The organism is Streptomyces sp. NPDC107454, from assembly GCF_055582885.1.
Genome location: NZ_JBVJPA010000005.1, coordinates 1 through 57671 on the forward strand (window position 1 = coordinate 1; position 57671 = coordinate 57671).

The following is a 57671-nucleotide window of genomic DNA, read 5'->3' on the forward strand; positions in this document are numbered from 1 at the left end:
CCAGCGTTCGTCCTGAGCCAGGATCAAACTCTCCGTGAATGTTTTCCCGTAATCGGGACGACACCACGAGAGCGGAACCAGGGAGAGGAATAATCCCCCCGGTTCACAGCGTCCTCGCTGTGCGCCTACCAGGCAGTGCCCGGCAGGACTTTTTCAAAGGAACCGCGTCCCGACCGATCGGCCGGAGACGGGGTATCAACATATCTGGCGTTGATTTTTGGCACGCTGTTGAGTTCTCAAGGAACGGACGCTTCCTTTGTACTCACCCTCTCGGGCTTTCCTCCGGGCGCTTCCCTTCGGTCTTGCTGTCTTGCTTTGTTCTTGCGTTTCCGACTCTATCAGACCGTTTCCCGATCCGATTTCCTCGGTGCTTTCCAGGTTCTCGCTTTCGCGTTTCCCTTTCCGGCGGTTCCGACTCTATCAGATCCTTTCGGGCCTGATTCCCAGTCAGCGGGGCTTGTCTTCCAGGCCCTTGGGCCGTTCCGACGAGTGAGACTTTAGCGGATTCCTGGCTCCCGAGCTAATCGGGGTGGCGCCCTTTCGAACGCGGATTCCTCATTTCGCAAACACGCATGAAAACGAGCCGACGACGAGTCGTCGTTCGCTGAGTGCTTGTTGCGGAATGGCTGTCCGGGGACCGACCGGAGTCGGAGCTCACGTCGGACAACTCGGAGAACACTACGTACCGGGTAGAGGCGTGTCAACTCCGCTCCGGGATGCCCTCCGGAGGCGTACGCTCGCACCCATGACCACACATACGTGCACCCAGCAGTGGTGGGCCGCCTGACAGGCGGCCGTACTCACGTATGTACTCAACGGCCGCCGCCTCGGCGGCCGTTTTTGTGTCTCCCTCCTGGGGGAGCCGGCCGGCGGGTGCGGCGGCCTCGACCAGGAGGTGGAGAGATGACGCGGGTCTTCAGTGGGGTCAAGCCGACCGGGCATCTGACGCTGGGGAACTATCTCGGGGCCATGCGGCGGTGGGCCGACGTCGATCAGCACCAGGCCGACGCGCTGTTCTGTGTCGTCGACCTGCACGCGCTGACCGTGGACCACGATCCGGGGCGGGTGCGCAGGCTCAGTAGGCAGGCGGCGACGTTGTTGCTGGCTTCGGGGCTCGATCCGGAGCTGTGCACCGTCTTCGTACAGAGTCATGTGGACGAGCACGCGCGGCTGTCGTATGTGCTGGAGTGCGTCGCGACCGACGGGGAGATGCGGCGGATGATCCAGTACAAGGAGAAGGCCGCGCGTGAGCGGGAGCGGGGCGGGAGTGTGCGGCTGTCCCTGCTGACGTATCCCGTGCTGATGGCGGCGGACATCCTGGCGTACGGGACCGACGAGGTGCCGGTCGGGGACGACCAGACGCAGCATGTGGAGCTGACCCGGGATCTCGCGGTGCGGTTCAACCAGCGCTACGGGCACACCTTCGTGGTGCCCCGGGCCACGCGGCCGCAGGTCGCGGCGCGGGTCATGAATCTGCAGGAGCCGACGTCGAAGATGGGCAAGAGCGATGACGTGGGGCCCGGCGTCGTCTATCTGCTCGATGAGCCGGATGCCGTACGGAAGAAGATCATGCGGGCGGTGACCGACAGCGGTCAGGACGTCGTGTACGACCCCGAGGCGCGGCCGGGGGTCTCGAACCTGCTGGAGATTCTCGCCGCCTGTGAGGGGGCGGATCCGGAAACCCTGGGCGGCGCCTATGAGTCGTACGGCGCTTTGAAGAAGGACACCGCCGAGGCCGTGATCGAACTCCTCAGGCCCGTGCAGGAGAGGCACAAGCGGCTGTGCGCGGATCCCTCGTATGTGGAGGCGGTCCTGCGCGACGGCGCCGAGAAGGCCCGGGAGATGGCGCGTCCTCGAGTGGACACGGCGTATCGGGCGATCGGGCTGCTGGCCGCCGGGTGAAGTCCCGGAGGGGAGGGGCTGAGTGAGCGGCGGGCCGGGGCGATGGTCCCAGCCCCGGCCCCGTTGTCTTCAGCTGTTGCCGGAAGCGAGTTCGCGGCTGCGGTCGCGGGCTGCCTCCAGTGCGGCGATGAGGGCCGCGCGGACTCCGTGGTTCTCGAGTTCGCGGATCGCGTTGATCGTGGTGCCCGCGGGAGAGGTGACGGCCTCGCGGAGTTTCACGGGGTGCTCCCCGCTGTCGCGGAGCATTACGGCGGCGCCGATCGCGGACTGGACGATCAGGTCGTGGGCCTTGTCGCGGGGCAGGCCGAGCAGGATGCCCGCGTCCGTCATGGCCTCGACCAGGTAGAAGAAGTACGCCGGTCCCGAGCCGGAAAGCGCGGTGCAGGCGTCCTGCTGGGACTCGGGGACGCGGAGCGTCTTGCCTACGGCGCCGAAGATCTCCTCGGCGTGGGCGAGGTGCGCTTCGGTGGCGTGGCTGCCGGCGGAGATGACGGACATCGCCTCGTCGACGAGGGCGGGGGTGTTCGTCATGACCCGGACGACGGGGGTGCCCGTGGCCAGGCGCTCCTCGAAGAAGGAGGTGGGGATGCCGGCCGCGCCGCTGATCACCAGGCGGTCGGCGGGGACGTGGGGGGCGAGATCGTCGAGGAGGGTGCCCATGTCCTGCGGCTTCACCGTGAGGATCAGGGTGTCGGCGTTCTTGGCGGCCTCGGCGTTGGTCACGGCGGTGACGCCGTAGCGCTCCTGGAGTTCCCTGGCGCGCTCGGGGCGGCGGGCCGTGACCAGCAGGTCGGTGGGGGCCCAGCCGGATCGGATCACTCCGCTGAGCAGGGCTTCGCCGATCTTGCCGGTGCCGAGGACTGCGACTTTCTGGGTCATGGTGCGGGTGCCCTCCGGGGGTGCGTCGTCCTGGGGGTCATCCTCGCACTTGGGGGCTTGGGCGGGGTCAGGTGTCCGTTGGGCGGACGGGATGGTCTCTGCTGCCGTGGGGGTTTCTCGCCCCCGCCGCCCCTACCCGTCCCATCCCGTACCCGGGCGCTGCGCCCCCAGACCCCCGGGTGGGTTCCTTGACTGCGGGTGAGCGGGGGCTTGGCGCGCAGTTCCCCGCGCCCCTGCCCCCCCCTGGCCCCCATCGCGTGGATTCGTCATGCGGTGCGGCGCCTCAAGGTTGCCGCGCCCAGGGTCAGGACCAGGAGGGCGCAGCCCGCCACGATGAACGCGTCGCGGACGAAGTTGGTCGTCATGTCGGTGTGCTTGAGGACTTCGTTCATGCCGTCGACGGCGTAGGACATGGGGAGGACGTCGGAGAGGGCTTCGAGGACGGGGTGCATGGCGGAGCGGGCCGTGAAGAGGCCGCAGAGGAGGAGCTGGGGGAAGATCACCGCCGGCATGAACTGCACCGCCTGGTATTCCGAGGCCGCGAAGGCCGAGACGAAGAGGCCGAGGGCCGTGCCGAGCAGGGCGTCGAGGAGGGCCACGAGCAGCAGGAGCCAGGGGGAGCCCGTGACGTCGAGGCCGAGGAACCAGACCGCGAGGCCCGTGGCCAGGGCCGACTGGACGACGGCGACGGCGCCGAAGGCCAGGGCGTAGCCGGCGATCAGGTCGCCCTTGCCGAGGGGCATGGCGAGGAGTCGTTCCAGGGTGCCCGAGGTGCGCTCGCGCAAGGTGGCGATGGAGGTGACCAGGAACATCGTGATCAGCGGGAAGATCCCGAGGAGGGAGGCCCCGATGGAGTCGAAGGTGCGCGCGCTGCCGTCGAAGACGTAGCGGAGCAGGACGAGCATCAGGCACGGGATGAGGATCATCAGCGCGATGGTGCGCGGGTCGTGGCGGAGCTGGCGCAGGACGCGGGTCGCGGTGGCGGTCGTACGGGAGTAGTTGATCGCGCTCGGGCGGACGGGGGCCGTCGTGCCCGCGTGCGGGGTCGCGTTCGCGGTCGTGGTCATCGGACGGTCTCCTTGCGGGCGCCGGCGGTCTCGGTGGCCTCGTCGACCAGGTGGAGGAAGGCGGCCTCGACGGTGTCGCGGCCGGTGCGTTCGCGCAGGGCCTCGGGCGTGTCGTCGGCGAGGATCCCGCCCTCGCGCATCAGGAGCAGGCGGTGGCAGCGCTCGGCCTCGTCCATGACGTGGGACGAGACCAGCAGCGTCGCCTTCCGTTCCGTGGCGATGGCGTGGAAGAGGTTCCACAGGTCACGGCGCAGGACCGGGTCGAGGCCGACGGTGGGCTCGTCGAGGACCAGGAGTTCGGGGGTGCCGAGCAGCGCGACGGCGAGGGAGACGCGGTTGCGCTGGCCGCCGGAGAGGTTGCCGGCGAGGGAGTCGGCGTGGGTGGTGAGGTCGACGTCGGCGATGGCCTGGGTGACATGGGCGGCGCGGCGGTCGGCGGCGGCGCGGCCGGGGTCGAGGATCGCGGCGAAGTAGTCGAGGTTCTGACGGATGGTCAGGTCGTCGTAGACCGAGGGGGCCTGGGTGACGTATCCGATGCGGGAGCGGAGTGCGGCGTCGCCCGCGGGGCGGCCGAGGACTTCGAGGGTGCCGGTGACTTTGGCCTGGGTGCCGACGACGGTGCGCATGAGGGTGGACTTGCCGCAGCCGGAGGGGCCGAGGAGTCCGGTGATCTGGCCGCGGGGTACGGCGAAGTCGAGGCCGCGCAGGACGGTGCGGGGGCCACGTACGACGGTGAGGCCTGCGGCGTGGATAGCGGTGGCCGGGGAGTGGGGGGACTGGGGGGTGGTGGTGGCCGTCGCCGTGGGGCGGTCGGGGGGCCGGGGGGCAATATTCATCATGTGATGAATATTGCTCGGGAGGGGTGACGTCGTCAAGCCCGGTCGCATTCGACGGCGCAGGCGCGCGGCGGCGTGATCGGAAGGGGGCGCTCCGGCGTGCGGTGGGGTGGCGCGCTTCCGTGTTCACTCGGCGGTTACGCGGAAGGGCTGCGCGATCAACTCCCGTTACCGACAATGGATTTCAGTGCGCGGTCATATGCCCACCGGCCTTGGTGCCGCGCCGTTGGATCCGCCGCGCCCTCCCCCGGCTCGGCACCCACGCATCTTCCGCTCTCAACCGGAGGTGCCGTTGCCATGCGTAAAGCCGATCTGCGTCGAGCCGATCTGTTCGCGTCTCTCGTCGTGTTTCTCGTCGCGTTGCCGTTGTGTGTAGGGGTCGCCATCGCCTCGGGCGTACCGGCCGAGTTGGGACTGGTGACCGGGATAGTCGGCGGGCTGGTCGCCGGGGTGCTGCCCGGGAGCAGCCTTCAGGTGAGCGGGCCCGCGGCCGGGCTGACCGTGCTGGTGTACGAGGCGGTGCAGACGTACGGGCTGCGGGCCCTGGGTGTGCTGGTGCTCGGCGCCGGGCTGGTGCAGCTCACGCTCGGGGCGCTGCGGCTCGGGCGGTGGTTCCGGGCCGTGTCCGTGGCGGTGGTGCAGGGGATGCTCGCCGGAATCGGGCTCGTGCTGATCGCGGGCCAGGTCTACGCGATGGGTGACGCGTCCGCGCCCGCGAGCGGGCTCGGGAAGATCGCCGGGCTGGTGTCGCTGCCCGGGGACGCGGACCCGGTGGCCCTCGCGGTCGGGGGCGCCACCGTGGTCGTACTGCTGCTGTGGCCGCGTTGGCGGCGTGGGGCGCGGGTGGTGCCGGCGCCGTTGCTGGCGGTGGGCCTCGCGGCGGGTGTGACCGGGGTGTTCGATCTGTCCGTGCGGCGGGTCGAGGTGCGCGGGCTGCTCGATGCCGTACAGCCGCCGTCCTTGGCGGACCTGGGACGGCTCACGGAAGTGGGCATGCTCGGGACGGTGGTCGCCTTCGCGCTGATCGCCTCCGCCGAGTCGCTGTTCAGCGCGGCGGCGGTGGACCGGCTGCACCGGGGGCCGCGGACCGACTACGACCGTGAACTCATCGCGCAGGGTGCCGGGAACGCCGTGTGCGGGGCGCTCGGGGCGCTGCCGATGACCGCGGTGATCGTGCGGAGCGCGGCGAATGTGCAGGCCGGGGCCCAGACCAAGGTCTCGCGTGTACTGCACGGGGTGTGGCTGCTGGTCTTCACGGTGGTGGTGCCCGGGGTCCTCGGGATCATTCCGGTGGCGGCGCTGGCGGGGCTGCTCGTGCACGCGGGCTGCAAGTTGGTGCCGGTGCGGGAGGTGCGGGTGCTGTGGCGCGGGCATCGCGGGGAGGTGGTCGTGCTGGGTGTGACGGCGGTGGCGATCGTGCTGGGGAATCTGTTCGAAGGGGTGCTGGTCGGGCTTGCGCTCGCCGTCGCCAAGACCGCGTGGGACATCAGCCATGTGCATGTGGAGACGGAGGACCGGGGGGCCGCGGGGATGGTCGTACGGGTGATGGGGAACGCCACGTTCCTACGGCTGCCGAAGCTGCTGGACGCCTTGGAGGCGTTGCCGCACGACCGTGACGTACGGCTGGAGTTGGGCGGGTTGCGGCATGTGGACCACGCGTGTGCGGCGGCCCTGGAACGGTGGGCCGCCGCGCGGGATCACGAGCGGGTGGCCACGATCACCAGTACGTCGTAGACCTCCTCGACCCTGCCGTCCGGGAAGGTCTCCAGGAGGCGGGTGCGCTCCTCGGCGAGGAAGGCGTCGGTGTCTTCCTTGCCGAGGACCAGGAAGGCCGAGTGGCTGCCGATGTTGGCGAGGTGGGTGTCCATGGGGACGTGGCGGCTCCAGCGGACGACACGGTGGGTGTGGGGCGGGGTTTCGGGGGCGCCTTTGAAGGCGCGTTCGGTGAGGAAGCCCGGGGTTCGCTGGTGGGATTCGGTGTCTTTTTGGGTCTTGGTGGCGGGGCCTTCCGCGTTTTTGGTGGCGGTGCCTTCTTCGGCTTTCGTGGCCGTGCCTTCTTCGGTGGGGTGGGTGTCCGTGAAGTACTGATCGATGCGCTGGGCCTGGGCGGCGATCCAGGGGACGTCGAGGGCGGACGTGTTCCACCAGAGCGCGAGGGCGCCGTCGGGGCGCAGGACGCGGAAGGCTTCCGGGAGGGAGTGGGCCGGGTTCGTCCAGTGCCAGGACTGGGCGTAGGTGAGGAAGTCGGCGGAGGCGGTGGCGAGGGGGAGGGCGTCGCCGGTGCCCCGGACCAGGGGGATGTCGGGGTGGGCGCGGCGGAACTCGGCGGCCATGCCCTCTCCGGGTTCCACGGCGATGACGTCCGCGCCTCGGGCGTGCAGGAGGGTGGTGGAGATGCCGGTGCCCGCGCCCACGTCGATGACCTGCGCGCCCTTGAGGGGGTGGGCGGCCAGGTCTTCGAGGGTGGTGAAGAGGGCGGGTGGGTAGGAGGGGCGGTTCGCGGCGTACTGGGCTGCGGCCGTGTTGAAGGAGTGGGCTCGGGTGGTGTGGGAGAAGCGCGGGTGGGTCGTCATAAGGGAATGGTGGTGCGGGTTGGGGGTGGGGAAACAGCGGTTTTCGCCCCCGCCGCCCCTACCCGTCCCATCCCTGGGGGCTCCGCCCCCAGACCCCCGGGTGGGTTTTTTGGGTGCGGGTGGGTGGGGGCTTGGCGCGCAGTTCCCCGCGCCCCTCAGCCGTGGGGCTCCGCCCCAGACCCCCCGGTGGGTTCCTTGAGTGCGGGTGAGTGGGGGCTTGGCGCGCAGTTCCCCGCGCCCCTCAGCCGTGGGGCTCCGCCCCAGACCCCCCGGTGGGTTCCTTGAGTGCGGGTGGGTGGGGGCTGAGGGTGCGGTTCCCCGCGTCCCTGGGCCGTGGGCTGCGTCCCGGCCTCTCAGGGGCGGCGGCGCTTTTTGGAGGGGTTGCGGGAGCGGCGCTCGTACTGGCGGCGTGCCTCCTCGTACTCCTCGCGGGCCAGCTTCTCGCCCGGGGCCTCGGTGAGGGTGCGGAAGGCGTAGGCGAGGAGGGAGCCGATGAAGCCGATGGCCAGAAGGCCGCGCAGGGAGGCCTGACGGTCGGGGTCGGGGCGCTTGGAGAAGGCGTCCCAGGTGTGGCGGAACGCGAGCGCGCTGCACACCGCGAACATCACCACGACCAGGAGGGTCACCGGTGTACCGACGTCCGCGATCGCCAGGCCCTGGTAGGCGAAGCGGAGCACGAAGCAGGCGGCGACCGCGGCGGCGAGCGAGCCGACGGCCACGGCGATGCGGCGGGCCGTGTAGCCGCCGTCCTGGGCAACCCAGGTCGTCCCGAAGAAGCGGAGGGGTTCGGGCTGGGGTCCCGCGGGGGTACCGGACTGGTTCTCGTCACTCACTCGACGATTATCGCTCCGGCCGGCCGCGGGGCCCCAGGCCTTCAAGCGTTCAGGCGCAGACCGGTGCGACGTAGCCGTCGCTGCCCGTCTTCACGTACGCGTCGGCCACAAACTGTCCGTCCTCGGAAGCGGCTCCCACCACCAGCATGACGGTGGCGGCGAGCCCTCCGGCCAGCGTGCTCCGTCTGCGCAAGGGGGTCATGATCTCGTCCGTCTGCTTCTTCTCAGGAGCAGCGCGGCGCGATGTAGCCGTCGCTGCCGGTCTTCACGTAGGCGTCGGAGATGTACTCGCCGTTGGCGATGTTGTCCCAGATGTTGGTGGTGCCGTACGGGCCGCTCACGGATTCGCCCGGGCGCTGGCAGGAGATCGACACGCGTGAGCCCTCGGACAGGACCCGCACGATGCGGTAGCTGGTGCCGGGGCCGCTGCGGACGTTCACCGCATAGCCGGGTGCGATGGGGTAGGTGACCAGTTGCGCTGCGGTTGCGCTCGCGGTCGCCGTCGTCGACACCGCTTCCTCGTCACTGCTTTCCATGTTTTCAATTCGCTCAACAGCCATTGAGGACTCCCCCGTTGAATCAGATGGAACAGATGGAACAGATCGAGCATGTGTACGCCTGTCGCACGCGGAGGCTAGCAAGCCGCCTCGGTCTCGTACGAAGAATCGACTAGGCTCCGTGCGTCGGGCGCGCGGACGAACAGCACGGGGGTGGGTCCATGGCGCCACAGCGGAACTCCGGAGGGGATCCGGAAGCGGAACTTCCCGAGTACGCGGGGCAGTACCACCTTGACGAGCGCCTCGGGTCCGGTGGCATGGGCGTGGTCCATCTGGCCCGCAGCGGCTCGGGGCTGCGGCTCGCGGTGAAGGTCGTACATGCCGCGTTTGCCATGGATCCCGAGTTCAGGGGGCGTTTCCGGCAGGAGATCGCAGCGGCGCGGCGGGTGAGCGGTGCGTTCACCGCCCCTGTGGTCGACGCCGACCCGGAGGCCGAGCGCCCCTGGATGGCCACCCTGTTCATACCGGGCCCGACCCTCGCCGAACAGGTGAAACGGAACGGACCCATGCCCGCCTCCCAGCTGCGCCGGCTGATGGCCGGGCTGGCCGAGGCGCTGCGCGACATCCATCGGGTGGGCGTCGTACACCGGGATCTCAAGCCCAGCAACGTCCTGCTCGCCGAGGACGGCCCCAAGGTCATCGACTTCGGTATTTCACGGCCGTCGGACAGTGAACTGCGTACCGAAACGGGCAAACTGATCGGAACGCCGCCATTCATGGCACCCGAGCAGTTCCGCCGTCCGAGGGAAGTGGGACCGGCCGCCGACATCTTCGCCCTGGGTTCTGTGATGGTGCACGCGGCGACGGGCCGTGGCCCCTTCGACTCCGACAGCCCCTATGTCGTCGCCTACCAGGTCGTCCACGACGAGCCGGACCTGACCGACGTGCCCGGCCACCTCGCACCGCTCATCACCCGCTGCCTCGCCAAAGAGCCCGAGGACCGGCCGACGCCCGACGAGCTGATGCGAGAGCTGCGCTCGTTGGCGGCTTCGTACGACACGCAGGCGTTCATTCCGGCTCAGCGCACCGACCAGGCCGACGCCCCGGTCACTCCGGCCGCCCCCGCCGCCCCACCCGCTTCCGCCGCCCCACCCGCTCCCGCCGACGCGGCGTCTCCGCCGTCCGCGCGACGGCCCAAGGGCCGAGCACTCAGGCGCCTCGCCCTCGCCGTCGGCGCTCTCGTCCTTGTCGCGGGCGGGACGCTGGCCACGACCTGGTTGCTCGGACAGGACGGCGGCAGCACCGCTCCGAAGGACCATCAGCAGCGTTCCGCACCGGCCGCCTTCAGCGGCTGGGACACGAAGCCCGCGGCCCGAGCCGACAGGGCGCCCCAATGCTCGTACGGCGGCGGGAAGTTGTTCTGTGCCCAGTCGGGACTGGTCTCGGCCCTCGACCCGGTCGACGGCAAGGTGCTGTGGCGTCACGCCTCGAGCGAGCAGAGCCTCCCGGACGGGGCGCCCGTCATGTCGGGCGGACTGGTGCATGCCGTGACTCACGCCGGTCGGCTCCTGGAGGCGCTCGATCCTGGCTCGGGCAGGGTGCGCTGGAAGATGGACCTTACGGCGTACGGCCGATGGCAGCAGGCCGGGGGCCTGGTGCTCCTCACCCGTGCCGACGGGACGGTCAGCGGGGTGGACAGCGCCACGGGTGAGGGCCGTTGGAGCCGCCGGCTGCCTGGACAGACCGCGCCGAACGTTGCCGCGTTCGCCGGGGACGAAGTCGCCTACGCCACGAGCACGACGAGCGACGGAACGCGTACACAGGTGACCGCGGTGGACCCGGAGACCGGCGACGTCCGGTGGAACACCGGTCTGAAGGGGACGCTGTATCCGGTCGGCACATGGCGGGGCACCGTGTTCTTCACGTCGGTCGACAAGAGCGACCAGACCGTCGCCCTGGTCCAGTACGACCCGAAGAGCAGGACGTCGCACCGGCTGGGGCTCGATGTGGCGCTGCCGCAGGCTCAGACCAGCGTCCGCGGGAGCACCGTCTACATGATGAGCACCCTCGGCTCGCTGGTGGCCGTCGACATGGACGCCCGGGAGCAGCTCTGGCGCCTCGAGACCTCCGTGAGCCGGGGCTCGGCACCGGCCGCCGACGCCGAGCACGTGTACTTCACCGCGGCCGACGGGCGGCTGCTCGCCGTGGACGCCGTCCGGGGCAAGCTCGTCGGCCAGACCCGGACAAGGCTCGGAACGGAGTCGGACCGGGTCGCGGCCGGACTGCAGACGCCAATGATTGCCGATGGCCACGTCTACACGAGTGCGCCCGACGGGACCGTGTTCGGCGTGGCGGGGGACGATCCGGCGGCCTGGTGAGCTGGAGGGGCAGAACAACAAGGGGGCAGAACAAAGGGACCGCTTCCGAAGAAGCGGCCCCACATGGGTTTCTGGGGTCGAGTCAGCCCAGCTTGGAGACGTCTCGTACCGCGCCCTTGTCGGCGCTCGTTGCCATCGCGGCGTAGGCGCGGAGGGCGGCGGAGACCTTGCGGTCGCGGTTCGCGGGGGCGTAGACGCCGTTCAGGGCGTCGCGGCGGGTGCTGAGTTCCTCGTCGGAGACCAGGAGTTCGACCGAGCGGTTCGGGATATCGATGCGGATGCGGTCGCCGTCCTGGACCAGGGCGATGGTGCCGCCGGAGGCCGCCTCGGGGGAGGCGTGGCCGATGGACAGGCCCGAGGTGCCGCCGGAGAAGCGGCCGTCGGTGATCAGGGCGCAGGTCTTGCCGAGGCCGCGGCCCTTGAGGAAGGACGTCGGGTAGAGCATCTCCTGCATGCCGGGGCCGCCCTTGGGGCCCTCGTAGCGGATGACGACGACGTCGCCGTGGGTGATCTCCTTGCGGAGGATCTTGTCGACGGCCTCGTCCTGCGACTCGCAGACGACCGCGGGGCCCTCGAAGGTCCAGATGGACTCGTCGACGCCCGCCGTCTTCACGACGCAGCCGTCGACCGCCAGGTTGCCCTTGAGGACCGCCAGGCCGCCGTCCTTGGAGTAGGCGTGCTCGGCGGAGCGGATGCAGCCGCCCTCGGCGTCCTCGTCGAGCGCCTCCCAGCGCTCGGACTGCGAGAAGGCCTCGGAGGAGCGGACGCCACCCGGGGCCGCGTACCACAGCTCGATCGCCTCGGGGGACGGGGATCCGGCGCGCACGTCCCAGGTCTTCAGCCAGTCGGAGAGGGACGGGCTGTGGACCGAGTGGACGTCCTCGTTCAGGAGGCCCGCGCGGTGGAGTTCGCCCAGCAGGGCGGGGATGCCGCCGGCGCGGTGCACGTCCTCCATGTAGTACGTGCGGTCCTTGGCGACGTTCGGGGCGACCTTGGCGAGGCACGGCACACGGCGCGAGACCTCGTTGATCTCGTCCAGGCCGAAGGGGACGCCCGCCTCCTGGGCGGCGGCCAGCAGGTGCAGGATCGTGTTGGTGGAGCCGCCCATGGCGATGTCGAGGGCCATGGCGTTCTCGAACGCGGCGTGCGTGGCGATGTTGCGGGGCAGGACCGACTCGTCGTCCTGGTCGTAGTAGCGGCGCGTGATGTCGACCACCGTGCGGGCCGCGTCCTCGTACAGGCCCTTGCGGGCCGTGTGGGTGGCGAGCACCGAGCCGTTGCCGGGGAGGGACAGGCCGATGGCCTCGGTCAGGCAGTTCATCGAGTTGGCCGTGAACATGCCGGAGCAGGAGCCGCAGGTCGGACAGGCGTTCTCCTCGATACGGAGGATGTCCTCGTCCGAGATCTTGTCGTTCACGGCGTCGGAGATCGCGTCGACCAGGTCGAGCGTACGGACCGTGCCGTCGACCAGGGTGGCGCGGCCGGACTCCATGGGGCCGCCGGAGACGAAGACCGTCGGGATGTTCAGGCGCAGGGCCGCCATGAGCATGCCGGGGGTGATCTTGTCGCAATTCGAGATGCAGATCAGGGCGTCGGCGCAGTGCGCCTCGACCATGTACTCGACCGAGTCCGCGATCAGGTCGCGGGAGGGCAGCGAGTACAGCATGCCGCCGTGGCCCATCGCGATGCCGTCGTCGACCGCGATGGTGTTGAACTCGCGCGCGATGCCCCCGGCCGCGGTGATCGCCTCGCTGACGATGCGGCCGACGGGCTGGAGGTGGGTGTGGCCAGGCACGAACTCCGTGAAGGAGTTGGCGACCGCGATGATCGGCTTCCGTCCGATGTCCGCGCCCGGTACACCGGAGGCGCGCATAAGGGCGCGTGCGCCCGCCATATTGCGGCCGTGGGTGACTGTGCGGGACCTCAGCTCGGGCATCGTCGCTCGCTCCTTCGGAGAGTAATGACTGAGGTCGAGCCTACGCCGGTGACCCAGGATCCGGACGGGGTGTCCGGAATGCGGGATGCCTGTCTCGGTGAGCGAGTGGCGGGGCTGGTCTCGGTGGGTGGGGGCCGGGGCTGGTCTCGATCGTGGGGGCCGGGGCTGGTCTCGATCGTGGGGGCCGGGGCTGGTCTCGGTGGTGGGGGCGAGTTCGATGTGGCTGAGTGGGCCCACGCGGTGGAGCCGCATCATGTCACCGCGCCGTGCCCCTGCGGGGGCGCTCAGCTCACGGGGCCGTCAAGTGGCCCTGTACCACCGGAGCCACCCGCTCGACGATGCGTTCCACGTCCGCCGATGCCAGCGGCTCGATCTTGATGACGTAGCGGAGCATCGCCACCCCCACCAGCTGGGCCGCCGCCAGTTCGGCGCGCAGTTCCGCGTCGGGCAGGTCGAGGCGGCCCGAGATGCGGCGCAGCAGCTGGGCGGCGACGAGGCGGCGGAAGACGGCGGCCGCGGTCTCGTTGTTCACGGCGGAACGGACGATGGCGAGCAGCGGGGTCCGAGTGGTGGGGTTCTCCCAGATACCGAGGAGGAAGCGGGTCAGGCGCTCGCCGACCGTGTCGAGCGGGCCGTCCTCGACCGCGGCCGGCGCGGCCAGGGCGGGTGCGAACGCGCCCTCGATGGCCGCCTCGAAGACCTGCTCCTTGGTGCCGAAGTAATGGTGGACGAGGGCGGAGTCGACCCCGGCGGCCTTGGCGATACCACGCACCGACGTCTTCTCGTAGCCGCGCTCGGAGAACTCCTCACGGGCCGCGTCCAGGATGCGGTCGCGGGTGGCGGGGGCCGCCTCCGTCTCCGTACGGGTGGGCCGTCCCCTACGACGGGGGGTGGCGGCGTCCGTCACCGGCGGGGCACCTTCACCGCGGAGGCCAGGTGCAGGCGGGTGAAGGCCAGCGCCTCCGCCAGGTCCGCCTCGCGTTCGGCGCTGGACATGGCACGGCGGGTGTTGACCTCGATGACGACGTGGCCGTCGAAGCCGGAGAGGGCGAGGCGCTCCAGCAGTTCGGCGCAGGGCTGGGTGCCGCGGCCCGGAACGAGGTGCTCGTCCTTGTTGGAGCCGTTGCCGTCGGCGAGGTGGACGTGGCCGAGGCGGTCGCCCATGCGGTCGATCATCTGCAGGGCGTCGCTGCGGGCCGTCGAGGTGTGGCTGAGGTCGATCGTGAAGTGGCGGTAGTCGTCCTTCGTCACGTCCCAGTCGGGGGCGTACGCGAGCATCTCGCGGTCGCGGTAGCGCCAGGGGTACATGTTTTCGACGGCGAACCGTACGTCCGTCTCGTTCGCCATGCGCCACATCCCCGTGACGAAGTCGCGCGCGTACTGGCGCTGCCAGCGGAAGGGGGGGTGTACGACGACCGTCGACGCGCCCAGCTTCTCCGCCGCCGCCTGGGCGCGCTGGAGCTTGACCCAGGGGTCGGTGGACCAGACGCGCTGGGTGATCAGCAGGCAGGGGGCGTGCACGGCGAGGATCGGGATCTGGTGGTAGTCGCTGAGGCGGCGGAGGGCTTCGATGTCCTGGCTGACCGGGTCGGTCCAGACCATCACCTCTACCCCGTCGTAACCGAGGCGCGCGGCGATCTCGAAGGCCGTCGCCGTCGACTCCGGATACACGGACGCCGTGGACAGCGCGACCTTCGCATCCGGGATGCGCACGACTGGTTCTGCCACGAGGGACAGCGTAAGCCTCCGGCGGTTGGGCGGGGGGTGGTGGGGTTGGGCGGGGGGTCGGCGTTGGATGGGCTTCGGGTGGGCTTCGGGTGGCCGCTGGGTGGGGTGCCCTGTCGCCGTTGTGGGGGTTGTCGTGGGTGGGTGCGGGTGGTGTGTGGCTGGGCGCGCCGTTCCCCGCGCCCCTGGTGGAGGCGGGCGTCGGTGGGAGGGTGCGGGGGGGTTGTGGCTGGGCGCGCCGTTCCCCGCGCCCCTGGTGGAGGCGGGCGTCGGTGGGAGGGTGCGGGGGGGTTCGTGGCTGGGCGCGCCGTTCCCCGCGCCCCTCGTGGAGGCGGGCGTCGGTGGGAGGGTGCCGGGGGGTGTGTTGTTGATCGCACCGTTGCCCGCGTCCCTGGTGGGGCGCGGGGCACGTGGCGGCGGGTTACTCAGTCACTCTGATGCCATCTGGTCCAGGCGGCGGAGGATGACGCCCTCGCGCAGGGCCCAGGGGCAGATTTCCAGGGTCTCCACGGCGAAGAGGTCCATGGCGCCCTCGGCGACGAGAGCGCCGGCGAGGAGCTGGCTGGAGCGGCCCGGGGAGACGCCGGGGAGTTCGGCGCGTTCGTCGGCGGTCATGGAGGCCAGTCGGGGGACCCAGTCCTCCAGGGAGCGGCGCTTGAGTTCGCGCTGGACGTAGAGGCCGTCCGTGGAGCGGGCGGCGCCGGCCAGGCGGGCGAGCTGCTTGAAGGTCTTGGAGGTGGCGACCACGTGGTCGGGGGCGCCGAAGCGGCTGAATTCGCCGACGGTACGGGCGATCTCGGCCCGGACGTGGCGGCGCAGGGCCCTGATGGCCGCCGGGTCGGCGGGGTCGGTGGGCAGCCAGCCCGCGGTCAGCCGTCCGGCACCGAGTGGCAGCGACGCCGCCGCGTCCGGCTCCTCGTCCATGCCGTACGCGATCTCCAGCGAACCGCCGCCGATGTCGAGGACCAGCAGCTTCCCCGCCGACCAGCCGAACCAGCGGCGGGCCGCCAGGAAGGTCAGCCGGGCCTCCTCCGCCCCGGTCAGGACCTGGAGCTCGACGCCGGTCTCGCTCTTCACCCGGGCCAGTACGTCGTCGGCGTTGCTGGCCTCGCGCACGGCGGAGGTCGCGAACGGCAGCAGGGCCTGGACGCCCTTGTCCTCGGCGGCCTCCAGCGCGTCCCGGACGGTCGCGATCAGTTTTTCGACACCGTCGAGGCCGATCGCCCCGCTCTCGTCGAGCAGTTGGGCGAGCCGCAAGTCGGCCTTGTGCGAGTGCGCGGGCAGCGGGCGCGCGCCGGGGTGTGCATCCACCACCAGCAGGTGCACCGTGTTCGAACCCACGTCGAGGACACCGAGTCTCATATACGGAACGCTACTGCGCGTACGGCGATCGACCGTCCCCGGAGCGGACTGAAGCGACTTACCCTGGACGGGTGCCAAAGACGAAAAAGGCGAAGCCCGACAAATCGACCAAGGGTTCTGCGCAGGCGAAGCCCTCCGCGTCCAAGAAGTCCCCGACGAAGTCCCCGAAGAAGGCCACCGTGTCCGACGAGAAGGGGCTCGACTTCGCTCGGGCATGGGTGGAGTTTCCGGATCCCGCCGACGCCGAGCAGGTCTTCCGGTGCGATCTGACATGGCTGACCTCTCGCTGGAACTGCATCTTCGGAAGCGGCTGTCAGGGCATCCAGGCCGGTCGCGCCGACGACGGCTGCTGCACCCTCGGGGCCCACTTCTCCGACGAGGACGACGAGAAGCGGGTGGCCGGGCACGTGGCACGGCTCACGCCGGACATCTGGCAGCACCATGACGTGGGGCTGAAGACCGGCTGGGTCTCCGAGGACGAGGACGGCGACCGCCAGACCCGTCCCTACCAGGGCTCGTGCATCTTCCAGAACCGGCCCGGCTTCGCCGGCGGCGCGGGCTGCTCGTTGCACATCCTGGCGATCAAGGAGGGCCGCGAGCCCCTGGAGACCAAGCCGGACGTCTGCTGGCAGCTGCCCGTGCGCCGGACGTACGAGTGGATCGACCGGCCGGACGACACGCGCGTGCTCCAGGTCTCCATCGGCGAGTACGACCGCCGGGGCTGGGGTCCGGGCGGCCACGACCTGCACTGGTGGTGCACGTCGGCGACCTCGGCACACGGCGCGGGTGACCCGGTGTACGTCTCGTACCGCCCGGAACTGATCGAGCTGATGGGCAAGGCGGGCTACGACCGGCTGGTCGAGCTCTGCGAGGAGCGGCTGGCCTCGCAGCTGCCGTTGCTGGCGCCGCATCCCGCGGATCCGGTCGCCTGAGACCCCCCGGTCCATCGTCTTCCCGCCCCTTCCCGCCCCGCGGGCGTCACGAGGACGGGGTCGGGGCGGAGCTGTCGCCGGGCGGCGGCGTCGAACCGCCCGGGTCCGACGGATCGGACGTGCCCGACGGGTCCGACGAAGGAGGCGGGGACGACGTGTCCGTGGGCGTCGGCTGGGGGTCGCTGGGCGTAGGTGGCGGGTCCGAGGCGGGCGGGGTCGGGCCGGGGGCGGACGGGGTGGGACGGCCGGGCGTCGGGCCGGAGCCGGCCGGGGCGGACGGACCCGCTGTTCCGTACCCCCCGATCGTGACCACCGCTCCCGCCGGTGCGATCGCCACCCGCGCGCCCCAGGCGCCCACCGGCTCGCGAAGGTGATCGACGTACACCTTGATCGTGAACGTTTCTCCTGGGGCCAGCGTTCCCGACGACTGACTGAAGTAGAGCCAGGACGCTCCCGTCCCGGCGGACCAGTGGACCGGTGAGTTCCCGGAGGCGGCGAGCGTGACAAGGGTCGTGTCGCCACTGCCCGAGGCCCGGACCGAGAGGTGTCCGGCGCCGCTTCCCGCACTGGGGGCGCTGATGACCTCCACGGAGACGTCGGGCGAGCGGTTCCCCTTGGCGAAACGGGCGTCGGGTCTGGCGCTGGCGTTGCCGGCGTTCTCGTAGCCGCCCGCCTCGTCGCCGGTGATGCCGTCGGGGCCGTGCGCCTCGCTCGCGGTGATCGAGCGGCCGTCGGCGCCCTCGCCGGTGAGGGGCGCGCCACGGTAGGCCGCCCAGAGGGCCAGGACGGGTGCGGCGACGACGGTGGCGACGACGGTCGTCGTGACGGCACGCGCGCGAAGACGGTCCCGGCGGGCGGCGTGGTCCTTGGGGTCCACGGGGAAACCGCGCCGGTCGAAGCGCGGAGCGGCACCCCGCGCGCGCGGGACGTGTGCCATCGCGATGTGCAGGGCCGCGCGCGGGGCCTCGAGGACGGGGAGCTCGGCGGGCGTGACGGTGGTGCCGGGCCAGGCGCCGGGCGCGGCACGCTCGGCGGTGCGACGGCAGCGCGGACAGTCGTCGACGTGCCGGACCAGTTCCCGGCGCAGGGTGGTGCTCAGGACGAACTGGTTGTCGCCGGTGAGGCGGCCGACGCTCGGACAGGCGCCGGTCTCCACGACGGCGAGGGCGGCGCGGGTGCGTTCGACCTCGCAGGCGGCGGTGGCGAGCAGTTCGCGCGCCTTGACGAGGTCCAGGCCGAGGACGACGGCGACCTCGGCGGCGGCGAGCTGGTGGCGCACGGCGAGTTCGAGCGCCTCGCGCTGTTCGGGGCTGGTGCCCGCCGCCTCCGGCCAGGCCAGCAGGGCGAGTTCGTGCCGGCGCCGGTCCTGCGCCTCTTCGGAGACCGGGGCGCTCAGCGCCTCGGCCGCATGCCGGCCGGCGGCTTCCTTGTGCCCCTTGAAGAGGGCCTTGTGGCCCTTGGCGGGCGTACGCCGACCGGAGGCGTGGGCCGCCTGGCGCCTGTGCCGGGCCTCGGTGAGCTTGCGCAGGCAGGACCAGCGGGCGAGGGCGTACAGCCAGGCCCTGCGGTCGTCCGCGGACACCGGGCCACGCTGGCCGCGGCGCTCGGCCAGCGCGAGGGCGTCCCCGAGGGCGGCGGTGGCCTCGTCGTGGTCGCACAGCACGGACAGGCAGTAGGTGAAAAGGCCGTCCAAGTAGGGCTCGTAGCGCGCGGGAGGGCGCTGAGCCAGGGTGCGGGTGTGCGCGCCACGGGGCGCGGTCACCCGCTTGCGCGCATCTCCGTGCGCCCGGTGTGCACCGGTGGTGTGCGTGGAGGTCTCCGGACTGCTGCTCATCACCCGTGCGACCGTAGGTGCCCCGGGGTGGCCCCTTCTTCCCCCTTGAGCACATTTAATCCGTACGGGTGAAACGATCCCTCAAAAGGGGACAGGACCCTCCGATTCCGTGGCCCACACCGTCACAGGCGGCAACGGCAGGCCATGGCGGATGCCTCACCGAGCGGGCCCGCCCGTGCTGTCAGTCCTCTCGGCTACGGTTCCGTCATGGCTGCCCGTACGAAAACCGCGAAGGACCGGCCGTCCTACCGCTGCACCGAGTGCGGATGGCAGACGGCCAAATGGCTGGGCCGCTGCCCCGAGTGCCAGGCGTGGGGCACGGTCGAGGAGTACGGCGCTCCCGCGGTCCGTACGACGACACCGGGCCGCGTCACCACCTCCGCGGTGCCGATCGGGCAGGTCGACGGCCGTCAGGCCACGGCCCGCTCCACCGGCGTACCCGAGCTGGACCGCGTCCTCGGCGGCGGTCTCGTACCCGGCGCGGTCGTCCTGATCGCGGGCGAGCCCGGTGTGGGCAAGTCCACGCTCCTCCTGGACGTGGCGGCGAAGGCGGCGAGCGACGAGCACCGCACGCTGTACGTGACGGGTGAGGAGTCGGCCAGCCAGGTCCGTCTGCGCGCCGACCGCATCAAGGCGATCGACGACCACCTGTATCTGGCGGCGGAGACCGACCTGGCCGCCGTGCTCGGCCACCTGGACGCCGTGAAGCCCTCGCTCCTCATCCTGGACTCGGTCCAGACCGTCGCCTCTCCGGAGATCGACGGGGCGCCCGGCGGCATGGCCCAGGTCCGGGAGGTCGCCGGGGCGCTCATCCGTGCCTCCAAGGAGCGCGGCATGTCCACGCTCCTTGTGGGCCATGTCACCAAGGACGGCGCGATCGCGGGCCCCCGCCTGCTCGAACACCTCGTGGACGTCGTCCTGAGTTTCGAGGGCGACCGCCACGCGCGCCTGCGTCTCGTCCGGGGTGTCAAGAACCGGTACGGGACGACGGACGAGGTCGGCTGCTTCGAGCTGCACGACGAGGGCATCACGGGCCTCGCGGACCCCTCCGGCCTCTTCCTCACCCGCCGTGCCGAGCCCGTCCCCGGCACCTGCCTGACCGTCACCCTGGAGGGCCGCCGCCCGCTGGTGGCCGAGGTGCAGGCCCTCACCGTCGACTCCCAGATCCCCTCCCCCCGTCGTACGACGTCCGGCCTGGAGACCTCCCGGGTCTCGATGATGCTGGCGGTCCTGGAGCAGCGGGGCCGGATCAGCGCCCTCGGCAAGCGGGACATCTACTCGGCGACGGTGGGCGGCGTGAAGCTCTCCGAGCCCGCCGCGGACCTCGCCATCGCCCTCGCGCTCGCGTCGGCGGCGAGTGACACCCCGCTCCCCAAGAACCTCGTGGCGATCGGCGAAGTAGGGCTCGCGGGCGAGGTCAGACGGGTCACGGGAGTGCAGCGGAGGCTCGCCGAAGCCCACCGTCTGGGCTTCACGCACGCCCTTGTTCCGAGCGATCCGGGCAAGATCCCTGCCGGTATGAAGGTCCTGGAAGTCGCCGACATGGGCGACGCGCTGCGGGTCCTTCCACGCTCCCGTCACAGAGAGGCCCCACGGGACGAGGAGCAGCGCCGGTAGACTTTGCCCTGGTCTCGCCCGTCCGTACGAACCCTGGACGAATCTCGGGCGACCGGAAACCCGCGACCGGAGGAGTGCAGTGGCAGCCAACGACCGGGCAGCAGCTCCCGGAAAGTCCGGTGGGAGCTCCGGTGCCGATGGCCTGATGCGCGCCTCATTGAGCGCCGTGGCACCTGGCACGGCCCTGCGCGACGGGCTCGAGCGGATCCTCCGCGGCAACACCGGCGGACTCATCGTGCTCGGCTGGGACAAGACCGTCGAGTCGATGTGCACGGGCGGCTTCGTCCTGGACGTCGACTTCACGGCGACCCGGTTGCGCGAGCTGTGCAAGCTCGACGGCGGCATCGTCGTCGACAAGGACATCACCAAGATCCTGCGGGCGGGCGTCCAGCTCGTGCCCGACCCGACGATCCCGACGGAGGAGACCGGCACCCGGCACCGCACGGCGGACCGGGTGAGCAAGCAGGTCGGCTTCCCTGTCGTCTCGGTCTCGCAGTCGATGCGTCTGATCGCGCTGTACGTCGACGGTCAGCGCCGCGTCCTGGAGGACTCCGCCGCGATCCTCTCCCGCGCCAACCAGGCCCTCGCGACCCTGGAGCGCTACAAGCTCCGCCTCGACGAGGTCGCGGGCACGCTCTCCGCGCTGGAGATCGAGGACCTGGTCACCGTCCGGGACGTGTCGGCGGTGGCGCAGCGCCTGGAGATGGTGCGGCGCATCGCCACGGAGATCGCCGAGTACGTGGTGGAGTTGGGCACGGACGGGCGTCTGCTCGCCCTCCAGCTGGACGAGTTGATCGCGGGTGTGGAGCCCGAGCGGGAGCTGGTGGTCCGGGACTACGTGCCGGAGCCGACCGCGAAGCGTTCCCGCACGGTCGACGAGGCCCTCTCCGACCTGAACGCCCTGCCCCACTCCGAGCTGCTCGAACTGCCCACGGTGGCGAGAGCCTTGGGCTACACCGGCTCCCCCGAGGCGCTCGACTCAGCGGTCTCCCCGCGCGGCTTCCGCCTTCTCGCCAAGGTCCCGCGTCTGCCCGGCGCGATCATCGACCGCCTCGTGGAGCACTTCGGAGGTCTGCAGAAGCTCCTCGCCGCGAGCGTCGACGAACTTCAGGCGGTCGACGGGGTGGGCGAGGCGCGGGCGCGCAGCGTCCGTGAGGGGCTGTCGCGGCTCGCGGAGTCGTCGATCCTGGAGCGCTACGTCTGACGCGCGACGCGCTGTGCGTGACGCACACCGTCTGACGCACACCGTCTGACGCGCTATGCCTGACGGGCTGTGTCTTACGGGCTCCGCCTTACGCGCTCCGTCTTACGCGCTCCGTCTTGCGAGGCCGGGCGCGCGTCAAAGGCGCGTGCGGGTCCGTGCGGACACGACCGCCCGCCTCCGTGCTCAGTCCTGGGACGGTCAGTCCTGGGACAGCACGAACGACGTCGTCGCCTTCGCCAGGCCCGGCGCCTTCGCCTCCACCAGATAGGTGCCCGCGGTCGCCGAACCCGCCGGAGGTGTGGCGCACTGGGCGGCGCTGGCCGTGCGGTCCCAGTCGACCGTGTAGGTCACCTGGTCACCGGCCGGAACGCGGAAGTAGAGACTGGCCACGTCCTTGGGGCAGTCGCTCGAGGACCAGAAGCTCTTGTCGCCGCCGGCCTGAGTGATCGTCAGGACCGCGCTCTTCGGGCCGAGATCGACCTTGCAGTCAGTGGCGGAGGAGTTCTTCGCGATCAGCTCGACCGAGGGCTTGTCGCCGGGGGCGTACGTGTTGTGCACGCTGCGCAGGGTCAACTTGACGGCGCCCGCAGTGCAGTTGGGGAGGGTGGAGCCGGCCGGTACCTGATCCCCGGAGCTGGTGCCGGCACTGGAACCGCCTTGCGAGCCACCACCGCCCGCGCTGCCTGTCCCACCGGACCCGTCCCCACCGCCACTACCACTGCCGCTGCTGCCACCGCTTGTCGCCCCGGCGGTCGTGCCGGGGCTGGACTCGTCCCGGCCGCCCGGGTGTTGGCTGATCGCGGGTCCGGAACCGGAGGGGCCCGGGGTGATCGTCTGCACAGGGTTCTTCCCGTTGGACCCGTCCGCGTTCTTCTTGCCGCCTCCGCCGCCGCTGCTGACGACCCAGGCGATCAGCAGCGCCAACAGCGCTACCAGGGACAGCAGAACGGCCCTCCGACGCCAGTAGATGGTGGAGGGAAGTGGCCCGACCGGATTGCGCATAGATCCCACGGCGCAAACTGTACGAGAGATCCACGCCGGCGCTCGCCCCACCCGCCGCCCTGAGCGTCAACTTTTCCGGATCATCATTCCGACACACCGGCCGAGTTGCCCCCACACCGCCCCTTCCCGTCCTCCGAGGGCTGCCGGGCGCGGCCCTCCGGCCGACCGGAGCGCCCCTTCAGGGGTGCGGGGAACTGGGCGACCAGCCCCCCGCCGCCCCGCAGGCGAAGGAGCCCGTGCAGGGCCGGGGCGAAAAGCCACTCCTCCGCGCCTCGGGGGAAACCGCGTAGTCCCATCCCCGCATGGCAGGATCGGAACCGCCATGACTGCACCCACCATGCCCACACCCAGCCCCCAGCCCGACGCCCCCGGCAAGACCCTGCACGAGCCGGTGATCACCTGGTTCGACGAGCACGCCCGCGACCTTCCCTGGCGCCGCCCCGACGCCGGCCCCTGGGGCGTGATGGTCAGTGAGTTCATGTTGCAGCAGACTCCGGTGAGCCGTGTCCTGCCCGTGTACGAGCAGTGGGTCGCCCGCTGGCCCCGCCCCGCCGACCTGGCCAAGGAGGCTCCGGGCGAAGCCGTCCGCGCCTGGGGCCGGCTCGGCTACCCCCGCCGTGCGCTCCGGCTGCACGGCGCCGCGGTCGCCATAACGGAACGGCACGGCGGCGACGTACCCACGGAGCACGCTCAGCTGCTCGCGCTGCCCGGTATCGGGGAGTACACGGCCGCCGCCGTCGCCTCGTTCGCGTACGGGCAGCGGCATGCCGTACTGGACACGAATGTCAGAAGGGTGTTCGCGCGGGCCGTCAGCGGCGTGCAGTACCCGCCGAACGCCACCACCGCCGCCGAGCGCAAGCTCGCCCGTGCCCTCCTGCCCGAGAACGAGGGCACCGCCTCGCACTGGGCCGCCGCCTCCATGGAACTCGGCGCACTGATCTGCACGGCGAAGAACGAGGCCTGCCACCGCTGCCCGATCGCCGCGCAGTGCGCCTGGCGGCTGGCGGGCAAGCCGGCGCACGACGGCCCGCCGCGGCGCGGCCAGACGTACGCGGGCACGGACCGCCAGGTGCGCGGCAAACTCCTCGCCGTACTGAGGGAGGCCGTCGAGGGCCCGGTACCGCAGTCCGTCCTCGATCGCGTGTGGGACGAGCCCGTGCAGCGGGCCCGCGCCCTCGACGGACTGGTCGCCGACGGACTCGTGGAGCCGCTCCCCGGTGGTTTGTATCGGCTGCCCTTGACCTCGTCACCGCCCCCAGGACACCGGTCACACCCGCAAAACCACCCCAACCGGGACTTGTAACCACAGCGCCTTACCCACCTCATACATCCGTTACACAACCGACGTACAGCCGAGCGCTCACCGAAGGCTGCCTCGGACAACCCCGTGACAACGCCTCCGTAGCTTCATTTCCGTACCGCACACACAGCAGAACGACAGCGGGACACAGGAAACGGACAACCGGCAGCAGGCGCGAGCCAGGCACGTCGGAAACGGGGATGGAGGCGGTTGATCATGGCGCACGGCGAGGTGCTCGAATTCGAGGAGTACGTCCGCACTCGGCAGGACGCGCTGCTGCGCAGTGCCCGTCGCCTGGTCCCCGACCCCGTCGACGCCCAGGACCTCCTGCAGACCGCGCTCGTACGGACGTACGGCCGCTGGGACGGCATCGCGGACAAGCGGCTCGCGGACGCCTATCTGCGCCGCGTGATGATCAATACGCGGACCGAGTGGTGGCGGGCGCGGAAACTCGAAGAGGTGCCCACCGAGCAGCTCCCGGACGCCTGCGTCGACGACTCGACCGAGCAGCACGCGGACCGGGCGCTCCTTATGGACATCATGAAGGTTCTCGCTCCCAAGCAACGCAGCGTCGTGGTGCTGCGACACTGGGAGCAGATGTCCACGGAGGAGACGGCCGCCGCCCTCGGCATGTCGGCCGGAACGGTCAAGAGCACGCTGCACCGGGCGCTCGCCCGGCTCCGCGAGGAGCTGGAGAGCCGCGACCTGGACGCACGCGCGCTCGAACGTGAGGAGCGGGAGCGTTGCGCGGCCTAGGAACTCGGGCCAGGCAGGTCCTGAAGGCGGGGAGCGCGGTGACGGCCGCGCTCGCCGCCATCGGCCTTTTCCTGACCGCCTGCGCCACGGGTGGCACGGGCGCCCGCGACGAGGGCCCGGCGAGCAGTGAGGCGGTGGCGAAGGGGGCGGCCCCGAGCCCCGCGGCCCCCGCCTCCCCGTCCAAGACGCCCCAGCGCGTGGACGCGGTCAAGCTCGTCAAGGACGACCCGGAGGTCAGCGACTCGGTCAAGAACGCGCTGACGAAACCGTGCGTCGCCGACGAGTACCCGGTCGACGTGTCGTACGGGGATCTGACCGGAGGAACCACCGACGATGTCGTGGTCAACGTCATGACCTGCGGGGATGCCGTGGGGATCGGCTCGTACGTCTACCGCGAGGAAAGCGGCAGGTACGAGAATGTCTTCAAGACCGAGGAGCCGCCGGTCTACGCGGAGATCGACCGGGGCGACCTGGTGATCACCCAGCAGTTGTACAAGAAGGGCGATCCGGTGGAATACCCCTCGAGCGAAGAAGTGATCACCTACGGGTGGACCGCGACCCGCTTCACCGAGAGGTCCCGGACGCACAACGACTACAGCAACGCGGTGGGCGGCGTCGACACGCCCGCTCCCGCGAACTGAGCGCAGACGGAGCAGCCGGATGGCAGAGCAGACCCACGTCCTGTTCGTCGAGGACGACGACGTCATCCGCGAGGCCACGCAGCTCGCTCTCGAGCGCGACGGCTTCGCGGTGACGGCCATGCCCGACGGACTGTCGGGCCTGGAGGCGTTCCGCGCCGACCGTCCCGACATCGCCCTGCTGGACGTGATGGTCCCCGGACTCGACGGTGTCTCGCTGTGCCGCCGTATCCGTGACGAGTCCACCGTCCCCGTGATCATGCTGTCCGCGCGCGCCGACTCGATCGACGTCGTGCTGGGCCTGGAGGCGGGCGCCGACGACTACGTGACCAAGCCCTTCGACGGGGCCGTGCTGGTCGCCCGGATCCGCGCCGTGCTGCGCCGTTTCGGACACGCGAGCGGTCCGAACGGAACCCCCGAAGAGACCTCGTCCGTCGACGGCGGAGTGCTCTCCTTCGGCGACCTGGAGATCGACACCGAGGGAATGGAAGTCCACAAGAGCGGTACGCCGGTGGCTCTGACGCCCACCGAGATGCGGCTGCTGCTGGAGTTCTCCTCCGCGCCGGGTACGGTGCTGAGCCGCGACAAGCTGCTCGAACGCGTGTGGGACTACGGCTGGGGCGGGGACACCCGAGTCGTCGACGTCCACGTACAGCGGCTGCGGACGAAGATCGGCCAGGACCGGATCGAGACGGTCCGTGGCTTCGGCTACAAGTTGAAGGCCTGAGCAGGGGTATGCGGGGGATATTTCGGCGCCGGACTCCGGCGGACGGCGACGGCCCGACCGGCCGCAACAGACCGGCCGACGGAGGTGGCGGGCGCGGGCCGGTCAACGGGTACGGCTCGGCGGACGGGTACGGCTCGGTGACGGGGAGCAGTCCAGTGATCGGAAGCCGTCCGGTGACCGGGAGCGGTCGGACCGCCCGGAACACACCTGGCGACGGCCGGGGCCCGTCCGTCGGCCGCGGTGCGCCTGTCGGCATGCGCATGGCGGCCGCCGCAGGGAACTCCGGCATTCGCACGGGTATCCGGTGGAAGCTCAGCGCGGCGATCGCCATGGTCGGCGCGCTGGTCGCGATCGCGCTCAGCCTCGTCGTGCACAACGCGGCGCGCGTCTCGATGCTCGACAACTCGCGCGACCTGGCGGACGAGCGCATCACGGTCGCCGAGCGCATGTACGAGTCCGGGCGGACCCAGGCCTTCGGGGTCAAGGTCGACGACCCGGCCATCCCCAAGGACCTGCTGGCGAAGGTCATGCAGGGCCGACGGGCCACCTTTGTGGCCGACCGTCCGAACGGGGTCCCGGACATCTGGGCAGCCGTACCCCTCAAGGACGGCCGCGTCCTCTCGCTCCACACCGGCTTCACGGACCGCAACACCGACGTCATGAAGGACCTCGACCAGGCGCTGATCATCGGCTCGATCGCGGTCGTCTTCGGCGGCAGCGCGCTCGGCGTGCTGATCGGCGGCCAGCTCTCGCGCCGGCTGCGCAAGGCAGCCGCGGCGGCGAACCAGGTCGCCAAGGGTGAGACCGACGTACGGGTACGGGAAGCGATCGGCGGGGTCGTACGGGACGAGACCGACGACCTCGCGCGCGCGGTGGACGCCATGGCGGACGCGCTCCAGCAGCGCATCGAGGCCGAGCGCCGGGTGACCGCCGACATCGCCCACGAACTGCGCACGCCGGTGACCGGCCTGCTGACGGCGGCGGAGCTCCTTCCCCCCGGCCGCCCCACGGAACTCGTCCGCGACCGGGCCCAGGCGATGCGGACCCTCGTCGAGGACGTCCTCGAGGTGGCGCGGCTGGACGGCGCCTCCGAGCGGGCCGAGCTGCAGGAGATCCTGCTCGGCGAGTTCGTGTCACGGCGCGTCGCCGCCAAGGACTCCGACATCGACGTACGCGTGATCCACGAGTCGGAGGTCATGACGGATCCGCGCCGCCTCGAGCGCGTGCTGTTCAACCTGCTGGCCAACGCGGCACGGCACGGCAAGCCGCCGATCGAGGTCTCGGTCGAGGGCCGGGTCATCCGGGTCCGCGACCACGGTCCCGGCTTCCCCGAGGAGCTTCTCGCCGAGGGCCCCAGCCGTTTCCGCACCGGCAGCAGCGACCGCTCGGGCCACGGTCACGGCCTCGGCCTCACCATCGCGGCCGGTCAGGCACGGGTGCTCGGTGCCCGGCTGACCTTCCGCAACGTCCGGCCCGCGGGAGCCCCGGAGCACGTGCCTGCGGAGGGTGCGGTCGCGGTGCTGTGGCTGCCGGAACATGCGCCGACGAACACCGGCAGCTATCCGATGCTGCCGACCTGACGCCGGTCAGCTGTCCGATGCTGCCGACCTGACGCCGGTGAGCGGGTACCGGTTGCTGTTGCCGGGGCTGGGCGCGCAGTTCCCCGCGCCCAGGGAGGCCCCGGCTCGCCCGGCGTCGCGAAACACAAGGCGGCGAAGCGGCTCGGGCGGCGCCAGGTGCGTACAGGAGAAGACCCCCGGGGCGGACACTCCGGGGGTCTTCGGATCAAGCGGGGTTGGATCGGGCGAGGTCGGGTCGGACGAGGTCAGACGGTCTCGACGGCAATCGGCTTCGGCGCCGAGTCGCTCGCCGCGTCCTCGCTCGAACCCTCCGGCGCAGGCGCCCCCGCTCCCGCCCCCCGCAGCGGAACCTCCTTCACGAACACCGCGGCCACCAGCGCGCCCAGCGAGACCACCGCACCCAGCAGGAACGCGGAGTGCGTTCCGGAGGACACCGCGTACTGGTACGCCTCCCGCGCCGCCGCCGGCAGCTTGGCCAGGCTCGCCGCGTCCAGCTGCGCCGACTGCTCGGTGACCTTGGACCCCAGCGCCCCGGCCCGCTCGGTCATCACGTCCTGGACCCGCTGGTTGAACAGCGCACCCATGATCGCGACGCCGAAGGACGAGCCGAGCGTACGGAAGAGAGTGGTGGACGAGGACGCGACGCCCATGTCCTTCATCTCGACGCTGTTCTGCGCGACCAGCATGGTGATCTGCATCAGGCAGCCCATGCCGAGGCCGAGTACGGCCATGTACAGCCCGGAGGTGAACCGGGTCGTACCGGTGTCCATCTGAGAGAGCAGGAACAGGCCGACCGCCATGAGAACGCCGCCGACGATCGGGAAGGCCTTGTAGCGCCCGGTGCCGGTGGTGACCCGGCCGGCGACCATCGAGGTCACCAGCATCGCGCCCAGCATCGGCAGCAGGAGCAGCCCGGAGTTGGTCGCGGACGCGCCCTGCACGGACTGCTGGTACAGCGGCAGGAAGAGCGTGGCGCCGAACATCACGAAGCCGGTGATGAAGCCGATGATCGACATCAGCGTGAAGTTGCGGCTGCGGAAGATGTGCAGCGGCATGATCGGCGCGGCGGCCTTGGTCTGAACGAAGACGAAGCCGACCAGCGCGGCGACACCGATGCCGATGAGCTCCATGATCCTGGCCGAGCCCCAGGCGTACTCGCTGCCGCCCCAGGTGGTGACCAGCACGATGGACGAGATACCGAGGGCCAGCAGTCCGGCACCGAGGTAGTCGATCTTCGCCTGGACGCGCTTCTTCGGCAGGTGCAGGACGGCACTGATGGCGAGGAGCGCGACGATGCCGAGCGGCAGGTTGATGTAGAAGGACCAGCGCCAGCCCCAGTGGTCGGTGATGGTGCCGCCGATGAGCGGTCCGCCGATCATGGCGAGCGCCATGATGCCGGCCATCATGCCCTGGTACTTGCCGCGCTCCCGCGGCGGAATCAGGTCACCGATGATCGCCATGACGCCGACCATCAGACCACCGGCGCCCAGGCCCTGAACGGCACGGAAGCCGATGAGCTGCCCCATGTCCTGGGCCATACCGCTGAGCGCGGAGCCGACCAGGAAGATCACGATCGAGGTCATGAAGGCGCCCTTGCGCCCGTACATGTCGCCGAGCTTGCCCCAGATGGGGGTGGAGGCGGCGGTCGCGAGGGTGTACGCGGTGACGACCCATGACAGGTGCTGCAGGCCCCCCAGCTCGCCCACGATCGTCGGCATCGCCGTGCCCACGATCATGTTGTCGAGCATGGCCAGCATCATGGTGATCATGAGCGCGAGCAGCACGACGCGTACGCTGCGCGGTTGTTTCTCGGTCTCTATGACCGCTTCCTTGTTGTCCGCCATGGTTCCACTCCCCTGGGTACTTACTTGCCGCCCGGCAAGTTGACTACACTGAGGGAAGTTAGACCGGTAACTAGCCGGGCGTCAAGTAAGTTTTCCTGGAATTGCCAGTCGGACGACACGTACGTTTCAAGGAGTGCGAGGAGCGCAGGGATGGGCGGCGACACCATGGACGGCACCAAGCGACAGCGCCGCGGGGACACCCGCCAGCGCATCCAGGACGTCGCCCTCGAGCTCTTCTCCGAGCACGGCTACGAGAAGACCTCGCTGCGCGAGATCGCCGAGCACCTGGACGTCACGAAGGCGGCGCTGTACTACCACTTCAAGACCAAGGAAGACATCCTCATCAGTCTCTTCCAGGACCTGTCCCGGCCCATGGACGAGCTGATCGAGTGGGCGCGGCAGCAGCCTCGCACGCTGGAGACGAAGCAGGAGATCCTGCGCCGCTACAGCAACGCCCTCGCCGACGCGGCCCCGCTCTTCCGCTTCATGCAGGAGAACCAGGCGGCCGTCCGCGAGCTGCGCACGGGCGAGGACTTCAAGGACCGCATGATCCGGATGGTCGGCCTGCTCAAGGAGCCGGACGCCGATCTGACGGACCAAGTGCGCTGCATCAGCGCGCTGTTCTCGATGCACGCCGGGATGTTTTTGCTCAAGGACGTCGAAGGCGACCCCGAGGAGAAGCGCAAGGCTGTCCTGGAGGTCGCGATCGACTTGGTGACGCAGGCGCACGGCGGCGCCGTCGTCACCCCTGAAGCGTCTTAGACGGTCACACCCTGGGCGCGCAGGAAGGCGACCGGGTTGACCGCGGAGCCGTAGTTCGGCGTCGTACGGATCTCGAAGTGCAGGTGCGGGCCGGTGGAGTTGCCGGTGCTGCCGGAGAGCGCGATGTGCTGGCCGGTCGCGACGACCTGCCCGATCTGCACGTCTATCCGGGACAGGTGGGCGTACTGCGAGTAGGTCCCGTTGCCGTGCTTGATGACGATGGCGTTGCCGTACGCGGGACCGTCACCGGCGCCGTTGCCGCCGGCCTTGACGACGGTGCCGCCGTGCGCGGCGAAGACCTCGGTACCGGTGGGCACGGCGAAGTCCTGCCCGGAGTGGTTGTGCTGCCACAGGTTGCCGGCCTGGTTGAAGCCCGCGGAGAGCGTGTACTTCTTCACCGGGTCGATCCAGGAGGCGGTCGCCTTGGTGGCGGCCGTCTTCACGGCGGCCTGCGGGGCCGCCTCGGTGGCGGCGGCCGCGACCCCGGCGCCCAGTACGGCCGTGGCACCCACGCCGACGGCCAGGACGGCCGCCCTGGAGCGGAGCAGGGACATACGGGAGTGGCGGGACGTGACGCGCTTCGACATGCGGAACCTCATGGGAACGGAGACGGGGGTCAGGTCCACCCGACGGACATGTTGTCGCCGAGTGGGCCATCCCTTGGTAACCCGAGTCCTGGCTGTCCCACAAAGTCGTCATCTACGACGCCAGGTCGTAGTTCACCCTAAAATTTCCAGCTTCTTGACAGACGCCCCACCCCGTATCGAATACGCCCGATTTTTCGGGTTAGAGACGTTTAACCCCACATACGGGCGTTGCGTTCCGGCGCATACGGCCCTCGCCGCAGCGCCGACCACGACACCGCACACCCCACGGGGGTTGTGCACCATTACGTCCGTTTTGCCCGCACCGGGTTGGCTACTAGCCGCCCTAGTAAGGGAAAAATCGCCTGTGCGTCATGTCACCGCGAGGGGGTGTCACAAGGCCGTGCGGGACCCTGGGCCCCGACCGCACTCCCCAACCCGCGCCAGGCCCTAATGTGGTCTGCGCAGCCGTCACCGTGCCGTCCGGGGGAGCGTCATGGAACCAGCAGCCATAGGTGCCAAACTGGCCTCGAGCGTGGTCGCGCCGCTCGTCAGGAAGCTGTTCGTGGCGGACGGGCCGGGCGCAGGGCTGGTCGTGAAGCCACTGCGGATCTCCGGGTTCGTCTCTTTCAGGGGAGAGAAGCGGACCCTCGGGGAGAAGGAGCTGACCACCCTGGCGGCCGAGCTGGTCGCACGAGCCCTGCGCGCCGGGGAGCGCCCGCCGGCCCCCGACGAGGAGCAGGCCGTCGTCCACGCCCTCGCCGACACCCTGCACGCCCTCGGCGACCTCACCATGACCGACGTACAGGCCGTGGAACTCGGTCACGAGGCGCTCGCCCTGCAGCTGCGCGCCGCGAGCGGCAACCCCGAGCGAGACCTCTCCTTCGACGCGACCCTGTTCTACGAGCGGATCCTGAGCGCGGCCTGCCTGCACATCCTGCACTTCTTCACCCAGCGCTCGGCCTTCGTGGCCCGCACGCTGGTCCAGCAGAGCCGCAGGCAGAGCGAACTCATCGCCAAGGTGGACGCGCTGATCGCCCGGACTCCGCCGCCCGGCGGCACGGATCCCGCCTTCGAACAGCGGTACCTCGCATACGTCGCGACCAAGCACAGCCGGCTCACCATCTACGGCATCGATCTCGTCAACTCCCCCGAGCGCTGGCCCCTCGACGCCGCCTACCTCAGCCTGCGGGCCGTACGGGCCACCGAGGACGCGGAGGCGACCGGCCCGAGCGGGACGCACATCGCGGCCGCCGCCAGCACCCTCCCCGCCGAACAGGCCCTCGCCGAACAGGACCTGGTGCTGCTGCGCGGAGTGGCCGGCTCCGGCAAGACCACCCTCGTGCAGTGGCTGGCCGTGACCGCGGCCCGGGGCGAGCGCGGCGACCGGATCCCGTTCGTCCTGCCCCTGCGCACCCTCGTACGCCGCCCCGACGGACTCCCGGCACCCGACGGTTTCCTCGCCGCCGCCCGCGTGCCCTTCCACGCCACCCAGCCGGACGGCTGGAGCGACCGCGTCCTCGGCACCGGGCGCGGGCTGCTCCTCGTCGACGGCATCGACGAGATCCCCGAACGCGACCGCGAGCGGACCCGCAGCTGGCTGCGCGAGCTGCTGGACGTCTATCCCGGCAACCAGTGGCTGGTGACCTCCCGCCCCTCGGCCGTCCGCGAGGACTGGCTCACCCCCGACGGCTTCACCGAACTCGCCCTCACCCCCATGGGCCGCGACGACGTCACCGCCTTCATCCGCCGCTGGCACACGGCGGCCCGGCTCGACGCCCCGGACACCGACCGCCTCGACGGCTACGAACACTCCCTCCTCACCGCCGTCGGCACCAAGCCCGACCTCGGCAGGCTCGCCACCAACCCGCTGATGTGCGGGCTGATCTGCGCGCTGCACCGCGACCGGCGGGGCTATCTGCCGCACGGCCGGCAGGAGCTGTACGACGCCGCCCTGTCCATGCTGCTGTCGCGCCGTGACGAGGAGCGCGACATGTTCGCGCCCGAACGCACCGGCGGCATCCACCTCACGGAACTCCCGCAGGTCCAGCTGCTCCAGCGCCTGGCCTACTGGCTCATCCGCAACAACCAGTCCGAGATGGACCGCGACCGTGCCGAACGCATCGTCGCCGACGTCCTGCCGTCCCTCCCCTCCGCCGCCGCGCAGGGCGACGCCCCGGCGATCCTGCGCCACCTTCTCGTCCGCAGCGGCCTGCTGCGCGAACCCACCCTCGGCACCGTCGAGTTCGTCCACCGCACCTTCCAGGACTACCTGGGCGCGCGGGCGGCGGTGGAGGACGGGGACTTCGGGCTGCTGGTGCGAGGCGCCTTCGACTCCCAGTGGTCGGACGTCATCCGGATGGCGGTCGCCCACGCCCGCCCCCGCGAACGGGCCACCCTCCTGGCCGACTTGACCAAGTCCGCCGAGGAGACGTCCGGAACGGCGGGTACGCGTATACGACTTCTCGCCCTGGCCGCACTGGAACACGCCACGGAACTCGACCCCCACGTCCGCGCGGCCGTGGAACGCAACGCCGCCTCGCTCATCCCGCCCCGTACGACCGAGGAGGCCCGCACCCTCGCCGACGCGGGCCCGCTCGTCCTGGAGCTGCTGCCCGGCCCCGAGGGGCTCACCGACGATCAGGCCAGGGCCGTGGTCATCACCGCGTCACTCATCGGCACGGACGCGGCGCTCCCGGTCCTCGCCCGCTTCCGGTCGCATCCGGCGCTGCGCGTACGGGCCCAACTCACCTGGACCGCCCACCGGTTCGACACCCGGCGCTACACGTCCGACGTCATCGCCCATCTGCCACCGGACGACCTGTACTTCTGCGCGCACACCGCCGACCAGCTGCGCGCCCTGCGCGACCTCGGCGGCCGCCTCATGCTCCAGGTCGTCGGGGACATCGACGCGGACGACATACGCGGGGGGCTGCTGCCTGACCAGCTGTCCAAACTCGTCGTACGCGACAACCGCGTCCTGCGTGATCTGAGCTTCCTGTCGGATCAGACGCGGCTCGTACACCTGGACGTCAGCGGCGTCGGCCCGTACGTCGACGACCTCACTCCGCTCGCCGCGCTGCCCCTGAAATGGCTTATGCTCGCCGGCCTGCCCGGACTCGAGAATCCGGAAGCGTTGGCACCGCTCTCGGCATCCCGCACTCTGCGCCTGCTCGACATCGGCATCCCGTTGCACGGGGACTCCCTCGATGAGGTACTCCCCCGGAATCTGCCGCTGACGTATCTGCGGTTCACCAGGAACGCTCTGCAGCACACGGGATTGCGCGGCCTGAGTCATATGCACTCGCTGAAGCAGCTGAGTCTGGCCACACTCCCCGAAAACCTCACCCCCGAGGACTTCGAAGAGATCACACGGCTTCCCGCTCTACAAGAACTTCGTGTGAACTGGAATGCCGTCGGGTGGAGCGCGGGTCCGGTACTGCCGAACGTGACGACACTGCGGCTCAACAAGTTCACAGGAAACGAAGACCTCTCAAATGTCCCGGCCCTCTTTCCCGGCCTGCGCAGGGTCACCTTCCATCTCGCCCCGGACGTGACCGGCGTACCGGAACGTCTCCTGGCGTTCCTCCCGGACACCGCGGCCGTCACCATCGAGAAAACGGACAGCGTGGTGTGAAAAAAGGGGCTGCCCCGGGACCGAGGTCCCGGGGCAGCCCCTTCGTTCAGGCGAGCGCCGAGCGCTACGCCTCCTTGCTCAGGTTGGGTCCTGCCCCACCCGCGGCCTGCTCGATCGGCGGGACGTCGGGCAGCGCCGACTTCTCCTCACCGCGGAAGGTGAAGGTCTTGGTGTCGCCCTCGCCCTCCGTGTCGACGACCACGATGTGACCGGGGCGCAGCTCGCCGAAGAGGATCTTCTCCGAGAGCGTGTCCTCGATCTCGCGCTGGATCGTGCGACGCAGCGGCCGCGCGCCCAGGACGGGGTCGTAACCCTTCTTGGACAGCAGTTCCTTGGCGGACTGGGAGAGCTCGATGCCCATGTCCCGGTCCTTGAGGCGCTCGTCCACCTTGCCGACCATCAGGTCGACGATCTTGAGGATGTCCTCCTGCGTCAGCTGCGGGAAGACGACCACGTCGTCGACGCGGTTGAGGAACTCGGGGCGGAAGTGCTGCTTGAGCTCGTCCGACACCTTGTTCTTCATGCGCTCGTAGTTCGACTTCGTGTCACCCGTGGCCGCGAAGCCCAGGTTGAAGCCCTTCGAGATGTCCCGCGTGCCGAGGTTGGTCGTCATGATGATGACCGTGTTCTTGAAGTCCACGACCCGGCCCTGGGAGTCGGTCAGACGACCGTCCTCCAGGATCTGCAGCAGCGAGTTGAAGATGTCCGGGTGGGCCTTCTCGACCTCGTCGAAGAGGACCACCGAGAACGGCTTGCGCCGCACCTTCTCCGTCAGCTGACCGCCCTCTTCGTAGCCCACGTATCCGGGGGGCGAACCGAAGAGACGCGACACCGTGTGCTTCTCGCTGAACTCCGACATGTCGAGGGAGATCAGCGCGTCCTCGTCACCGAAGAGGAACTCGGCGAGGGCCTTGGACAGCTCGGTCTTACCGACACCGGACGGACCCGCGAAGATGAACGAACCACCCGGACGCTTCGGGTCCTTCAGACCGGCCCGCGTACGACGGATCGCCTTCGAGAGCGCCTTGACGGCGTCCTTCTGGCCGATGACCCGCTTGTGGAGCTCGTCCTCCATGCGCAGCAGACGCGAGGACTCCTCCTCGGTCAGCTTGAAGACGGGGATGCCGGTCGCGGTCGCGAGGACCTCGGCGATCAGCTCGCCGTCGACCTCGGCGACGACGTCCATGTCGCCGGCCTTCCACTCCTTCTCGCGCTTGGCCTTCGCCGCCAGCAGCTGCTTCTCCTTGTCGCGGAGAGAGGCCGCCTTCTCGAAGTCCTGGGAGTCGATGGCCGACTCCTTGTCGCGGCGGACACCCGCGATCTTCTCGTCGAACTCGCGGAGGTCCGGCGGCGCGGTCATCCGGCGGATGCGCATCCGCGAACCGGCCTCGTCGATGAGGTCGATCGCCTTGTCCGGCAGGAAGCGGTCCGAGATGTACCGGTCGGCCAGGGTGGCGGCCTGGACCAGCGCCTCGTCCGTGATGGAGACCCGGTGGTGCGCCTCGTAGCGGTCGCGCAGGCCCTTGAGGATCTCGATCGTGTGGGGGAGGGAAGGCTCCGCCACCTGGATCGGCTGGAAGCGGCGCTCGAGGGCCGCGTCCTTCTCGAGGTGCTTGCGGTACTCGTCCAGGGTCGTCGCACCGATGGTCTGGAGCTCACCGCGCGCCAGCATCGGCTTCAGGATCGACGCCGCGTCGATGGCGCCCTCGGCGGCACCCGCACCCACGAGCGTGTGCAGCTCGTCGATGAACAGGATGATGTCGCCGCGGGTGCGGATCTCCTTGAGGACCTTCTTCAGCCGCTCCTCGAAGTCACCGCGGTAGCGGGAACCGGCGACCAGCGCGCCCAGGTCGAGGGTGTAGAGGTGCTTGTCCTTGAGGGTCTCGGGCACCTCGCCCTTGACGATGGCCTGCGCCAGGCCCTCGACGACGGCGGTCTTGCCGACGCCGGGCTCGCCGATGAGGACCGGGTTGTTCTTGGTCCGGCGGGACAGCACCTGCATGACCCGCTCGATCTCCTTCTCGCGCCCGATGACCGGGTCGAGCTTGGACTCACGAGCGGCCTGGGTGAGGTTCCGGCCGAACTGATCGAGGACCAGGGACGTGGAGGGGGTGCCCTCGGCAGGACCGCCTGCGGTGGCGGTCTCCTTGCCCTGGTAGCCGGAGAGCAGCTGGATGACCTGCTGCCGCACCCGGTTGAGGTCTGCGCCCAGCTTGACCAGGACCTGGGCGGCGACGCCCTCGCCCTCTCGGATCAGGCCGAGCAGGATGTGCTCCGTGCCGATGTAGTTGTGGCCCAGCTGAAGGGCCTCGCGGAGCGAGAGCTCCAGGACCTTCTTGGCACGGGGGGTGAAGGGGATGTGCCCGGACGGAGCCTGCTGCCCCTGCCCGATGATCTCCTCCACCTGCTGGCGGACCGCCTCGAGCGAAATCCCGAGGCTCTCCAGGGCCTTAGCGGCGACACCCTCACCCTCGTGGATCAGGCCCAGGAGGATGTGCTCGGTGCCGATGTAGTTGTGGTTGAGCATCCGGGCTTCTTCCTGAGCCAGGACGACAACCCGCCGCGCGCGGTCGGTGAACCTCTCGAACATCGTTAATCGCTCCTCAGAGCGGTCAGGCAGTGAGGGGACGCTCCCCTCGCTGTCCTTCCGCAGCTTAGTCCCGCAAGCGGGGACCGCTCATTCCAACTGCCGACACCGTCCTTGGCCTCCTGACCCCGAACGCCGACATCTGCTCCAACCTGATGGTGCGAGACGATGTTCCCGCAGGCCAGGCAGATACCCTCACCAGCTGTACGCCGATGGCGAACGTGAGATGCCCGAGCCATGCGTGTCGCCCTTCCCACTAGGGATGTCTTACCCGTACGCACTGACACTCCATGCCGCGCGCACCGGTTCCCTCCGCTATGGGCGAACATCCTTGCGCCACCGGTCGCCCCCGCAAGCCTCTTCTTTCGATACTCAGCGCGCATGATGAAACACCCAGCGTAACTCCGGAGCCCTTCTGACGGTTGCTCCTGACATGCTTCCCACTGTCCCCCTCCCCCGCCGCCCGCTCCACCCGAGCGACCCGGTGCGGCAGTGGTACGAGAACGAACTCGGCTGGGCGACAGTGCCCGGTTCACCGCTACGACTGGCCGCCGGCCTGCGTTTCGACGTCCTGGACGTCCCTGCGGAAGCGGGTGTCAGGGCCCTGCGACACCTGGGACCGGCCTCTCCGGTGGCACTGCACGCGAGCCGGTCGGCACCGTGCGAGGATCCGGCGGCTCGGCGCGAGAAGGAGCCGGCTCGGCACGGGAAGCGGATGTGGCTACTGGTGGCCGCGGGAAGCGCGGAGGAGCTGCCGGGGCTGCTCGACTGGCTGGAGTGGGGCGCTCTGGCCCTCGATCTCACGGCGGTCGGCGCGGGCGGGAGCATCCAGGCTCCGCTGCCGCCGGGGGTGCCCGAGGGGCCACTCACCGCGGACGGGGCCGGGACGGACAGGCCCGGCGGGTCCGGTCCACAGGGGGCCGCCGTGTGGCTGCGGCCCCCCGAGCCGGGGTGCGGGGTGGAACCCTCGTTGCCGACTCTGTCGGCCGTGGGGGGCGGTGGGGGCGCCCCCGATCTCGTACGACTCGTGGACACGGTGGCGACACAGTGCCACCGGGTCGGGCTGCGACGCGCGTGCGCCCAGCCGCCGGCCTACACGTAGACCTTGGCTGGGCAACTGGGCCATGGGCCTCGACTCAGCCGTTGGCCTTCTCGTAGGCCTCGCGAATGGACGCCGGAACGCGGCCACGGTCGTTGACCTCGTAACCGTTCTCCTTCGCCCACGCGCGGATCTGTGCGGTGTCCTGGCTGCCACCGGAAGCGACACGCGCCTTTCCACGCCCCCCGGCGGCGCGGCCTCCGGTGCGACGACCACCCTTCACATAGGCCTCGAGAAGGCCACGGAGCTTGTCCGCATTGGCGGTCGTGAGATCGATTTCGTACGTCTTGCCGTCCAGCGCGAACGTCACGGTCTCGTCCGCCTCGCCACCGTCGAGGTCGTCGACAAGAAGGACCTGAACCTTCTGTGCCACCGGATTTCCTTTCATCGATAACTTGAGGGTCGAGGGCCTGCGGCGTGTGCCGCTGTTTCACGTCCCCTGTTATATGCAGTACTGCAGTACGTCGGAAAGCAAACCGCTTTTGCTGGAAAAACACAAACCCCTGGGTGAGACTCGGGGACCGCTGGAAGACCGGAAACATGCGCGTTTCGGACATAGGGAACGCGGGCACGGCGGTCGGACGGAATAGTCGCCGGCGATCACAGATGCAGAAGCATGCGGCTGTTGCCCAAGGTGTTCGGTTTCACTCGTTCGAGACCGAGGAACTCCGCGACGCCCTCGTCATAGGAACGCAGCAGCTCGGCGTAGACATCCCTGTCGACGGGCGTCTCGCCGATCTCCACGAAGCCGTGCTTCGCGAAGAAGTCGACTTCGAAGGTCAGACAGAAAACCCGGCGAACGCCGAGCCAGCGGGCGGTCTGGAGCAACTTCTCCAGCAACTGATGACCGACGCCGGCACCCTTGACCACGGGGTTCACCGCGAGAGTGCGGACTTCCGCGAGGTCTTCCCACATGACGTGCAGCGCACCGCAGCCGACCACCTCGGCGTTGTCGTCGCGTTCCGCGACCCAGAACTCCTGGATGTCCTCGTAAAGCGTCACCGTCGCTTTGTCGAGCAGGATGCTACGGCGGACGTTCGCGTCGAGGAGGCGGCGCACGGCCGGGACATCACTGGTCCTGGCCCGCCGGACGGTGACGGCTTTTGCGGTGTCTTCGGGACGCGGTACTGGATGCTCTGCTGGCATGGGCGGACGCTATCGCCCGGTGCCGCCCGGGCCGGAGTCGGGGTTCTCGCCCGGCTTCTCACCCTGCTTCTCACCGGACGCCTCGACGGGCTTGTCGTCGGGCTTGCCGTCGGCTGCGTCAGGGGTTACACGTGTTTCGCCGCCGGCCTCGCCTTGTTCGGGGCCTTCTTCAGGCCCTTGCACGATGCGTACGGCATCCCGCAGCGCGCGCCGCTGTTCCTCACTCATCATCCCGAAGAAGGCGACGAGAGCGGCGGCGGGGTTGTCGCTCTGGGACCACGCGTCGTTCATCAGTGCGGCCGAGTAGGCGGCACGCGTGGAGACCGCCTCATATCGATAGGCCCGGCCTTCCGCCTCCCTGCGCACCCAGCCCTTCTGATGGAGATTGTCCAAAACGGTCATCACCGTGGTGTACGCGATGGACCGTTCCTGCTGAAGGTCTTCCAGGACTTCTCGAACGGTCACCGGGCGGTTCCACTTCCACACCCGCGTCATGACCGCGTCTTCGAGTTCTCCCAATGGGCGAGGCACAGCTCAGAACAATAGTGGGAGATCACCAACAAAAAGGGCGTACGACTCGAAAAACGTATGAGAACGTATGAGTCGTACGCCGATGAGTGCCCCGGCGGTGACGCGCGGGCCGCGTCGGCCGGGGCATGTGACCTTGGTGTCGCCTCAGGCCTTGATGTCGGGGGAGGCCTGGCGGGCGCTCTCCGCGCGCGCGAGGGCGGCGTCGACGACCGCGTCCTCCTTGGACTTGTTGGCCCCGCCCTGGGTCTTCACGATCGTCACGATCAACCCGATGAAGAACACGGCCATCACTACGGGGGGCACCAGCGCGGAGACATAGTCCATGCCCCCAGAGTAGCTATCCCGCGGCGAGCTGCTGCGGCGGGTTCGCCGGTGGCGGCGCGGGCTTGCGCTTCGGCGGGAAGACCTCGCCCGGGGTCGGGATCGGACGGTCCGGGCGCGGGCTCCTGGCCGGGGACTGCGGCCGCGGCTCGGCGGCGGGGCTGCCCGCGGGCTTCTTCGCGGGTTCCTCCGAGGCCGAGACCGCGGCCAGGCCGCCGGGCAGGGCCGTCAGGCGGGTACGGGAGGCGGGGACCGTGGGTGTGGTGCCGCGGTCCGCGAGGCGGGTGCGGACGTCCTGCTCGGCGAGGGTGTCGCAGCGGCCCAGGAGGGCGGCTGCAGCGGGGCTGCCGCGCAGCGCCCGGAGCGCGGCGAGGTCGTCCGGGCCGGGACGGTAGCCCGAGCCGAGTGCTTCCTCCAGGAGGACGAGATAGCCCGCGGCGGTGCCGGGCAGGGCGGCACGGTAGCGGGCGAGGTCGGCCAGCAGGAAGGCCCTGAGCCTGGCTCCCTCGCGGGCCGCCTCGTCGACGGACTCGGCGAGACGGAGGCAGTCCTGGACGTCTTCGGCCGAGGCGGGGGTGGGGTGGAGGGCGAGGGCGAGAGCGCGACGGAGCACACGCAGCTCCTGTGCTCCGAACGCCATGCCGCCGCGGGATCCGTAGGGCGTGGGCATGCGGTGACGATACGCGCTAATCAGACAAAATCCGCATAGCTCCTGGCGCGTGTCCCTCCGGGGGTTGGCGGGGGGGGGGCGACCGCGGGGCGACCGCGGGTGAGTGTCCCCCTGCACCCCCTGCCGGGGCTCCGCCCCGAACCCCCGTCCGCCCGATCCCTTCGCCTGCGGGACGGCGGGGGTTGCCCGCGCAGTTCCCTGCGCCCCCAGGGCGGGGGCTTCGCCCCGCATTCCCCCGCCCGCCCGAGTTCGTTGGGCTTGCGGGACGGTGGGGGCTGGGCGCGCAGTTCCTCGCGCCCCTAGGAGCCTCGGCTCGGCCTGTGTTTGAAGGCGAGGCCGAAGGCCGAACCCCACCCACCCCGGCCCCCGCCCTTCAGGCCGATGCGGGGGTTCAGGGGGCGAGGGTGGTCAGGTGCGGGACACGTTGCGTTCGTAGACCAGGCGCAGGCCGATCAGCGTGAGCCACGGTTCGTGCTCGTCGATGACGGAGGACTCGCCGAGAACCATCGGCGCCAGCCCACCCGTAGCGATGACGGTGACGTCGTCGGGATCCTCCGCCAGCTCGCGCACCATCCGGCTGACGACCCCGTCGACCTGCCCCGCGAACCCGTAGATGATCCCGGACTGCATCGCCTCGACGGTGTTCTTGCCGATGACCGCCCGCGGCCGGGCCACCTCGATCTTGCGCAGCTGAGCGCCCTTGACCCCGAGCGCGTCCACGGAGATCTCGATCCCGGGCGCGATGACACCGCCGACGTACTCACCCCGCGCACTCACCGCGTCGAAAGTGGTCGCCGTACCGAAGTCGACGACGATCGCCGGCCCCCCGTAGAGCTCGACGGCGGCGACCGAGTTGATGATGCGGTCCGCGCCGACCTCCTTGGGGTTGTCCGTGAGGATCGGCACGCCGGTCTTCACGCCGGGCTCGACCAGCACGGCGGGCACGTCGCCGTAGTAGCGGCGGGTCACCTCGCGCAGTTCGTGCAGTACGGACGGGACGGTGGCGCAGATCGCGATCCCGTCGATGCCGTCGCCCAGTTCCTCGCCGAGCAGCGGATGCATGCCCATCAGGCCCTGGAGGAGCACGGCGAGCTCGTCGGCGGTGCGGCGGGCGTCCGTGGAGATGCGCCAGTGCTCGACGATCTCCTCGCCGTCGAAGAGACCGAGGACGGTGTGCGTGTTGCCGACATCGATGGTGAGCAGCATGGGTCCTACTCCGCCTCGTCCGTCGAGGCCTGGCCTGTCGACGCCTCGCGCAGGTCGAGGCCGATGTCCAGGATCGGCGAGGAGTGGGTCAGCGCGCCCACGGCCAGGAAGTCGACGCCGGTCTTCGCGTACACCCCGGCGTTGGCGAGCGTGAGCCGCCCCGAGGCTTCGAGGAGCGCCCGGCCCTCCACGATGGCCACCGCCTCCTCGCACTCGACGGGCGTGAAGTTGTCGAGAAGGATCAGGTCGGCGCCCGCGTCCACGACCTCGCGCAGCTGGTGCAGCGTGTCGACCTCGACCTCGATCGGCACCTCCGGGAAGGCCTCGCGAACGGCCTCGAAGGCCTGGGCGACGCCGCCGGCGGCGACCACGTGGTTGTCCTTGACCAGCGCCGCGTCCGACAACGACATGCGGTGGTTGACGCCACCGCCCATGCGCACCGCGAACTTCTCCAGGGCGCGCAGGCCCGGCGTCGTCTTGCGGGTGTCGCGCACGCGGGCGCTGGTGCCCTCCAGGGCGTCCGCCCACGCGCGTGTGGTGGTCGCGATGCCGGACAGCCGGCACAGCAGGTTCAGCGCGCTGCGCTCGGCGGTGAGGAGGTCGCGGGTGCGGGTGGTGACGCTGAGGAGCTTCTGGCCCTCCTCGACCCGGTCACCGTCCTCGACGTGCCGCTCCACCACGAACTCGTCGGTGCAGACCACGGAGATGACCGCCTCGGCCACCCGCAGGCCGGCGACGACGCCCGCGTCACGGGCGACGAAGTCGGCGGTGGAGACGGCGTCCTCGGGGATGGTCGCGACGGTCGTCACGTCCACGCCGTGGTCGAGGTCCTCCTGGATGGCGACGTTCGCGATGTCCTCGACCTCCAGCGGGTCGAGTCCGGCGTCGGCGAGGAGCTGGGCGAGCGCGGGGTCGAGGCCGCACTCCATGTACGCGTCGTCGTCCGCTTCGGCGCCGCAGCCGCAGCCGTCGCCGCAGCCGCCGCTCTGGGCGAGGGGAAGGTCGGGGGTGCTCACTGCTGTCACTGCTCCTGAAGGCGCTGGGGCACGGGGGTCCCCCCTGGTCGGGGGGAGCCGGGGGTCTGCTGGAGGGTCGGGGGGAAGTCTGCGGTGTCCGTGGTGTGTACGGCCAGCGTGCGGTCGGGATTCAGCCGTACGACGATGTGGCGGCGCCAGTCGGCGTCGTCGCGGTCGGCGTGGTCCTCGCGCCAGTGGCAGCCACGAGTCTCCTCGCGCAGGCGCGCGGCCGCGACCAGAACCCGCGCCACGCACAGGAGGTTGGTGGCCTCCCACGTGTCGACGCCGGGCTCGGAGGTCTTGCCGTTCTCGTCGAGGGCGTCGCGAGCGTCGGTGTGGAGCTGCTGGAGCCGGCCGGTGGCGGTCGCGAGGGATTCGGCGGAGCGCAGTACACCGGCGCCGTCCGTCATGATCCGCTGGATCGCGAACCGGGCCTCGGGGGCGAGCAGGGGGTGGGCGGGCTTCTCGGGGTGCGGGACCGGTACGGGCACGCGCGCGTGGAGGCCGTTTTCCGAGCGGCTCCGCACGATGTCCGCGGCGATGCGCTCGGCGTAGACGAGGCCCTCCAGGAGGGAGTTGGAGGCGAGCCGGTTGGCGCCGTGGACGCCCGTGCAGGCGACCTCGCCGCACGCGTAGAGGCCGGGCACCGTGGTGCGGCCGCGGGCGTCCGTGCGAACGCCTCCGGAGGCGTAGTGGGCGGCCGGGGCGACCGGGACGGGCTCGGTGACCGGGTCGATGCCGTGAGCGCGGCAGGCGGCGAGGATGGTCGGGAAGCGGTGCTCCCACATGTCGGCGCCGAAGTGCCGGGCGTCGAGGTACATGTGCTCGGCGTCCTGCTCCTGCATGCGCCGCATGATGCCCTTGGCGACGATGTCCCGGGGCGCCAGTTCGGCCAGTTCGTGCTGGCCGACCATGAAGCGCACGCCGTCCGCGTCGACCAGGTGGGCGCCCTCGCCGCGTACCGCCTCCGACACCAGCGGCTGCTGGCCCTCGGCGTCCGGGCCGAGGAAGAGCACGGTCGGGTGGAACTGGACGAATTCGAGGTCGGAGACCTCGGCGCCCGCGCGCAGGGCGAGTGCCACGCCGTCGCCCGTGGAGACCGACGGGTTGGTGGTCGCGGAGAAGACCTGGCCCATGCCGCCGGTGGCGAGGACCACGGTGGGGGCGTGGACGGCTCCCACGCCGTCGTGCTGGCCCTCTCCCATGACGTGGAGGGTCACACCCGCGGTGCGGCCGTCGGAGTCCGTGAGGAGGTCCAGGACGAGCGCGTTCTCGACCGTGCGCAGGCCACGCGCGCGTACCGCCTCGACGAGTGCCCGGGAGATCTCGGCGCCCGTCGCGTCGCCGCCCGCGTGCGCGATGCGGCGCCGGTGGTGGCCGCCCTCACGGGTGAGTGCCAGCTCGCCTTCGGTGGACTCGTCGAAGTGGGCGCCGGTCTCGATCAGGCGGCGTACGGCGTCGGGGCCCTCGGTGACGAGGATGCGCACGGCGTCCTCGTCGCACAGGCCCGCGCCCGCGACGAGGGTGTCCTCGAGGTGCTGCTCCGGGGTGTCGCCCTCGCCGAGGGCCGCGGCGATGCCGCCCTGCGCCCAGCGCGTGGAGCCGTCGTCGAGGCGGGCCTTGGTGACGACGACGGTCCTCAGGCCCGCGGCCTCGCAGCGCAGCGCCGCGGTGAGGCCCGCGACGCCGGAGCCGACGACCACCACGTCCGCGGTGAGGGCCCAGCCGGGGGCGGGTGCGTGCAGTCGTATGCCAGTACCCGTAGGTGTACCTGTGCCTGTGGCGGTCACGAGGCGGCTCCGAAGGTGAGGGGGAGGTTGTCGATCAGGCGGGTCGTGCCGACCCGGGCGGCGACGGCGAGGACCGCCTCGCCGGTGAACTCGTCCTCGATCTCGGTGAAGTCGGACGGATCGACCAGCGCCAGGTAGTCCAGGACCAGCGGCGGCTGGAGGCGGGCGGCCTCGTCCAGGACGAGGCGGGCGGCGGCGCGGACGGCGGCGGGGGCGCCGGGAACGGCCTTGGCGACCGCGTGCGCGTCGGCGGCGGCGCGGGATTCGCCGATCGCGCTCAGCGCCTCGGCACGCGCGCGCGTGGCGGGCACTTCGCGGGCCCGGGCGCGCAGTGCCTCCTGGGCGGCGTGCCGGTCGCGGCCCGCGAAGAGGGCCTGCGAGAGGGCGAGCGCGGTGCGCCGCTCCTCGGGCGAGAGGTAGCGGTTGCGGCTGGAGAGGGCGAGCCCGTCCTCCTCGCGCGCGGTGGGCACGCCGACGATCTCCACGCCGAAGTTCAGGTCGCGCACCATGCGGCGGATCAGGGCGAGCTGCTGGGCGTCCTTCTGCCCGAACAGCGCCGCGTCGGGCCGGGTGAGGTGCAGCAGCTTGGCGACGACGGTGAGCATGCCGTCGAAGTGACCGGGGCGCACGGCACCCTCCAGGCGCTCGCCCATGGGGCCCGCGGAGAGGCGGACCTGAGGGTCGCCGCCGGGGTAGACCTCGTCCACGGAGGGGGCGAACACGGCGTCCGCGCCCGCCTCCTCGGCGATCTTGAGGTCGGCGTCGAGGGTGCGCGGGTAGCGGTCGAGGTCCTCGCCCGCGCCGAACTGGAGCGGGTTCACGAAGACCGTCACGACGACCTCGCCCTCGGGCCCGGCGATCTCGCGGGCTGCGCGGATCAGCGTGGCGTGACCCTCGTGCAGGGCGCCCATGGTCATCACGACGGCCCGGCCGCCGCGCCGCACGCGCGCGTGCAGCTCGTCGGCGGTGCGCAGCAGGGTGGTGGTCATCGGTCGCTCCCGTCGTCGGGCAGGGTCGCGCCGTCGGCGAGTACCCCGAGGAGGTCCTCGGCGAGTTCCGGCTTCAGCAGGCCGTGGGCCAGCGCCCGGTCGGCGGTCGCGCGGGCCATCGCGAGATAGCCGGCGACGGTCCCCGGGGCGTGCTTGCGCAGTTCGGCGACGTGCGCGGCGACCGTGCCGGCGTCTCCGCGCGCGACGGGCCCGGTGAGGGCGGCGTCGCCCGACCTGAGGGCGTTGTCGAGGGCGGCGCCGAGCAGCGGGCCGAGCATCCGGTCCGGGGCCTCCACGCCGGCGGCGCGCAGCAGTTCCATGGACTCGGCGACCAGGGTCACCAGGTGGTTGGCGCCGAGCGCAAGGGCCGCGTGGTAGAGCGGGCGGGACTCCTCGGCGATCCACTCGGGCTCGCCGCCCATCTCGATCACCAGGGCCTCGGCGGCCAGGCGCAGCTGTTCGGGCGCGGTGACCCCGAAGGAGCATCCGGCGAGCCGCTGCACGTCCACGGGGGTGCCGGTGAACGTCATGGCGGGGTGCAGCGCGAGCGGCAGGGCGCCCGCTCTGAGCGCCGGGTCGAGCACCCGCGCGCCGTACCGCCCGGAGGTGTGCACGAGCAGCTGTCCGGGCCGGATGGCGCCCGTCTCGGCGAGCCCCTCGACGAGCCCGGGCAGGGCGTCGTCCGGGACGGTCAGCAGGACCAGGTCGGAGCGCTCCAGGACCTGCGCCGGGGAGAGCAGCGGCACGTCCGGCAGGAGCAGGGCGGCCCGCCGCCTGGAGGCGTCGGAGACCCCGGAGACGGCCACCGGGCGGTGCCCGGCGAGCTGGAGCGCCGCGGCGAGGGCGGGGCCGACCCGGCCCGCGCCGACAACGCCGACGGTGAGACGCGCGGGGCGGTCCTTGGGATCTGGCTGGGGGAATGTACTCACTCGACGGCGGCCTTCCGTTCCAGTCCGCTCGGGGTACCGGACGATTTCTCGTCATGTTAACGCGATTGGTTCGAGCGTCGTTTTCGTTGTCCACAGCCTGTGGGTTTCCGCAGGTCGCGGGGGGTGCGGAAAACGAGGATGCCGGGGCGGGGCCGCGCGCGACATCATCCGGGGATGAGCGATGCGGCGGAAGCGACGGCGGGACAGGACCCGGAGACGGCGGGGCAGGCCCCGGAGAGCGCGGGCCAGGATCCGGAGAGTGCGGGCCAGGATCCGGAAGAGGCGGCCGAGCGGCTGCTGGAGCGGCGGCGTGCCGCGCTGCGGGCGGCCCGGCGCGTGCTGTGGCGGCCCATCCACCAGCCCACGGTCCGGGAGCGGCTGGCCTGGCTGAACGACGGCGCCGAGGGCGCGTACGACCTCGACCGGCCCGTCGACATGTACGGCGGCCAGATCGTCGAGACCCTGGAGGAGCGGGTCGCGGGCCTGCTCGGCAAGGAGGCGGCCGCCTTCTTCCCCACCGGCACCATGGCCCAGCAGGTCGCCCTGCGGTGCTGGGCCGGCCGTACCGGGAACCCGACCGTCGCGCTCCATGCGCTCGGTCACCCCGAGGTCCATGAACGGCAGGCGTTCAGCCAGGTCAGCGGCTTGCGACCGGTGCGGGTGACCGACGAGCCCCGGCTGCCCACGGCCCAGGAGGTACGGGACTTCGAGGAGCCCTTCGGGGCGCTGCTGCTCGAACTGCCGCTCAGGGACGCCGGTTTTGTGCTGCCCTCCTGGGAGGAACTCTCCGAGGTCGTGGAGGCCGCCCGGGAGCGTGACGCGGTGGTCCACTTCGACGGGGCCCGCCTGTGGGAGTGCACCGCGCACTTCGGCCGCCCGCTGGACGCGATCGCGGACCTCGCGGACAGCGTCTACGTGTCGTTCTACAAGTCGCTCGGAGGCTTCGGCGGGGCGGTGATCGCGGGCCCGAAGACGCTGATCGACGAGGCGAAGACCTGGCGGCACCGGTACGGCGGCATGATCCTCCAGCAGTTCCCCACGGTGCTCGCCGCGCTCATCGGCCTGGACCAGGAGCTGCCCCGGCTGCCGGAGTACGTGGCTCACGCGCGCGTGGTCGCCGCCGCCCTGCGCGAGGGTTTCACGGAGGCCAAGGTCCCCTGGGTGCGCGTCCACCCGGAAGAGCCGCACACCCACCAGTTCCAGGTCTGGCTGCCGTACGACCCGGACGTCCTCACGGACGCGGCGCTGCGGCAGACCGAGGAGACGAAGACCTCGCTCTTCTCCCAGAGCTGGATGCGGGGCGGTCCGGGGCTCGCGCTCACCGAGGTCACGGTGGCGGCGCCCGCTCTGGAGTGGACGGCGCAGGACGTACGGGCGGCCGTCCGGGAGTTCGTCGAGCGACTGCCCGGCTGACCACACACGGCGACCGGATTGCGCCGGTCCTCGGCGGCTGTCGCCCCGATTGACGGCCGCCGTCAATCGGGGACGGCGTTGTCAGTGGCGGGGTGCACCATGAGGTCATGAGCGTGCACATCGACGTCACCGGGCTGCGGCAGGAGCGGATCTCCGTCGTGCCGTCGCCCCTGGCCGAGCTCTGCATGGCGCTGCACGCGCTGTCCGAGCCGGGTCACCACCCCGGGCTGCAGGGCTGGGCGACCGGCGTGACCGCCCGGCTCGACTCGCATCTCGCGGACCGGATGTGCGAGGCCGACTTCCTGTGGCGGACGACGTTCTCGGACCTGTTCCTGCCGTACGCGGGGATTCCCGGGGGGACCACGCTCCCGGGCGCCACACTCGCCGAAGAGCTGGACCTGCTGGACAAGCTGACCGACGAGCAGTTCGTGGACGCCGCCCTGGAGTTCACCTGCGCGCTTCCGTACGCGGCGCCGGGCCGCGACACGCTCTCCGACCCCGAGCTGCAGCAGCGCGCGCTGGAGCTGGCCGCCGCGCGCGGACCCCAGCAGGTGCGGTTCAGCAAGCGGCTGCTGGACGATCCCCCGCAGATCCGGGCATGGCTGCGGCAGTTCCTGGAGGACTGCGACGAGGCCTTCTTCGCCGAGACCTGGTCCCGGCTGCGCCACCAGCTCGCGGCGGACGCCCGCCACAAGACGGACCTCCTGCGGCACAAGGGCCTGGCCGAGGCCATGGCCTCGGTGTCCCCGGCGGTGACGCTCGACGAGACCGGCCGGACGATCACGGTCGACAAGCTGGGCCAGGGCCAGACGGCCACCGGGGAGGGCGGGCTCCTCCTCGTGCCGACCAGTCTCGGCTGGCCGCACCTGATGGTGCTGCATCGCTACGGCTGGCAGCCGGTGCTCCACTACCCGGTCGGTTCCCCGGAGCTCGCGGCACCGTTCTCGCTGGAGCAGCTGACCCTGCGGATGACCGCGCTGTCCCATCCGGTCCGGATGCGGATCTGCCGCAGCCTGGCCCGCAGCGCGTTCACCACGGGCGAGCTGGCGCAGGTGAACGGGATGACGGCCCCGGAGATATCCCGCCACCTGGGCGTGCTCAAGAAGGCGGGCCTGATCACCACGAGACGCCGCGGGCGGTACGTGCTGCACCAGCTGGACGTCAGCGTCGTGGCCCGGCTGGGCAGCGACTTCCTGGAGGGCATCCTGCGCTGAGCCCGGCGGCCCCATGTCCGGCGCTCCGGAGGCTCAGTCGAACCGGATGTGCTTGGCACCCGTCCACGCCCGCCGCAACCGTCCCCGCACCGCCCCGTCCTTGTTCGGCGTCAGCGTGAGTCCCGCGAGCACGGCGATCCGGTCGGCCGTCTTGGCGACCGTCGTGTGATCGGTCCACAGGTGCTCCGCGAACTCCGGCTCGCGCAGCCGCTCCAGGCAGTCGTCGAGCTGCCGCACGGCCCAACTCTCCTGCCGCGGCGGGGCGTCCTTCCCGGCGACGCACTGAAGGAGGTGTCCGAAGCCGCGCTCGCGCAGCCGCTTCAGTACGGTCTCGCGCTCGGCGAGAAGCGCGAAGTGCCGCACGTCGTGGCCCAGTTCGGTCAGCCGCCCGACCGTCTCCTCGAAATAGCGGGCGTTGGTGACCGTCATGGGGACGATGACCACGCCGTCGTGCTTGCCGAGGGCGAGGTCGAGCACCTCGACCACACCCTGCCGCCAGGACGCCAAGTCCTGGAAGTCCCCGCGCAGTTCGGGTGGCAGCATGCGGCGCAGACCGAAGCCGGCGTGTTCCGGGTCGCAGACGACGCTGCCCGGCAGCCGTCGCTGGATCTCGTGTGCGGTCTGTGTCTTGCCGCCCCCGAAGGGGCCGTTGATCCACAGGAGCATGCGCAGACCCTAGTGGTCCCCGGTCACGCCCCGGTCACGCACCCGCGACCGCCCCGTCGGCCCGGATCAACGCTGCCCGCCCGCGCGTACGAGCCCCGTCTCGTAGGCGAGGACCACCACCTGCACCCGGTCCCGCAGCCCCAGCTTGGTCAGGATGCGTCCCACATGCGTCTTCACGGTGGCCTCGGACAGCACGAGACGGGCCGCGATCTCGCCGTTCGACAGACCCTGCGCGACCAGCACCATCACCTCGCGCTCACGGTCGGTGAGCCGCTCCAGCTCCTTGTGCTGGGGCTCCTTGCCGGCGTGGGGCAGCATCGGCGCGAACCGGTCGAGGAGGCGCCGGGTGGTGGAGGGCGCGACCACGGCGTCACCGCTGTGCACGGAGCGGATGGCGGTGAGCAGCTCGCCGGGCGGCACGTCCTTGAGCATGAAGCCGGAGGCGCCCGCCTTCAGCCCGGAGAAGGCGTACTCGTCGAGGTCGAAGGTGGTGAGGATCAGCACCTTCGGAGGGTTGGGGTCCAAGCAGATGCGGCGGGTGGTCTCCACACCGTCCAGCTTCGGCATGCGTACGTCCATCAGCACCACGTCGACCGCGGTCGACCGCAGGACCTGAAGGGCCTCGACGCCGTCGCCCGCCTCGGCCACGACCTCCATGTCCGGCTGGGCGGCGAGCACCATCCGGAAGCCGGTGCGCAGCAGCACCTGGTCGTCGACGAGCATCACGCGGATCGCCATCGGGGTCTCTTCCCTCTCCATCAACGGTCAGAAAGCTCTTGGAACGGATCAAAAGGTGTCGTTACAGGTGTCAGTGAGCCGACTTGAGCGGCAGCAGGGCGCTGATGCGGAAGCCTCCACCGGGGCGCGGCCCCGCGTCCAGAGTGCCTCCGACCATACCGACGCGCTCGCGCATCCCGATCAGGCCGTGCCCCTGGCCGTCGGCGCCGCCCTCCTCGTACAGCTCGTGGGGCGCGCCCTTGCCGTCGTCCTCGACGAGCAGCCCGAGCCCGTCGTCGAAGTAGACCAGGCGCACGCTCGCGCCCGCGTTCGGGCCACCGTGCTTGCGCGTGTTGGTGAGCGCCTCCTGGACGATGCGGTACGCCGTGAGCTCCACCCCGCTGGGCAGCGGACGCGGGGTGCCCTCGACCTTGAAGTCGACGGGCAGGCCCGAGGTGCGGCACTGCTCGATGAGGTCGTCGAGCTGCTCGACGTCGGGCTGCGGCACGTACTCACCGCTCTCCTGGTGCTCGCCGGTGCGCAGCACGCCGAGCAGGCGGCGCATCTCGGCGAGGGCCTGGCGACCGGTCCCGGAGATGGTCTCGAGGGCCTTCCTGGCCTGCTCGGGGGCGGTGTCCATGACGTAGGCGGCGCCGTCCGCCTGGACCACCATCACCGAGACGTTGTGCGCGACCACGTCGTGCAGTTCGCGGGCGATCCGGGCGCGCTCGGCCGCGACGGCCACCTTGGCCTGCGCCTCGCGCTCCTTCTCCAGGCGGGCGGCGCGCTCCTCCAACTGGGCCAGGTAGGCGCGGCGGGTGCGGATGGAGTCGCCGAGCACCCAGGCGAGCGCGAACGGAACCGTCTGGAAGACCGCTATCAGCACGTTGCTCACCGACCCCGAGTCCACCTGGGGCCAGCGGATCTGCGCGAGGGGGGCCGCACACAGACCGCCGATCAGCGCGAAGCGGGAGGCCCAGCGGGCGCCGTCCGCGGCGACGGTGTAGATGATCACCAGCATCGCGAAGTCCGCGGGCACCACTTCGACGTCCAGGGCGAGCTGGGCGAAGCCCATGGCCGCGGCCACGACCAGCATCTTCTCGGGCATACGACGGCGCAGCGCGACGACCAGACTCAGTACGACGGCGATCGGGAGGGCAGCGGCGAGCGGCCCGTGCCGGTCGGCGGCGCCGTTGACATTGGTCAGGCGCACGCCGGAGATCCCGAGCAGGACGACGGCCCAGAAGGTGTCGACCCACGTCGGGTGCCTGCGGAGAAAGTCATAGAGGCGCTGCACGTAACCCAGCGTAGGGAAGCATGCAGTGTGCAGGGGTCAACCGGAGGGTCGATCCGCAAAGGGCGCTCGTACTCCCCAAGGTGGATGCTCCCCCGCCCGAGACGGCTAGAGCCCCGTCTTTCAGGGGGGCCTAGGCTGGTTCGGTGAGGCGTGCGGGGACGGGTGAGTGGCGAGGTTGGCGCGAGGCGACGGAGGAGGCCCTGTACGGGCCCTCCGGTTTCTATCGCGGGCCCGAGGGGCCGGCCGGCCACTTCCGTACGTCGGTGCACGCGTCCCCGCTGTTCGCCGCGGCCGTGGCCCGACTGCTGTGCCGGGTCGACGAGGCCCTCGGCCGCCCTGCCGAGCTCGCCTTCGTCGACATGGCGGCGGGCCGCGGTGAGCTGGTGACCGGTGTCCTCGCCGCGCTCCCCGCCGAAGTGGCCTCCCGCGCGCGCGGGTACGCCGTCGAACGCGCCGAGCGCCCCGCTGTTCTCGATCACCGGATCGAGTGGCTCGCCCAGCCCCCGAAGGGGATCACCGGGCTGCTGTTCGCCAACGAGTGGCTGGACAACGTGCCGGTGGACGTGGCGGAGGTGGACGCGACGGGCGTACCCCGGCTGGTTCTCGTACGGGACGACGACGGGGCCGAGCGCCTGGGTGAGCCCGTGGCCGGGGCGGAGGCGCAGTGGCTGCGGAGGTGGTGGCCACTGGCCCACGAGGGAGCCCGGGCCGAGATCGGGCTCCCCAGGGACACCGCCTGGGCCTGGGCCGTCGCCACCCTTGACCGCGGTCTCGCCGTCGCCGTCGACTACGCGCACGTCGCGGCCGCGCGCCCGCCCTTCGGAACGCTCACGGGCTTCCGGAACGGGCGCGACACCGTGCCGGTGCCGGACGGCTCCTGCGACATCACGGCGCATGTGGCGCTGGACGCGTGCGCGCTGCCCGGTGGGCGCGCCATGACCCAGCGGGCGGCCCTGCGCGCGCTCGGCGTGAGCGGCGCGCGGCCGGCGCTCACGCTCGCCACCACGGACCCCACCGCCTATGTACGCGCCCTGGCGGGCGCGGGGGAAGCCGCCGAACTCACCGCGACCGGCGGCCTGGGCGACTTCGGCTGGCTGCTCCAGCCGGTTGGAATTCCAAACTCAATGATCGACGGCCTACTTGTCGATGTCGCCGACCACGAAGAACAGTGACCCCAGGATCGCCACCATGTCCGCGACCAGCGTCCCGGGCAGCAGTTCCACCAGAGCCTGGATGTTGTTGAACGAGGCCGAGCGCAGCTTCAGCCGGTACGGGGTCTTCTCGCCCTTGCTGACCAGGTAGTAGCCGTTGATCCCCAGGGGGTTCTCGGTCCAGGTGTAGGTGTGTCCCTCGGGCGCCTTCAGGACCTTCGGGAGGCGCTGGTTGATCGGCCCGGGCGGAAGGTCCGCGAGCCGGTCGAGACAGGCGTCCGCGAGGTCGAGCGCGTTGTGCGTCTGCCCCAGGAGGCACTCGAAGCGGGCCAGGCAGTCGCCCTCCTGGCGAGTGACGACCTTCAGGGTGTCCTGGAGCTCCCCGTAGGCGAGGTACGGCTCGTCCCGGCGCAGGTCGAAGTCGACGCCCGAGGCGCGCGCGATGGGCCCGCTCACTCCGTAGGCGTGCACGGTCTCCGGCGCGAGGGTGCCCACGCCCCGCGTACGCCCCCGGAAGATCTCGTTGCCGAGCACCAGGTCGTCGTACACGCCCATCCGCGAGCGCAGAGCCGTGACGGCGCTGCGCGCGCGGGTGGTCCAGCCGGCCGGGAGGTCCTCCTTGAGACCGCCGACGCGGTTGAACATGTAGTGCATGCGCCCGCCGGAGATCTCCTCCATGACGTGCTGGAGTTCCTCACGCTCCGTGAAGGCGTAGAAGATCGGGGTGATCCCGCCCAGCTCCAGGGGGTACGAGCCCAGGAACATCAAGTGGTTCAGGACCCGGTTGAGCTCCGCGAGGAGGGTCCGCATCCACACCGCGCGCTCGGGGACCTCCATGCCGAGCATCCGCTCCACGGCAAGGACCACGCCCAGCTCGTTCGAGAAGGCGGAGAGCCAGTCGTGACGGTTGGCGAGCATGACGATCTGGCGGTAGTCGCGCGCCTCGAAGAGTTTCTCCGCGCCGCGGTGCATATAGCCGATCACCGGCTCCGCGTGCTGGATCCGCTCACCGTCCAGGACCAGCTTCAGCCGCAGCACCCCGTGCGTGGACGGGTGCTGGGGCCCGATGTTGAGCACCATGTCGGTGCTCTCCGCGGCGCCGCCGATACCGACCATGGTCTCCGTCGTAGGAGTCATGGGGACAGTCTGTCGTACGTACCCTTGCGGCATGGATACGGGGAGCGCGGAGACCGCGGGAAACACCGTGGGAAGCACGGCGGCCGAGCCGGTCTGGACCGGGCTGCCGCCGGGACTGCTGCGGATGCGCCGGCTGCTGCTGGTGGTGTGGCTGGGCCTGCTGACGATCGTCCTGGGGGTGCTGCTCGCGGTGTTCGCGGGCGCCGTCTGGGCGGCTTTCGCGCTGCTGCCCTTCGCCCTGCTGGTGTGGGGCTGGGGGATGCTGGGGCGCAACTGGCGCTCCTGGCGGTACGCCGAGCGCGCGGACGACCTGCTGATCAGCCGCGGTGTGCTGTTCCGCGAGGAGACCGTGGTGCCGTACGGGCGGATGCAGCTGGTCGAGGTGACCTCGGGGCCCGTGGAGCGGCACTTCGGGCTGGCGAGCGTGCAGCTGCACACGGCGGCCGCCGCGACGGACGCGTGCATCCCGGGCCTGGACCCGGCCGAGGCCGAGCGGCTGCGCGACCGGCTGACCGAGCTGGGCGAGGCCCGATCGGCGGGGCTGTGAACACGCCGGCGCCCGACGCCAAGGACGCGATACGGGAGCAGAAGCCGCTGGTGGAGCGGCGGCTGCACCCGGTGACACCGTTCCGGCGCGCCTGGGCGCCGGTCGCCGTGGTCGCCGGCTGGGCCGTGCACGACCCCAACCAGGCGCAGGAGCAGCTGACCAGGCTGACGACGACCGCGCTGCTCATCGGGCTCGCCGTCATCGTCCCGGCGGCCGCCCTCTACGGCTTTCTGAGCTGGTGGTTCACGCACTTCGCGGTGACCGAGACCGAACTGCGCATCCGTACCGGCCTGTTGTTCCGGCGCACCGCGCACATCCGGCTCGACCGGCTGCAGGCCGTCGACGTCACCCAGCCGCTACTGGCCCGCGTCGCGGGCGTCACCAAGCTCAAACTCGACGTCATAGGAACGGACAAGAAGGACGAACTCGCCTATCTCGGCGAGGACGAGGCCCGCGCTCTGCGCGCCGAACTCCTCGCCCGCGCCGCCGGTTTCGCCCCCGAGACGGCTCACGAGGTCGGCGAGGCGCCGGTACGGCAGCTGCTGCACGTGCCGGCGGGCTTCCTCGCCGTCTCCCTCGTCCTCACCGGCGCCACCTGGGGTTCCCTGGCCGCCGCGCTCGTCGTGCCCCCGTTCCTGTGGTTCGCCACCCACAGCGTGTGGACGGTCCTCGCCACCGGGGTGCCGCTGCTCGGCGCCGCGGGCGCGAGCAGCGTGGGGCGGTTCGTCGGCGAGTACGACTGGACGGTGGGCGAGTCGCCGGACGGGCTCCGCATCGACCACGGCCTCCTCGACCGTACGCACGAGACGGTGCCGCCCGGACGCGTGCAGACCGTACGGATCGTCGAACCGTTGCTGTGGCGGCGACGCGGCTGGGTACGGGTGGAACTCGATGTGGCGGGGTCCTCGAACTCCGTCCTCGTGCCCGTCGCTCCGCGCGAGGTCGCCGAGTCGGTGATCGCGAGAGTGCTGCCCGGGGTGACGGTGCCGTCCGCCCTGTCCCGGCCGCCGCGCCGGGCCTGGTGGTGCGTGCCGCTGTGGTGGCGGGGATACGGGCTCGCCGTCACCGACACCGTCTTCGCGGCGCGTCACGGACTGCTGCGCCGCCGTCTGTCGCTCGTGCCGCACGCGAAGGTGCAGAGCGTACGGCTGACGCAGGGGCCCTGGGAGCGCTTCAGGGGCGTCGCCGACGTCCATGTGGACACGGGGGCCAACCAGACGGTGACGGCGCGGCTGCGGGACGCCGCAGAGGCCGCGGAGCTTCTCCAGGCGCAGGCCGACCGGTCACGGACGGGGCGGCGCGAGGCACGGCCGGACCGCTGGATGGCGTGAGACGACGAGAGGGCAGTGGCCCGAGCCACTGCCCTCGTCCGCGTGAGCCACGTACACGCGCCTCAGGAAGCCGCGGTCCGCAGCTCCGTCAGGTCGATGTGCTCGGTCTCGTCGTGCGCGGTCAGGTCGATGACCTGGCCGACACCGCGGGACCCCTCGTCGACGGGCTTGAAACCGGACTCGGCCTCGGCCTTGTGCAGGGCGAGCGCCTCCTGTCCGACCACGTCCGCGAGGTCCTCGTTCTGCACGGCGTCCATGGCGACCGAGGACGCCCCCTTCTGCGTACCGAAGAAGTCGAACCCGCCCTCGACCGAGGGGCGCCGCACGGGCGCGGCCGGGGCGACGGCCACCGCGGTCGGCACGGTGAAGTGCCCGGAGGCACGGGCGGGCTTGGCAGGCTGCACGGGAGGGGCCGCCGGGGCGGCCGGCTCCGCCTCGACGGACACCGCGCGTGCGGCGGGGACGGGCAGCGTCGCCGTCTTGGCGTCGGTCAGGGAGCGGTTGCCTTTCGGAGGACCGTCCGTCGGGGGTTCCCCTTTGCCGGACTCTCCTTCGGCGGACTCCCCTTCGGCTTCGGCGGGCTCGCGCTCGTCGGAACCGGAGGCGGCGGCATCGGCGTCGGCCTCGGAATCCGGGGCGGGCGCGGTTTCGAGCTCGGCTTCGGAATCGGAATCGGCTTCGGTGTCGGCTTCGGCGCCGGGCTTGGCGTCGCCGTCCGGATCGGTGTCCGGGTCCGTGCCCGGTTCAGTGTCCACATCGGAGACGTCGGTCGCCGCGTCGCCCTGTGTGATCCGGCTCAGCGCGGCGTCGGCACGCAGGAAGAGCGACGACCCGGCCGGGGAGAAGACCTGGGGGGACGCGGGCGCGTCCGTCGGCTCCTCGTCGGCGTTCTCCGCGTCTACGGTGGCCACGTCTTCGTCAATGACACCGTCGCCGCTGTCCTCGCCCGTGCCTTCGCCCGCGCCCTCGTTCATGTCCTCGTCCGTGGCGACCACGCCCTCGGGAGCCTCCGGCTCCGCCGAGTCCACGGCGTCCACGGCGTCCACGGATTCCGCGGACTCCACGGTCTCCGTCCCGGCGGTCAGCGCGCGAGCGGGGGCCACCGTCTCTATCTCGAGCAGCCGGCGACCCTCCAGGGCGCTCGCCCGCTCGGTCTCCGCCGTGGCGTAGCGGCGAAGCAGTGCCGCGTGTTCGTTGCGCAGGCCCGCCAGCTCCGCCCTCTTCGCGCGCAGCTTGTGCTCGAGCTTGGTGCGCAGCTCGCGCGACTCGTCGAGGTCGGTCTCGAGCTCGGCGACGCGCTCCTCGTGACGCCACTCGTCACTCGCCCGCGCGCGCGTGAGGTCCGCGACACGCTTGCCCGCCGCCGTGTCCCAGCGGCGCATGACGATGCCGCCCACGACGGCGGTCACCGCGGCGGCCGCGGCCAGGGCGCGGAGCACCGTTGGTTCCGTGAACAGCCAGGGCCCCACGGCGCAGACGAGCGAGACGCCTGCGATCGCCGAAGGGGGC

The 57671-nt window shown here is 70.9% G+C and carries 49 protein-coding genes and 1 pseudogene (1 of these 50 running past the window's edge); 19 read left to right on the forward strand and 31 right to left on the reverse strand.

All coding sequences use genetic code 11. The features are described from left to right. Positions 1-903: 903 nt before the first annotated feature. On the forward strand, positions 904-1902 hold the full coding sequence (trpS, locus tag ACZ69M_RS12970) for a tryptophan--tRNA ligase (RefSeq protein ID WP_470049374.1): 999 nt from the start codon (positions 904-906) through the stop codon (positions 1900-1902). 69 nt (positions 1903-1971) lie between these two features. Here the strand turns inward: trpS and proC are convergent, their stop codons facing one another. The 3 genes from proC to ACZ69M_RS12985 all read right to left on the reverse strand — a co-directional run bounded on the left by proC (position 1972) and on the right by ACZ69M_RS12985 (position 4687). Next, complete coding sequence (gene proC, locus ACZ69M_RS12975) at positions 1972-2781, reverse strand: pyrroline-5-carboxylate reductase (protein ID WP_352053931.1); 810 nt, start codon at positions 2779-2781, stop codon at positions 1972-1974. A gap of 266 nt (positions 2782-3047) precedes the next feature. Beyond that, entirely contained in the window at positions 3048-3848 is an 801-nt protein-coding gene (locus ACZ69M_RS12980; protein WP_470049376.1) for an ABC transporter permease, read from the reverse strand. Next, complete coding sequence (locus tag ACZ69M_RS12985; protein ID WP_470049378.1) at positions 3845-4687, reverse strand: ABC transporter ATP-binding protein; 843 nt, start codon at positions 4685-4687, stop codon at positions 3845-3847. Before ACZ69M_RS12985 ends, ACZ69M_RS12980 begins: the two co-directional genes overlap by 4 nt. A gap of 294 nt (positions 4688-4981) precedes the next feature. Between ACZ69M_RS12985 and ACZ69M_RS12990 the strand changes: the two genes are divergently transcribed. Next, positions 4982-6418 carry a SulP family inorganic anion transporter gene (locus tag ACZ69M_RS12990; RefSeq protein ID WP_470049380.1) on the forward strand — a complete coding sequence of 479 codons (1437 nt, stop codon included), beginning with the start codon at positions 4982-4984 and terminating at the stop codon, positions 6416-6418. Here ACZ69M_RS12990 and ACZ69M_RS12995 read toward each other — a convergent pair. The 4 genes from ACZ69M_RS12995 to ACZ69M_RS13010 form a co-directional block, all read right to left on the reverse strand. Next, complete coding sequence (locus tag ACZ69M_RS12995) at positions 6382-7257, reverse strand: class I SAM-dependent methyltransferase (protein WP_470049382.1); 876 nt, start codon at positions 7255-7257, stop codon at positions 6382-6384. The genes ACZ69M_RS12990 and ACZ69M_RS12995 overlap by 37 nt on opposite strands. 353 nt (positions 7258-7610) lie before the next feature. After that, positions 7611-8090 carry an EamA/RhaT family transporter gene (locus ACZ69M_RS13000; RefSeq protein WP_470049384.1) on the reverse strand — a complete coding sequence of 160 codons (480 nt, stop codon included), beginning with the start codon at positions 8088-8090 and terminating at the stop codon, positions 7611-7613. A 49-nt stretch (positions 8091-8139) separates the two neighbouring features. Next, positions 8140-8283 (reverse strand): hypothetical protein, encoded by a 144-nt coding sequence (locus ACZ69M_RS13005; RefSeq protein WP_470049386.1) that lies wholly within the window; start codon positions 8281-8283, stop codon positions 8140-8142. Positions 8284-8314: 31 nt separating this feature from the next. Next, positions 8315-8626 carry a hypothetical protein gene (locus tag ACZ69M_RS13010; protein ID WP_470049388.1) on the reverse strand — a complete coding sequence of 104 codons (312 nt, stop codon included), beginning with the start codon at positions 8624-8626 and terminating at the stop codon, positions 8315-8317. Positions 8627-8808: 182 nt separating this feature from the next. Here ACZ69M_RS13010 and ACZ69M_RS13015 point away from each other — a divergent pair, with 182 nt between their 5' ends. Next, positions 8809-10965, forward strand: coding sequence for a serine/threonine-protein kinase (locus tag ACZ69M_RS13015; RefSeq protein WP_470049390.1), 2157 nt, complete (start codon positions 8809-8811; stop codon positions 10963-10965). Positions 10966-11047: 82 nt separating this feature from the next. Here ACZ69M_RS13015 and ilvD read toward each other — a convergent pair whose 3' ends face one another. The 4 genes from ilvD to ACZ69M_RS13035 all read right to left on the reverse strand — a co-directional run bounded on the left by ilvD (position 11048) and on the right by ACZ69M_RS13035 (position 15988). Beyond that, on the reverse strand, positions 11048-12901 hold the full coding sequence (gene ilvD, locus ACZ69M_RS13020) for a dihydroxy-acid dehydratase (protein ID WP_470049392.1): 1854 nt from the start codon (positions 12899-12901) through the stop codon (positions 11048-11050). A gap of 289 nt (positions 12902-13190) precedes the next feature. Then, entirely contained in the window at positions 13191-13808 is a 618-nt protein-coding gene (locus ACZ69M_RS13025; RefSeq protein ID WP_352050037.1) for a TetR/AcrR family transcriptional regulator, read from the reverse strand. Next, positions 13805-14629: a sugar phosphate isomerase/epimerase family protein gene (locus tag ACZ69M_RS13030; RefSeq protein WP_075032411.1), complete on the reverse strand. Its 825-nt coding sequence runs from the start codon at positions 14627-14629 to the stop codon at positions 13805-13807. Before ACZ69M_RS13030 ends, ACZ69M_RS13025 begins: the two co-directional genes overlap by 4 nt. 426 nt (positions 14630-15055) lie before the next feature. After that, positions 15056-15988 carry a Ppx/GppA family phosphatase gene (locus ACZ69M_RS13035; RefSeq protein WP_470049394.1) on the reverse strand — a complete coding sequence of 311 codons (933 nt, stop codon included), beginning with the start codon at positions 15986-15988 and terminating at the stop codon, positions 15056-15058. A gap of 71 nt (positions 15989-16059) precedes the next feature. On the opposite strand from ACZ69M_RS13035, the gene ACZ69M_RS13040 reads away from it, so the two are divergent. Continuing rightward, on the forward strand, positions 16060-16920 hold the full coding sequence (locus ACZ69M_RS13040; RefSeq protein ID WP_470049396.1) for a DUF3109 family protein: 861 nt from the start codon (positions 16060-16062) through the stop codon (positions 16918-16920). A gap of 46 nt (positions 16921-16966) precedes the next feature. Here ACZ69M_RS13040 and ACZ69M_RS13045 read toward each other — a convergent pair whose 3' ends face one another. Next, positions 16967-18757, reverse strand: a complete 1791-nt coding sequence (locus ACZ69M_RS13045; RefSeq protein WP_470049398.1) for a BACON domain-containing protein — start codon at positions 18755-18757, stop codon at positions 16967-16969. 204 nt (positions 18758-18961) lie between these two features. Between ACZ69M_RS13045 and radA the strand changes: the two genes are divergently transcribed. Both radA and disA read left to right on the forward strand, forming a co-directional pair. Further along, the gene (radA, locus tag ACZ69M_RS13050; protein WP_384919147.1) at positions 18962-20371 is read left to right on the forward strand and encodes a DNA repair protein RadA; all 1410 of its coding nucleotides are present in this window, start codon (positions 18962-18964) and stop codon (positions 20369-20371) included. Positions 20372-20450: 79 nt separating this feature from the next. Continuing rightward, positions 20451-21575 carry a DNA integrity scanning diadenylate cyclase DisA gene (disA, locus tag ACZ69M_RS13055; RefSeq protein ID WP_067373625.1) on the forward strand — a complete coding sequence of 375 codons (1125 nt, stop codon included), beginning with the start codon at positions 20451-20453 and terminating at the stop codon, positions 21573-21575. 198 nt (positions 21576-21773) lie between these two features. Here the strand turns inward: disA and ACZ69M_RS13060 are convergent, their stop codons facing one another. After that, positions 21774-22586: a hypothetical protein gene (locus ACZ69M_RS13060; RefSeq protein ID WP_470049401.1), complete on the reverse strand. Its 813-nt coding sequence runs from the start codon at positions 22584-22586 to the stop codon at positions 21774-21776. Between the two features lie 313 nt (positions 22587-22899). Here ACZ69M_RS13060 and ACZ69M_RS13065 point away from each other — a divergent pair. From ACZ69M_RS13065 to cseC, 5 genes and pseudogenes are all read left to right on the forward strand, one after another. Beyond that, positions 22900-23820 (forward strand): annotated as a pseudogene (locus ACZ69M_RS13065) (HhH-GPD family protein); the annotation flags it as partial. A 273-nt stretch (positions 23821-24093) separates the two neighbouring features. Next, on the forward strand, positions 24094-24633 hold the full coding sequence (locus ACZ69M_RS13070; protein WP_060898668.1) for a SigE family RNA polymerase sigma factor: 540 nt from the start codon (positions 24094-24096) through the stop codon (positions 24631-24633). Continuing rightward, entirely contained in the window at positions 24621-25274 is a 654-nt protein-coding gene (locus tag ACZ69M_RS13075) for a hypothetical protein (protein ID WP_470049403.1), read from the forward strand. The genes ACZ69M_RS13070 and ACZ69M_RS13075 overlap by 13 nt, the downstream gene beginning before the upstream one ends. 19 nt (positions 25275-25293) lie before the next feature. Continuing rightward, positions 25294-25998 (forward strand): two-component system response regulator CseB, encoded by a 705-nt coding sequence (gene cseB, locus ACZ69M_RS13080; protein WP_403691890.1) that lies wholly within the window; start codon positions 25294-25296, stop codon positions 25996-25998. A gap of 254 nt (positions 25999-26252) precedes the next feature. After that, a complete protein-coding gene (gene cseC, locus ACZ69M_RS13085) occupies positions 26253-27578 on the forward strand; it encodes a two-component system sensor histidine kinase CseC (RefSeq protein ID WP_470049406.1) in 1326 nt (441 codons plus the stop codon). A 245-nt stretch (positions 27579-27823) separates the two neighbouring features. Here cseC and ACZ69M_RS13090 read toward each other — a convergent pair whose 3' ends face one another. Further along, the gene (locus ACZ69M_RS13090) at positions 27824-29422 is read right to left on the reverse strand and encodes an MDR family MFS transporter (protein WP_470049408.1); all 1599 of its coding nucleotides are present in this window, start codon (positions 29420-29422) and stop codon (positions 27824-27826) included. A gap of 150 nt (positions 29423-29572) precedes the next feature. On the opposite strand from ACZ69M_RS13090, the gene ACZ69M_RS13095 reads away from it, so the two are divergent. Beyond that, positions 29573-30184 (forward strand): TetR/AcrR family transcriptional regulator, encoded by a 612-nt coding sequence (locus tag ACZ69M_RS13095; RefSeq protein WP_054237513.1) that lies wholly within the window; start codon positions 29573-29575, stop codon positions 30182-30184. Here ACZ69M_RS13095 and ACZ69M_RS13100 read toward each other — a convergent pair. Next, positions 30181-30771 carry a M23 family metallopeptidase gene (locus ACZ69M_RS13100; protein ID WP_470049410.1) on the reverse strand — a complete coding sequence of 197 codons (591 nt, stop codon included), beginning with the start codon at positions 30769-30771 and terminating at the stop codon, positions 30181-30183. The genes ACZ69M_RS13095 and ACZ69M_RS13100 overlap by 4 nt on opposite strands. Positions 30772-31264: 493 nt before the next feature. Between ACZ69M_RS13100 and ACZ69M_RS13105 the strand changes: the two genes are divergently transcribed. After that, on the forward strand, positions 31265-34405 hold the full coding sequence (locus ACZ69M_RS13105; protein WP_470049412.1) for an NACHT domain-containing protein: 3141 nt from the start codon (positions 31265-31267) through the stop codon (positions 34403-34405). 64 nt (positions 34406-34469) lie between these two features. Here ACZ69M_RS13105 and ACZ69M_RS13110 read toward each other — a convergent pair whose 3' ends face one another. Then, complete coding sequence (locus ACZ69M_RS13110; protein ID WP_054237510.1) at positions 34470-36995, reverse strand: ATP-dependent Clp protease ATP-binding subunit; 2526 nt, start codon at positions 36993-36995, stop codon at positions 34470-34472. 430 nt (positions 36996-37425) lie between these two features. On the opposite strand from ACZ69M_RS13110, the gene ACZ69M_RS13115 reads away from it, so the two are divergent. Beyond that, positions 37426-38094 carry an SCO3374 family protein gene (locus tag ACZ69M_RS13115; protein ID WP_470049414.1) on the forward strand — a complete coding sequence of 223 codons (669 nt, stop codon included), beginning with the start codon at positions 37426-37428 and terminating at the stop codon, positions 38092-38094. Between the two features lie 34 nt (positions 38095-38128). On the opposite strand, the gene ACZ69M_RS13120 is transcribed toward ACZ69M_RS13115, so the two are convergent. The 10 genes from ACZ69M_RS13120 to ACZ69M_RS13165 form a co-directional block, all read right to left on the reverse strand. Continuing rightward, on the reverse strand, positions 38129-38464 hold the full coding sequence (locus ACZ69M_RS13120) for a histone-like nucleoid-structuring protein Lsr2 (protein ID WP_095853285.1): 336 nt from the start codon (positions 38462-38464) through the stop codon (positions 38129-38131). A gap of 227 nt (positions 38465-38691) precedes the next feature. Continuing rightward, positions 38692-39237, reverse strand: a complete 546-nt coding sequence (locus ACZ69M_RS13125) for an amino-acid N-acetyltransferase (RefSeq protein ID WP_470049416.1) — start codon at positions 39235-39237, stop codon at positions 38692-38694. 9 nt (positions 39238-39246) lie between these two features. Beyond that, positions 39247-39732 carry a BlaI/MecI/CopY family transcriptional regulator gene (locus tag ACZ69M_RS13130; protein ID WP_470050151.1) on the reverse strand — a complete coding sequence of 162 codons (486 nt, stop codon included), beginning with the start codon at positions 39730-39732 and terminating at the stop codon, positions 39247-39249. Between the two features lie 180 nt (positions 39733-39912). Next, entirely contained in the window at positions 39913-40092 is a 180-nt protein-coding gene (locus tag ACZ69M_RS13135; RefSeq protein ID WP_095853288.1) for a hypothetical protein, read from the reverse strand. Positions 40093-40105: 13 nt separating this feature from the next. Beyond that, complete coding sequence (locus ACZ69M_RS13140) at positions 40106-40729, reverse strand: hypothetical protein (RefSeq protein ID WP_470050153.1); 624 nt, start codon at positions 40727-40729, stop codon at positions 40106-40108. Between the two features lie 438 nt (positions 40730-41167). Beyond that, positions 41168-41965: a type III pantothenate kinase gene (locus ACZ69M_RS13145; RefSeq protein WP_470049418.1), complete on the reverse strand. Its 798-nt coding sequence runs from the start codon at positions 41963-41965 to the stop codon at positions 41168-41170. A 5-nt stretch (positions 41966-41970) separates the two neighbouring features. Further along, positions 41971-42981, reverse strand: coding sequence for a carboxylating nicotinate-nucleotide diphosphorylase (gene nadC, locus ACZ69M_RS13150; RefSeq protein WP_470049420.1), 1011 nt, complete (start codon positions 42979-42981; stop codon positions 41971-41973). Positions 42982-42986: 5 nt separating this feature from the next. Beyond that, a complete protein-coding gene (locus tag ACZ69M_RS13155; protein ID WP_470049422.1) occupies positions 42987-44771 on the reverse strand; it encodes an L-aspartate oxidase in 1785 nt (594 codons plus the stop codon). Next, entirely contained in the window at positions 44768-45760 is a 993-nt protein-coding gene (gene panC, locus ACZ69M_RS13160; protein ID WP_470049424.1) for a pantoate--beta-alanine ligase, read from the reverse strand. Before panC ends, ACZ69M_RS13155 begins: the two co-directional genes overlap by 4 nt. Then, the gene (locus tag ACZ69M_RS13165) at positions 45757-46689 is read right to left on the reverse strand and encodes a Rossmann-like and DUF2520 domain-containing protein (protein WP_470049426.1); all 933 of its coding nucleotides are present in this window, start codon (positions 46687-46689) and stop codon (positions 45757-45759) included. Before ACZ69M_RS13165 ends, panC begins: the two co-directional genes overlap by 4 nt. A gap of 174 nt (positions 46690-46863) precedes the next feature. Between ACZ69M_RS13165 and ACZ69M_RS13170 the strand changes: the two genes are divergently transcribed. Beyond that, the gene (locus tag ACZ69M_RS13170) at positions 46864-48102 is read left to right on the forward strand and encodes a threonine aldolase family protein (protein WP_470049428.1); all 1239 of its coding nucleotides are present in this window, start codon (positions 46864-46866) and stop codon (positions 48100-48102) included. Between the two features lie 107 nt (positions 48103-48209). Continuing rightward, positions 48210-49316: a DUF5937 family protein gene (locus tag ACZ69M_RS13175; RefSeq protein ID WP_470049430.1), complete on the forward strand. Its 1107-nt coding sequence runs from the start codon at positions 48210-48212 to the stop codon at positions 49314-49316. A gap of 33 nt (positions 49317-49349) precedes the next feature. Here ACZ69M_RS13175 and ACZ69M_RS13180 read toward each other — a convergent pair whose 3' ends face one another. The 3 genes from ACZ69M_RS13180 to ACZ69M_RS13190 form a co-directional block, all read right to left on the reverse strand. Further along, on the reverse strand, positions 49350-49982 hold the full coding sequence (locus tag ACZ69M_RS13180) for an AAA family ATPase (protein WP_470049432.1): 633 nt from the start codon (positions 49980-49982) through the stop codon (positions 49350-49352). 66 nt (positions 49983-50048) lie between these two features. After that, positions 50049-50720, reverse strand: coding sequence for a response regulator transcription factor (locus ACZ69M_RS13185; protein ID WP_352050013.1), 672 nt, complete (start codon positions 50718-50720; stop codon positions 50049-50051). 70 nt (positions 50721-50790) lie between these two features. Continuing rightward, a complete protein-coding gene (locus ACZ69M_RS13190) occupies positions 50791-51996 on the reverse strand; it encodes a sensor histidine kinase (RefSeq protein ID WP_470049434.1) in 1206 nt (401 codons plus the stop codon). A gap of 143 nt (positions 51997-52139) precedes the next feature. Between ACZ69M_RS13190 and ACZ69M_RS13195 the strand changes: the two genes are divergently transcribed. Beyond that, the gene (locus ACZ69M_RS13195) at positions 52140-53168 is read left to right on the forward strand and encodes an SAM-dependent methyltransferase (protein WP_470049436.1); all 1029 of its coding nucleotides are present in this window, start codon (positions 52140-52142) and stop codon (positions 53166-53168) included. Here the strand turns inward: ACZ69M_RS13195 and ACZ69M_RS13200 are convergent. After that, positions 53133-54284, reverse strand: a complete 1152-nt coding sequence (locus ACZ69M_RS13200) for an NADH-quinone oxidoreductase subunit D (RefSeq protein ID WP_470049438.1) — start codon at positions 54282-54284, stop codon at positions 53133-53135. The two genes, ACZ69M_RS13195 and ACZ69M_RS13200, sit on opposite strands and share 36 nt — an antisense overlap. Before the next feature lie 31 nt (positions 54285-54315). On the opposite strand from ACZ69M_RS13200, the gene ACZ69M_RS13205 reads away from it, so the two are divergent. Further along, positions 54316-54831, forward strand: a complete 516-nt coding sequence (locus ACZ69M_RS13205; protein WP_099921336.1) for a PH domain-containing protein — start codon at positions 54316-54318, stop codon at positions 54829-54831. Beyond that, complete coding sequence (locus tag ACZ69M_RS13210; RefSeq protein WP_470049441.1) at positions 54828-56162, forward strand: PH domain-containing protein; 1335 nt, start codon at positions 54828-54830, stop codon at positions 56160-56162. The genes ACZ69M_RS13205 and ACZ69M_RS13210 overlap by 4 nt, the downstream gene beginning before the upstream one ends. A gap of 62 nt (positions 56163-56224) precedes the next feature. Here the strand turns inward: ACZ69M_RS13210 and ACZ69M_RS13215 are convergent, their stop codons facing one another. Further along, positions 56225-57671, reverse strand: the 3' portion of a protein-coding gene (locus ACZ69M_RS13215; protein WP_470049443.1) for a hypothetical protein. It continues 47 nt past the right edge of the window; the window shows 1447 of its 1494 coding nt (coding positions 48-1494); its start codon lies off the right edge, out of view; the stop codon is at positions 56225-56227.

Coding starts and splice junctions, on each gene's coding strand:
- trpS (WP_470049374.1), top strand. CDS start 904: ATGACGCGGGTCTTCAGTGGGGTCAAGCCGACCGGGCATCTGACGCTG.
- proC (WP_352053931.1), bottom strand. CDS start 2,781: ATGACCCAGAAAGTCGCAGTCCTCGGCACCGGCAAGATCGGCGAAGCC.
- ACZ69M_RS12980 (WP_470049376.1), bottom strand. CDS start 3,848: ATGACCACGACCGCGAACGCGACCCCGCACGCGGGCACGACGGCCCCC.
- ACZ69M_RS12985 (WP_470049378.1), bottom strand. CDS start 4,687: ATGATGAATATTGCCCCCCGGCCCCCCGACCGCCCCACGGCGACGGCC.
- ACZ69M_RS12990 (WP_470049380.1), top strand. CDS start 4,982: ATGCGTAAAGCCGATCTGCGTCGAGCCGATCTGTTCGCGTCTCTCGTC.
- ACZ69M_RS12995 (WP_470049382.1), bottom strand. CDS start 7,257: ATGACGACCCACCCGCGCTTCTCCCACACCACCCGAGCCCACTCCTTC.
- ACZ69M_RS13010 (WP_470049388.1), bottom strand. CDS start 8,626: ATGGAAAGCAGTGACGAGGAAGCGGTGTCGACGACGGCGACCGCGAGC.
- ACZ69M_RS13015 (WP_470049390.1), top strand. CDS start 8,809: ATGGCGCCACAGCGGAACTCCGGAGGGGATCCGGAAGCGGAACTTCCC.
- ilvD (WP_470049392.1), bottom strand. CDS start 12,901: ATGCCCGAGCTGAGGTCCCGCACAGTCACCCACGGCCGCAATATGGCG.
- ACZ69M_RS13035 (WP_470049394.1), bottom strand. CDS start 15,988: ATGAGACTCGGTGTCCTCGACGTGGGTTCGAACACGGTGCACCTGCTG.
- radA (WP_384919147.1), top strand. CDS start 18,962: ATGGCTGCCCGTACGAAAACCGCGAAGGACCGGCCGTCCTACCGCTGC.
- ACZ69M_RS13070 (WP_060898668.1), top strand. CDS start 24,094: ATGGCGCACGGCGAGGTGCTCGAATTCGAGGAGTACGTCCGCACTCGG.
- cseB (WP_403691890.1), top strand. CDS start 25,294: ATGGCAGAGCAGACCCACGTCCTGTTCGTCGAGGACGACGACGTCATC.
- cseC (WP_470049406.1), top strand. CDS start 26,253: ATGCGCATGGCGGCCGCCGCAGGGAACTCCGGCATTCGCACGGGTATC.
- ACZ69M_RS13090 (WP_470049408.1), bottom strand. CDS start 29,422: ATGGCGGACAACAAGGAAGCGGTCATAGAGACCGAGAAACAACCGCGC.
- ACZ69M_RS13095 (WP_054237513.1), top strand. CDS start 29,573: ATGGGCGGCGACACCATGGACGGCACCAAGCGACAGCGCCGCGGGGAC.
- ACZ69M_RS13100 (WP_470049410.1), bottom strand. CDS start 30,771: ATGTCGAAGCGCGTCACGTCCCGCCACTCCCGTATGTCCCTGCTCCGC.
- ACZ69M_RS13105 (WP_470049412.1), top strand. CDS start 31,265: ATGGAACCAGCAGCCATAGGTGCCAAACTGGCCTCGAGCGTGGTCGCG.
- ACZ69M_RS13110 (WP_054237510.1), bottom strand. CDS start 36,995: ATGTTCGAGAGGTTCACCGACCGCGCGCGGCGGGTTGTCGTCCTGGCT.
- ACZ69M_RS13115 (WP_470049414.1), top strand. CDS start 37,426: ATGCTTCCCACTGTCCCCCTCCCCCGCCGCCCGCTCCACCCGAGCGAC.
- ACZ69M_RS13125 (WP_470049416.1), bottom strand. CDS start 39,237: ATGCCAGCAGAGCATCCAGTACCGCGTCCCGAAGACACCGCAAAAGCC.
- ACZ69M_RS13130 (WP_470050151.1), bottom strand. CDS start 39,732: ATGACGCGGGTGTGGAAGTGGAACCGCCCGGTGACCGTTCGAGAAGTC.
- ACZ69M_RS13135 (WP_095853288.1), bottom strand. CDS start 40,092: ATGGACTATGTCTCCGCGCTGGTGCCCCCCGTAGTGATGGCCGTGTTC.
- ACZ69M_RS13140 (WP_470050153.1), bottom strand. CDS start 40,729: ATGGCGTTCGGAGCACAGGAGCTGCGTGTGCTCCGTCGCGCTCTCGCC.
- ACZ69M_RS13145 (WP_470049418.1), bottom strand. CDS start 41,965: ATGCTGCTCACCATCGATGTCGGCAACACGCACACCGTCCTCGGTCTC.
- panC (WP_470049424.1), bottom strand. CDS start 45,760: ATGACCACCACCCTGCTGCGCACCGCCGACGAGCTGCACGCGCGCGTG.
- ACZ69M_RS13170 (WP_470049428.1), top strand. CDS start 46,864: ATGAGCGATGCGGCGGAAGCGACGGCGGGACAGGACCCGGAGACGGCG.
- ACZ69M_RS13175 (WP_470049430.1), top strand. CDS start 48,210: ATGAGCGTGCACATCGACGTCACCGGGCTGCGGCAGGAGCGGATCTCC.
- ACZ69M_RS13180 (WP_470049432.1), bottom strand. CDS start 49,982: ATGCTCCTGTGGATCAACGGCCCCTTCGGGGGCGGCAAGACACAGACC.
- ACZ69M_RS13185 (WP_352050013.1), bottom strand. CDS start 50,720: ATGGCGATCCGCGTGATGCTCGTCGACGACCAGGTGCTGCTGCGCACC.
- ACZ69M_RS13200 (WP_470049438.1), bottom strand. CDS start 54,284: ATGACTCCTACGACGGAGACCATGGTCGGTATCGGCGGCGCCGCGGAG.
- ACZ69M_RS13205 (WP_099921336.1), top strand. CDS start 54,316: ATGGATACGGGGAGCGCGGAGACCGCGGGAAACACCGTGGGAAGCACG.